Annotated in this window: 41 protein-coding genes (1 of these 41 only partly in view); 8 read left to right on the top strand and 33 right to left on the bottom strand. The window is 70.4% G+C overall.

Annotated elements, in window-relative coordinates:
- From ACLFRB_RS00570 to sdhC, 4 genes are all read right to left on the bottom strand, one after another.
- Positions 1-483, bottom strand: partial view of a succinate dehydrogenase iron-sulfur subunit gene (locus tag ACLFRB_RS00570; RefSeq protein ID WP_411067040.1) — the 5' portion only. It extends 210 nt beyond the left edge of the window; only the first 483 of its 693 coding nucleotides appear in the window; its start codon is at positions 481-483; its stop codon lies off the left edge, out of view.
- A gap of 153 nt (positions 484-636) precedes the next feature.
- The gene (gene sdhA, locus ACLFRB_RS00575; protein ID WP_411067041.1) at positions 637-2,427 is read right to left on the bottom strand and encodes a succinate dehydrogenase flavoprotein subunit; all 1,791 of its coding nucleotides are present in this window, start codon (positions 2,425-2,427) and stop codon (positions 637-639) included.
- A 1-nt stretch (position 2,428) separates the two neighbouring features.
- Positions 2,429-2,782: a succinate dehydrogenase, hydrophobic membrane anchor protein gene (gene sdhD / locus ACLFRB_RS00580; RefSeq protein ID WP_411067042.1), complete on the bottom strand. Its 354-nt coding sequence runs from the start codon at positions 2,780-2,782 to the stop codon at positions 2,429-2,431.
- Between the two features lie 10 nt (positions 2,783-2,792).
- Positions 2,793-3,185 (bottom strand): succinate dehydrogenase, cytochrome b556 subunit, encoded by a 393-nt coding sequence (gene sdhC / locus ACLFRB_RS00585; protein ID WP_411067043.1) that lies wholly within the window; start codon positions 3,183-3,185, stop codon positions 2,793-2,795.
- 129 nt (positions 3,186-3,314) lie between these two features.
- Between sdhC and ACLFRB_RS00590 the strand changes: the two genes are divergently transcribed.
- Both ACLFRB_RS00590 and ACLFRB_RS00595 read left to right on the top strand, forming a co-directional pair.
- Positions 3,315-4,358 carry a YgfZ/GcvT domain-containing protein gene (locus ACLFRB_RS00590; protein ID WP_411067044.1) on the top strand — a complete coding sequence of 348 codons (1,044 nt, stop codon included), beginning with the start codon at positions 3,315-3,317 and terminating at the stop codon, positions 4,356-4,358.
- Positions 4,355-4,660 carry a DUF4936 family protein gene (locus tag ACLFRB_RS00595; RefSeq protein ID WP_411067045.1) on the top strand — a complete coding sequence of 102 codons (306 nt, stop codon included), beginning with the start codon at positions 4,355-4,357 and terminating at the stop codon, positions 4,658-4,660. Before ACLFRB_RS00590 ends, ACLFRB_RS00595 begins: the two co-directional genes overlap by 4 nt.
- A 52-nt stretch (positions 4,661-4,712) precedes the next feature.
- Here the strand turns inward: ACLFRB_RS00595 and ftsB are convergent, their stop codons facing one another.
- The 26 genes from ftsB to rpsB form a co-directional block, all read right to left on the bottom strand.
- Positions 4,713-5,033 (bottom strand): cell division protein FtsB, encoded by a 321-nt coding sequence (gene ftsB / locus ACLFRB_RS00600; RefSeq protein WP_411067046.1) that lies wholly within the window; start codon positions 5,031-5,033, stop codon positions 4,713-4,715.
- Positions 5,034-5,060: 27 nt separating this feature from the next.
- Positions 5,061-5,339, bottom strand: a complete 279-nt coding sequence (locus tag ACLFRB_RS00605; RefSeq protein ID WP_411067047.1) for a hypothetical protein — start codon at positions 5,337-5,339, stop codon at positions 5,061-5,063.
- Positions 5,340-5,348: 9 nt separating this feature from the next.
- A complete protein-coding gene (gene eno / locus ACLFRB_RS00610) occupies positions 5,349-6,632 on the bottom strand; it encodes a phosphopyruvate hydratase (protein WP_411067048.1) in 1,284 nt (427 codons plus the stop codon).
- A gap of 228 nt (positions 6,633-6,860) precedes the next feature.
- On the bottom strand, positions 6,861-7,685 hold the full coding sequence (gene kdsA / locus ACLFRB_RS00615) for a 3-deoxy-8-phosphooctulonate synthase (protein ID WP_411067049.1): 825 nt from the start codon (positions 7,683-7,685) through the stop codon (positions 6,861-6,863).
- Positions 7,682-9,361: a CTP synthase gene (locus tag ACLFRB_RS00620; protein ID WP_411067050.1), complete on the bottom strand. Its 1,680-nt coding sequence runs from the start codon at positions 9,359-9,361 to the stop codon at positions 7,682-7,684. The genes kdsA and ACLFRB_RS00620 overlap by 4 nt, the downstream gene beginning before the upstream one ends.
- On the bottom strand, positions 9,358-10,836 hold the full coding sequence (tilS, locus tag ACLFRB_RS00625) for a tRNA lysidine(34) synthetase TilS (RefSeq protein WP_411067051.1): 1,479 nt from the start codon (positions 10,834-10,836) through the stop codon (positions 9,358-9,360). Before tilS ends, ACLFRB_RS00620 begins: the two co-directional genes overlap by 4 nt.
- Before the next feature lie 60 nt (positions 10,837-10,896).
- The gene (locus ACLFRB_RS00630; RefSeq protein ID WP_411067052.1) at positions 10,897-11,859 is read right to left on the bottom strand and encodes an acetyl-CoA carboxylase carboxyltransferase subunit alpha; all 963 of its coding nucleotides are present in this window, start codon (positions 11,857-11,859) and stop codon (positions 10,897-10,899) included.
- Between the two features lie 139 nt (positions 11,860-11,998).
- Positions 11,999-15,508: a DNA polymerase III subunit alpha gene (gene dnaE, locus ACLFRB_RS00635; RefSeq protein ID WP_411067053.1), complete on the bottom strand. Its 3,510-nt coding sequence runs from the start codon at positions 15,506-15,508 to the stop codon at positions 11,999-12,001.
- Between the two features lie 93 nt (positions 15,509-15,601).
- Entirely contained in the window at positions 15,602-16,270 is a 669-nt protein-coding gene (locus ACLFRB_RS00640; RefSeq protein ID WP_411067054.1) for a ribonuclease HII, read from the bottom strand.
- A 2-nt stretch (positions 16,271-16,272) separates the two neighbouring features.
- Positions 16,273-17,415, bottom strand: coding sequence for a lipid-A-disaccharide synthase (lpxB, locus tag ACLFRB_RS00645; protein ID WP_411067055.1), 1,143 nt, complete (start codon positions 17,413-17,415; stop codon positions 16,273-16,275).
- A gap of 53 nt (positions 17,416-17,468) precedes the next feature.
- A complete protein-coding gene (locus ACLFRB_RS00650) occupies positions 17,469-18,557 on the bottom strand; it encodes a DegT/DnrJ/EryC1/StrS family aminotransferase (protein ID WP_411067086.1) in 1,089 nt (362 codons plus the stop codon).
- A gap of 8 nt (positions 18,558-18,565) precedes the next feature.
- Positions 18,566-19,561, bottom strand: coding sequence for a Gfo/Idh/MocA family protein (locus ACLFRB_RS00655; protein WP_411067056.1), 996 nt, complete (start codon positions 19,559-19,561; stop codon positions 18,566-18,568).
- A complete protein-coding gene (locus tag ACLFRB_RS00660) occupies positions 19,558-20,421 on the bottom strand; it encodes an LpxI family protein (RefSeq protein ID WP_411067057.1) in 864 nt (287 codons plus the stop codon). The genes ACLFRB_RS00655 and ACLFRB_RS00660 overlap by 4 nt, the downstream gene beginning before the upstream one ends.
- Positions 20,418-21,191: an acyl-ACP--UDP-N-acetylglucosamine O-acyltransferase gene (gene lpxA / locus ACLFRB_RS00665; protein ID WP_411067058.1), complete on the bottom strand. Its 774-nt coding sequence runs from the start codon at positions 21,189-21,191 to the stop codon at positions 20,418-20,420. Before lpxA ends, ACLFRB_RS00660 begins: the two co-directional genes overlap by 4 nt.
- Before the next feature lie 4 nt (positions 21,192-21,195).
- Positions 21,196-21,648 (bottom strand): 3-hydroxyacyl-ACP dehydratase FabZ, encoded by a 453-nt coding sequence (gene fabZ, locus ACLFRB_RS00670; RefSeq protein ID WP_411067059.1) that lies wholly within the window; start codon positions 21,646-21,648, stop codon positions 21,196-21,198.
- Between the two features lies 1 nt (position 21,649).
- A complete protein-coding gene (lpxD, locus tag ACLFRB_RS00675) occupies positions 21,650-22,699 on the bottom strand; it encodes a UDP-3-O-(3-hydroxymyristoyl)glucosamine N-acyltransferase (protein ID WP_411067060.1) in 1,050 nt (349 codons plus the stop codon).
- Positions 22,699-23,220: an OmpH family outer membrane protein gene (locus ACLFRB_RS00680; RefSeq protein WP_411067061.1), complete on the bottom strand. Its 522-nt coding sequence runs from the start codon at positions 23,218-23,220 to the stop codon at positions 22,699-22,701. The genes lpxD and ACLFRB_RS00680 overlap by 1 nt, the downstream gene beginning before the upstream one ends.
- Before the next feature lie 64 nt (positions 23,221-23,284).
- A complete protein-coding gene (bamA, locus tag ACLFRB_RS00685; protein WP_411067062.1) occupies positions 23,285-25,558 on the bottom strand; it encodes an outer membrane protein assembly factor BamA in 2,274 nt (757 codons plus the stop codon).
- Complete coding sequence (gene rseP, locus ACLFRB_RS00690) at positions 25,558-26,910, bottom strand: RIP metalloprotease RseP (RefSeq protein ID WP_411067063.1); 1,353 nt, start codon at positions 26,908-26,910, stop codon at positions 25,558-25,560. The genes bamA and rseP overlap by 1 nt, the downstream gene beginning before the upstream one ends.
- Positions 26,911-26,951: 41 nt before the next feature.
- Positions 26,952-28,124 (bottom strand): 1-deoxy-D-xylulose-5-phosphate reductoisomerase, encoded by a 1,173-nt coding sequence (locus tag ACLFRB_RS00695; RefSeq protein WP_411067064.1) that lies wholly within the window; start codon positions 28,122-28,124, stop codon positions 26,952-26,954.
- Positions 28,121-28,936 (bottom strand): phosphatidate cytidylyltransferase, encoded by an 816-nt coding sequence (locus ACLFRB_RS00700; protein WP_411067065.1) that lies wholly within the window; start codon positions 28,934-28,936, stop codon positions 28,121-28,123. Before ACLFRB_RS00700 ends, ACLFRB_RS00695 begins: the two co-directional genes overlap by 4 nt.
- A complete protein-coding gene (uppS, locus tag ACLFRB_RS00705; protein ID WP_411067066.1) occupies positions 28,905-29,660 on the bottom strand; it encodes a polyprenyl diphosphate synthase in 756 nt (251 codons plus the stop codon). The genes ACLFRB_RS00700 and uppS overlap by 32 nt, the downstream gene beginning before the upstream one ends.
- Before the next feature lie 4 nt (positions 29,661-29,664).
- Positions 29,665-30,222, bottom strand: coding sequence for a ribosome recycling factor (frr, locus tag ACLFRB_RS00710; RefSeq protein ID WP_411067067.1), 558 nt, complete (start codon positions 30,220-30,222; stop codon positions 29,665-29,667).
- Positions 30,219-30,965 carry a UMP kinase gene (gene pyrH / locus ACLFRB_RS00715; RefSeq protein WP_411067068.1) on the bottom strand — a complete coding sequence of 249 codons (747 nt, stop codon included), beginning with the start codon at positions 30,963-30,965 and terminating at the stop codon, positions 30,219-30,221. Before pyrH ends, frr begins: the two co-directional genes overlap by 4 nt.
- Positions 30,966-30,971: 6 nt before the next feature.
- Entirely contained in the window at positions 30,972-31,628 is a 657-nt protein-coding gene (gene tsf, locus ACLFRB_RS00720) for a translation elongation factor Ts (protein ID WP_411067069.1), read from the bottom strand.
- Between the two features lie 115 nt (positions 31,629-31,743).
- Positions 31,744-32,514: a 30S ribosomal protein S2 gene (gene rpsB / locus ACLFRB_RS00725; RefSeq protein WP_411067070.1), complete on the bottom strand. Its 771-nt coding sequence runs from the start codon at positions 32,512-32,514 to the stop codon at positions 31,744-31,746.
- Positions 32,515-32,801: 287 nt separating this feature from the next.
- On the opposite strand from rpsB, the gene sfsA reads away from it, so the two are divergent.
- The 3 genes from sfsA (at position 32,802) to glnD (ending at position 37,128) form a co-directional block, all read left to right on the top strand.
- On the top strand, positions 32,802-33,530 hold the full coding sequence (sfsA, locus tag ACLFRB_RS00730) for a DNA/RNA nuclease SfsA (RefSeq protein ID WP_411067071.1): 729 nt from the start codon (positions 32,802-32,804) through the stop codon (positions 33,528-33,530).
- 64 nt (positions 33,531-33,594) lie between these two features.
- Complete coding sequence (gene map / locus ACLFRB_RS00735) at positions 33,595-34,362, top strand: type I methionyl aminopeptidase (protein WP_411067072.1); 768 nt, start codon at positions 33,595-33,597, stop codon at positions 34,360-34,362.
- A gap of 30 nt (positions 34,363-34,392) precedes the next feature.
- Positions 34,393-37,128, top strand: coding sequence for a [protein-PII] uridylyltransferase (gene glnD, locus ACLFRB_RS00740; protein WP_411067073.1), 2,736 nt, complete (start codon positions 34,393-34,395; stop codon positions 37,126-37,128).
- A 206-nt stretch (positions 37,129-37,334) separates the two neighbouring features.
- Here the strand turns inward: glnD and ACLFRB_RS00745 are convergent, their stop codons facing one another.
- Positions 37,335-37,958: an L-threonylcarbamoyladenylate synthase gene (locus tag ACLFRB_RS00745; RefSeq protein WP_411067074.1), complete on the bottom strand. Its 624-nt coding sequence runs from the start codon at positions 37,956-37,958 to the stop codon at positions 37,335-37,337.
- Between the two features lie 183 nt (positions 37,959-38,141).
- Here ACLFRB_RS00745 and fdxA point away from each other — a divergent pair, with 183 nt between their 5' ends.
- On the top strand, positions 38,142-38,465 hold the full coding sequence (gene fdxA, locus ACLFRB_RS00750; RefSeq protein WP_411067075.1) for a ferredoxin FdxA: 324 nt from the start codon (positions 38,142-38,144) through the stop codon (positions 38,463-38,465).
- A gap of 200 nt (positions 38,466-38,665) precedes the next feature.
- Here the strand turns inward: fdxA and ACLFRB_RS00755 are convergent, their stop codons facing one another.
- Complete coding sequence (locus tag ACLFRB_RS00755; RefSeq protein ID WP_411067076.1) at positions 38,666-39,160, bottom strand: DsrE family protein; 495 nt, start codon at positions 39,158-39,160, stop codon at positions 38,666-38,668.
- A gap of 145 nt (positions 39,161-39,305) precedes the next feature.
- Between ACLFRB_RS00755 and ACLFRB_RS00760 the strand changes: the two genes are divergently transcribed.
- Positions 39,306-40,379 carry a 6-phosphofructokinase gene (locus tag ACLFRB_RS00760; protein WP_411067077.1) on the top strand — a complete coding sequence of 358 codons (1,074 nt, stop codon included), beginning with the start codon at positions 39,306-39,308 and terminating at the stop codon, positions 40,377-40,379.
- Between the two features lie 167 nt (positions 40,380-40,546).
- Positions 40,547-41,434 carry a phosphoribulokinase gene (locus tag ACLFRB_RS00765; protein WP_411067078.1) on the top strand — a complete coding sequence of 296 codons (888 nt, stop codon included), beginning with the start codon at positions 40,547-40,549 and terminating at the stop codon, positions 41,432-41,434.
- 65 nt (positions 41,435-41,499) lie between these two features.
- Here ACLFRB_RS00765 and ACLFRB_RS00770 read toward each other — a convergent pair whose 3' ends face one another.
- On the bottom strand, positions 41,500-42,180 hold the full coding sequence (locus ACLFRB_RS00770; protein ID WP_411067079.1) for a sulfotransferase: 681 nt from the start codon (positions 42,178-42,180) through the stop codon (positions 41,500-41,502).
- Positions 42,181-42,487: the final 307 nt, after the last annotated feature.

Consider the following 42,487-nt stretch of genomic DNA (forward strand, 5'->3'; position numbering starts at 1 on the left):
GAAGCGCTCCGGGTTCCACCAGAAGGACGGACAGGCCGTGGTGCAGCAGGCGCACAGGATACACTCGTAGAGGCCATCCAGCTCGGCACGCTCCGCGGGGCTCTGGAGGCGTTCGTGCTCCGGCTTCGGCTCCTCGTTCTGGAGGTAGGGCTGAACCGCCCGGTACTGGGCATAGAACTGGGCCAGGTCCACCACCAGGTCGCGGATCACGGGCTGTCCTGGCAGGGGACGGAGGGTGACCGGCTCCTTCAGATCCGCCAACGGGGTGATGCATGCCAGGCCGTTGCGGCCGTTGATGTTCACGGCGTCTGAGCCGCATACCCCTTCCCGGCAGGAGCGCCGGAAGGTCAGCGTGGGGTCTTTTTGCTCCTTGAGGGCCTCCAGGGCATCCAGGAGCATGGGCCCGGGGGGGTCAATCTGGTACTCCTGCATGCGCGGCTCTTGGTCGCGCTCCGGGTCATAGCGGTAGATGCTGAAACGCATGAGCTCCCCCGTGTGGGGTGATGGCAACCTCGGAAAGATCCCACAAGCGCGTGGCAGACGGCCCGTACGTGACGGCAACCTTGTATAGACCGCTTGGTGCTCCGGGAATTCCCCGCCGAGGGCATTTTCCAGCTCCCAGCCACCTGCTGCCTGTCAGTACACCCGCTCCTTGGGCGGGAAGGAGTCCACGGTGAGCGGCTGCAGTCGCACCGGCTTGTAGGCCAGGCGCCGCCCATCCAGGTAGAACAGGGAGTGCTTCAGCCATTGGCTGTCATCCCGCTCCGGGTAGTCGGCGCGCAGGTGGGCACCCCGGCTCTCCGTCCGGGCGCGGGCGGAATAGGCGGTGGCCAGGCCCGCCTGGTACATGTTCTGCAGCTCCAGGGCCTCCACCCGGGCGGTATTGAATACCGAGCCGCGATCGCCCATGTCCATGGCCTCGATACGCTCCCCGAGCTCCTCCAGGCGCTCCAGGCCGGCCTCCATGTCCCGGGGGTCCCGGAACACGCCGAAATGCTGCTCCAGCAGGGCCTGCAGCTGCCGCCGCAGGGTGCCCGGTGATTCGCCCCCCGAGGACGATTCGTCGAACCGTGCCAAACGGGCCCGCGCCGGCTCGGCGGCATCCGCGGGCAGGGGCCGGTGATAGCGGTTGCGAGCCAGGTACTCCTGGATGCGGTTACCGGCCGCCCGCCCGAACACCACGATGTCCAGCAGGGAGTTGCCGCCCAGGCGGTTGGCCCCGTGCACGGAGACGCAGGCGCACTCGCCGATGGCGTACAGCCCGGGCACTGCCTCGTCGTGATCGGCCCCGTCGGGCCCGATCACCACCTCGCCGAAGCGGTTGGTGGGGATGCCGCCCATGGTGAAATGGCTGGTTGGGTACACGGGGATGGGCTCGTGGACCGGGTCCACCTTGGCGAAGCGCTTGGCGCTCTCCCGGATGCCCGGCAGGCGCTGGCTGATGAGCTCCTCGCCCAGGTGGTCGAGCTTCAGCAGGACGTGGTCGCCCTCCGGGCCGCAGCCGCGGCCCTCGCGCACCTCGGTCACCATGGCCCGGCTCACCACGTCGCGGCTGGCCAGGTCTTTGGCGTGGGGGGCGTAACGCTCCATGAAGCGCTCCCCCGCGCTGTTGATGAGGTACCCCCCCTCGCCGCGGACCCCCTCGGTGATCAGCACGCCCGCGCCGGCGATGCCGGTGGGGTGGAACTGGAAGAACTCCATGTCCTCCACCGGAAGCCCGGCCCGCAGCACCAGCCCCAGGCCGTCGCCGGTGTTGATCTCGGCGTTGGTGCTGGTGCGAAAGATCCGCCCCGCCCCGCCGGTGGCCACCAGGGTGGCCTTGGCCTGGATCACCACCAGCTCGCTGCTGGCGATCTCCATAGCCACCGCGCCGAGCACACAGCCCTCCTCGTCGCGGATCAGGTCCAGGGCCAGGTATTCGTCGAAGAAGTAGGTTCCGGCCAGGATGTTCTGCTGGTACAGGGAGTGCAGAATGGCGTGGCCGGTGCGGTCGGCGGCGGCGCAGGTACGAGCGGCCTGGTCCCCGCCGAACTCCCGGCTCTGGCCGCCGAAGGGGCGCTGGTAGATGTAGCCCCGCTCGTTGCGGGAGAAGGGCACGCCCTCGTGCTCCAGCTCCACCACCAGGCGGCGGGCGGCGCGGCACATGTACTCCACGGCGTCCTGGTCGGCCAGGTAGTCGCTGCCCTTCACCGTGTCGTACATGTGCCAGATCCAGCGGTCCTCCAGCATGTTGCCGAGGGCCGCGTTCATGCCGCCCTGGGCGGCCACGGTGTGGGAGCGGGTGGGGAAGACCTTGGAAAGCACCGCGGTGGAGGCCTCGGCGCGGGACAGCTGCAGGGCGGCGCGGAGCCCGGCCCCGCCGGCCCCGATGACCAGGGTGTCGAACTGCCGCACCGGGATGTTGCCCTGCACCACGCGCGTGGTCATGTCACGCCTCCCCCAGGCCGGTTACCCAGACCATCCCCCAGGCCACGAAGGCGGCCACCGCCGCCGCCCAGAGGATGAAGGCCGTGGTCCGCACCCCGCCGCGGGGCACGTAGTCCATGAAAACGTCCCGCACCCCCACGTAGGCGTGGACCGCCGTGGCCACCACGAACAGCATCAGCGCCACCCGCACCCCGGGCGCGGCCAGAAAGGCCCGCCACTCGGCGTAGTCCTGCGGGGGCGCGAGCAGGAGCCCACCCAGGCCCGCGGCTAGGAAGACCAGCAGGTACACGGCCGTGACCCGCTGCCACCACCAAGCCGCCAGCCCGCTGCGGGCTCCACCCAGGGTACGCGCCATGGGGCGCTCCTTACCGGATCCAGGACAAGGCCAGGGAGACGACCACCACCAGGGCCGCCCCCACCATGCTGGCCCAGGCCGTGCTACGTGCCACCGGCAGACCCTCTCCCAGGCCCGCCTCCATGAGCAGGAGGCGGAGCCCGGCGAGGACGTGATGGGCCAGGGCCCCGAGCACCAGGGCGATCCCCACCCCGGCCCAGCCGCTGGCCAGCCAGTTCCCCACCTGCTGGAAGTGGGCCGGGGAGCGGGCACTATACGCCACCAGGGCGAGGGCCGCGGGCACGGCGGCCACCAGGATCACCCCGGTGATCCGGTGCAGGATGGACGCCCACGCCCCCACCGGGAAGCGGATGCGAAGGAGGTGCAGGAAGACCGGACGATGCCAGGGGTCGGAGGGCTTCATGGCCATGGCGCCAGTATAGAAGAGCCCGCTCGGCGGGAACAATCCGGCGCGCCGGACCTTGGACCGCTCCGGCGGCGTGGGGCATAATCCCGATCGGAATATTCGGACACCGGCCAAGGAAGGAAGCCCATGGACGCCCGATGGCGCACGGCCCTGGAGGATCAGGGGGCCCGCTGGGAAGGAGCATGCATCCCCGATTTCGGCAACCCGGCCGGGGAGCTGGAGGCGGTGGACGCCGGGTCCACCGTGGTCACTCCGCTGGACGACCGCGGCCTGCTCACTGCCACGGGCACCGAGGTGCTGTCCTTCCTGCAGGGCCAGCTTACCAACGACGTCCATCCCGCCGAGCACGGCACCCCGGTGCTGGCCGCGCACCTCTCCCCCAAGGGGCGGGTCCTGGCGGGGATGCTGGTGTTCGCCTTCGAGGACGGCTACGCCCTGGAATTCCCCAACGACGTCTTCGATCCGCTCACCAAGCGCCTGCGCATGTTCGTCCTGCGCTCCGACGTGACCCTGCACGATGCCCGCGCGGACTGGATCCGCCTCGGCCTGTCCGGCGCGGGCGCGGAGCAGGCGGGCCTGGCGGCCGTGGGCGCCGGGCAGGCGGTGCCGGATCGGGTGACCCGCGGGGAGACGGGGACCCTGGTGCCCCTCCCCGGCCCGATCCCGGCCTTCCTGGCCCTGGTGTCCCCCGAGCACGCCCCGGATGCCCTGGAGGCCGCCCGGGCGCATGCCCGCCCCGTGGGCCGGCCCGCCTGGGAGCTCGCCCGCATCCGCGCCGGCGTCCCCGACCTCGGGACCGCGGTATCCGAGTCCTTCATCCCGCAGGAGGCCAACCTGGAGCCCCTGGGCGGCATCAGCTACACCAAGGGCTGCTACACCGGCCAGGAGGTGGTGGCGCGCACCAAGCACCTGGGCCGCCTGAAGCGGCGCCTGTACCGGGTGGCCGGCCAGGGCGGACTCGAGGCGGGCCGGGCGGTGTACGCCCGCGGTCAGGACCAGGCCCAGGGGCGCATCGTGCAGGCCGCCCCCCGCCCCGGCGGCGGCCAGGAGGCCCTGGCGGTGCTGCGCATCGAGACGGTGGCGGCCGGGGCGGACCTGTACGCGGAGGGGGCGGAGGACGGCCTGGAGGTGCTGACGCTCCCCTACGCCGCGGCGGAGGATGCCGGTTGAGCGGGCGTGCCTGGGGCTATTTCGTCTACTACCGGCTGGCACCGGGGTCCGCCCCGGAGGGTCCCTGGGCGGAGGTCTTCGCCGAGGTGGACCGTGCAACCGGCGTGGGGGGGCGGCTCTACGGTCCGGCGCCGGATGGTTGCACCTGGATGGAAGTCTACGAGCCCGTTGCGGAGGCGGAGCGGGAGGCCTTCGAAGCGGTCCTGGAGGCCGCGGTGGCACGCTCGGGGCTGGAGGGCTGGCTCGCCACGGGGGAGCGGCGCCATGTGGAAGCCTTCCCGCGTGCGGCGTTGGGGGCGTAGCCTCTCTGCCTTGGCGAGGGAGCGCGGGGAGGGCGGGGGCTGAACCGGGCGATCACTTGCCGCTGTCCGCCTCCCCACCTGCCGGCTCGGGGGCCTGGCCCTCGGGCCGCACCATGCGGATGAAGACCTCATCCTCCCGGATCATGCCCAGGTCCTCCCGCGCCCGCTCGACGATGGCCGCCCCCTCCCGGCGCAGGTCTTCCACCTCCGCCCGCAGCTGCCGGTTGCGGGCCTCGAGGCGGCTGATCTCCTTCTTCAGCTCCTCCACCTCGCCCCGCCGCTCCCAGACGGCGCGCAGGTTTCGGTCCCCCAGCCACAGGCTGTACTGGAGCACCACCAGGAGGGCCGCCAAGACCGCGAGCAGGATCCGCATGGCTCCTCCCTTCCGGGCCGCCGCGGCTCAGGCCGCCTCGGACCGGCGCGGCACCACCACCCGGGCCAGGACGAGGCCCACCAGCATGGCCACCGTGCCCGGCGTGCCCCCGATGTAGGTTACCGCCGCCGCCAGCCCCACCACCAGGGCCAGCCGCCAGGCCAGCCCGAGCACCACCGTTCCCCGCCCGGCGCCCTCCCGGGCCAGGCGCCCGGCCACGGCGCGCAGGGCGCGGAAGTAGACCACCCCCGCCAGGACCCCCGTCACACCGCCCACGCCCACCGCCCACGCCGGTTCCAGGAGCATGAACCGGGACTATCCGCGCCGGGTGGGCAGGGCCGCCGCGCCGAGGAAGCGGCCGTCGGGACCCAGCTCCTCCTCGATGCGCAGCAGCCGGTTGTACTTGGCCACCCGGTCGCTGCGCGAGGCGGAGCCGGTCTTGATCTGCCCGCAGTTGGTGGCCACGGCGATGTCGGCGATGGTGGTGTCCTCGGTCTCGCCGCTGCGGTGGGAGACCACCGCCGTGTAGCCCGCCCGCTTGGCCAGCTCGATGGCCTCCAGGGTCTCCGACAGGGTGCCGATCTGGTTCACCTTGATGAGGATCGAGTTGCCCACCCCGCGCTCGATGCCTTGCTGGAGGATCCGGGTGTTGGTGACGAACAGGTCGTCGCCCACCAGCTGCACGGAACCGCCCAGCCGGTCGGTGAGGGCGCGCCAGCCCTCCCAGTCGTTCTCGTCCATGCCGTCCTCGATGGAGGCGATGGGAAAGTCCCGGGCCAGCTCCTCCAGGAATTCGAGCATCTGGCCGCCGGAGAGGGTCTTGTCCTCCCCGGTCAGGGCATAGCCCTGGTCGGTATGGAACTCGGAAGCGGCCACGTCCATGGCCAGCAGCACGTCCTCGCCCGCCCGGTAGCCGGCCTTTTCGATGGCCTCCATGAGCGTCTCGAAGGCCGCGCGGTTGGAGGGCAGGTTGGGGGCGAAGCCGCCCTCGTCACCCACGGCGGTGACATGGCCGGCATCCGCCAGCGTCTTCTTGAGGCTGTGGAAGACCTCCACGCCGCAGCGCAGGGCTTCGGAGAAGCGGTCGAAGCCTACGGGCATGAGCATGCATTCCTGGAAGTCCAGGCCGTTGTCGGCGTGCGCCCCGCCATTGATGACATTCATCATGGGCACCGGCAGCACGCTCGCCCCGGCCCCGCCGAGGTAGCGGTACAGGGGCAGGCCGGCCTCGGCGGCGGAAGCCTTGGCCACGGCGAGGGAGACCCCGAGGATGGCGTTGGCCCCAAGGCGGCCCTTGTTGTCGGTACCGTCGGTATCGATAAGCGCCCGGTCGATGGCGCGCTGCTCGCTGGCCTCCAGGCCCAGGACCGCCTCGCGCAGCTCGGTCTCGATATTGGCCACCGCCTGACGCACCCCCTTGCCCAGGAAGCGGTCCCCACCATCCCGCAGCTCCACGGCCTCGCGCTCCCCGGTGGAGGCGCCGCTGGGCACCCCGGCGACGCCCACCGCGCCGCTCTCCAGGCAGACCTCGGCCTCCACGGTGGGGTTGCCCCGGGAATCCAGGATCTCGCGACCACGAACCTCGACAATGGCACTCACGGGCATGCACTCCGGGTTAGTTAGAAAAAAGGAACGACGGAAAAAAACGCCAAGGCGCCAAGAAGCCAAGGACGGCAAAAAAACCAAAATGTTGCAGGGCGGTATTCCAGGGCCCAAAACAGGCCGATCGGCAATGACGCGCCCAGCCCCCGATGAAAAACCAGATGTTTTTTGCCGTTCTCTTGGCGCCTTGGCTTCTTGGCCGTTTCGTATTTTCTGTATTCGGGCTCAGGGATTCGGCACCGACCGCGCCGCGTTGTGGATGGCCAGCAGGCGGCCCAGGAGGGCCTCCAGCCGGTCCAGGGGCCACATGTTGGGGCCATCGCTCGGCGCGGCGTCGGGATCCTCGTGGGTCTCCATAAACAGCCCGTCCACCCCCACGCCAGCGGCGGCGGAGGCTAGGACGGGCACGAACTCCCGCTGTCCACCCGAGGCCCCGCCCTGTCCGCCGGGGAGCTGTACCGAATGAGTGGCGTCGAACACCACCGGCGCCCCGGTCTCGCGCATCACCGCCAGGGCGCGCATGTCCGAGACCAGGTTGTTGTAGCCGAAGCTCACCCCCCGCTCGCAGACCATGATGTCCTCGTTGCCCGCCTCGCGGGCCTTGTCCACCACGTTGCCCATGTCCCAGGGAGCCAGGAACTGGCCCTTCTTGATGTTCACCGGCTTGCCGGTGGCCGCCACCGCCTGGATGAAGTCGGTCTGCCGGCACAGGAAGGCGGGCGTCTGCAGGACATCCACCACCTCCGCCACCGGCTCGGCCTGGTCCGGGGTGTGGACGTCGGTGAGGACGGGGAGGCCCACCTCCTCGCGCACCGCCGCAAGGATCTCCAGCCCCTCGGCCATGCCCACGCCGCGGAAGGACTTGGTGGAGCTGCGGTTGGCCTTGTCGAAGCTGGACTTGTAGATGAGCGGGATGCCCAGCCGCTCGCAGATCTCGCGCAGCCGGGACGCCGTCTCCAGAGCGTGGCCCCGGCCCTCGATGGCGCAGGGCCCGGCGATCAGGAAGAAGGGCCGGTCGCCGCCGATGGGATAGCCGCACAGCTCCTTCACGCCGTCTCCTCCTGGCGTTGCCGGTACGCCAGCGCGGCGCCCAGGAAGGCCGAGAACAACGGGTGGCCCTCCATGGGCCGCGAGGTGAATTCGGGGTGGAACTGGCAGCCCACGAACCAGGGGTGGTCCGGCACCTCCACCACCTCCTTGAGGGTGCCGTCCACGGTGCTCCCGGTGAACTGCAAGCCGGCGTCATGGAGCAGGTGGAAGTACTGGTTGTTGAACTCGTAGCGGTGCCGATGGCGCTCCACCACCTCCTCCTCGCCGTAGGCGGCACGCACCGTGGACCCCTCCTCGAGGATGCAAGGGTACTCGCCCAGGCGCATGGTGCCGCCCATGTCGCCCTCCGCCTCGCGGGTGACGATGTGGCCGTCCTCGGTGATCCACTCCGTGAGCAGGGCGATGACGGGGTGGGTAACCTCGCGGTCGAACTCGGTGCTCCCGGCGCCTTCCAGGCCCGCCACATTGCGGGCGTACTCCACCACCGCCAGCTGCATGCCCAGGCAGATGCCGAGGTACGGCACCTGCCGGGTGCGGGCGTAGGCGATGGCGGCGATCTTGCCCTCGCTGCCGCGCTCGCCGAACCCCCCCGGCACCAGCACCGCATCCACCCCCTCCAGATGGGCCGCGGCGCCGTCGCTCTCGATGGCCTCGGCGTCCACGTAGCGCACCCGGACGCGGGCCCGGTGGCCGATGCCCGCGTGGGTGAGGGCCTCGTTCAGGGACTTGTAGGACTCGGTGAGGTCTACGTACTTGCCCACCATGGCCACCTCGGCCTCGGCCTCGGGGTTCTCCAGGGCGTCGACGATCCGCTCCCAGGGCCCCAGGTCGGGCGCCTCGGCCTCCATGCCGAGCTTCTCCAGGACGATGCTGTCGAGCTCCTGCTCGTGGTAGACCAGCGGCACCTTATAGATGGTGTCCACGTCCAGCGCGGTGACCACCGCCCGCTCGGGGACGTTGCAGAACAGCCCCATCTTGCGGCGCTGGTCGGCGGGGATCTCGCGGTCCGCCCGGCACAGCAGCACGTCCGGCTGGATGCCGATCTCGCGCAGCTCCTTCACCGAGTGCTGGGTGGGCTTGGTCTTCATCTCGCCGGCGGAGGGGATGAAGGGCACCAGGGTAAGATGCACGTACAGGCAATTGCTCGGCCCCAGCTCCACCCCCAGCTGGCGGATCGCCTCCATGAACGGCAGGGACTCGATGTCGCCCACCGTGCCGCCGATCTCGATCAGTGCCACGTCGGCGCCGTCGCCCACGGCCAGGATGCAGTCCTTGATCTCGTCGGTGACGTGCGGGATCACCTGCACGGTGCCGCCCAGGTAGTCCCCCCGCCTTTCCTTCTTGATCACCGACTCGTAGATCTGGCCGGTGGTGAAGTTGTTGCGGGCGGACATGCGCGTGTGGGAGAAGCGCTCGTAGTGGCCCAGGTCCAGGTCGGTCTCCGCCCCGTCGGCGGTGACGAACACCTCGCCGTGCTGGAAGGGGCTCATGGTCCCGGGGTCCACGTTGATGTAGGGGTCCAGCTTCTGGAAAGTGACCTTCAGCCCCCGGGCCTCCAGAAGGGCGCCCAGGGAGGCGGAGGCGATGCCCTTGCCCAGGGAGGACACCACGCCCCCGGTGATGAAGATGAATTTGGTGTGGCGGCTGTCCGCCTGCGGCGCCATGCTCTCGCTCATTCGCCTTCCCGTTGCTCGCGTGTACCGCTCCCCGGGTCCCCCGCCTCCGGTGTGCCGGAGGCGGTCCCCGGCCAGGGCCTCTTCCACCCGTCAAGCCGGATTCGCCAGGCGGGGCGCCCGGGCCGGGCGGCCCCCGCCGCGGCGGTGGCCACACCGACCACGGCCAGGATGCGCCCGGCCCCATCGGTCAACAAGGGAACCCGCTCCCGCCATCCCACGGGGATCCCCGCCCCCCGCAGCAGCTCGCCCAGGGGGCGCTCCGTGCCCCCGCCCGCGGGTCGGATCCGGTCCCCGGGCCGCGGGGTACGCACCCCGAATACCGGACCGGCCGCCTCGGCATCCAAAACCTGCGCCTCCTCCGGGGCCGGCCAGGGGGGCTGCGCCGTTTCCTGCTCGGCCCACAGAGTGAGCCCCAGGGGGGTCCACCGCAGGGGCCCTTCCGCCGGCGCCCAGGCGTCCGGCGTAGCCGCCTCCTGGGGCCCGGGCTCGGCGGTCAGCAGCAGGCGCGTGCCGGAACGGTGGGCCGCGCCGCCGTCCCAGGCAACCGACCCGGCGGCCCGGTCCGCCGCGGCCAGATCGCGCACCTGCTCCAGCACGGCACGCTCGGGCAGGGGCAGGGCCGCCTCGCGCAGGGCGGCCCGCAGCACGTGACGGGCCAGGGGCGGCCCCAGGTCCGCCAGGGCGGGCGCCTGCAGCTCCGCCGGGCGGTCCGGATCCGGGCGCACGCGGCCCAGGTGCTCCGCGACCGCTTCCTCCACCACGGCCCGGGCGTCCTGGAGCAGGTCCGCGGATCGGGTCACGGCCCCCGCGACGCCGGCGCCCATGACCTCCTCGAGGCAGGGCAGGAGCCGGTGACGGACCCGGGCGCGGGCCAGGCGCGGGTCCCGGTTGGTGGGGTCCGCCACGATGGATAGACCGAGGCCCGCGACGAACCCCTCCAGCTCGATCCGGGTGAAGGGGAGCAGGGGGCGAGCCAGCCAGCCGGAACCAAAGGGGCGCTTGCGCTGGATCCCCGCCAGGCCGTCCAGACCCGCGCCCCGGGCCAGGAACAGCAGGACCGTCTCCGCCTGGTCGTCGGCTTGGTGGGCGGTGAGTAGCCACTCCCCCGGCGCCAGGGCGTCCTCGAACAGGGCGTAGCGCCCGGCCCGGGCCGCGGCCTCCGGGCTCTCCCCGGGAGAAACTGCGCCTTCCCAGCGGCGCTGCTCCAGGGGGATCCCCAGCCGCTCACAAGTGGCGGCGCAGGTGGCGGCCCACGCATCGGCGTCCGCGGCCATCCCGTGGTGGACGTGCACCGCGGCAACCCGATAGCCCCGCACGGGGGCCAGCGCCGCCACGGCGGCGAGGAGGGCGGTAGAGTCGGTGCCGCCGCTGAAGGCCACGCGCAGGGAGGCCCCCTCCGGGACCGCCAGGTCTCGGCGCAGATGGGCATCCAGGCGGGTCAGGAACCGGTCCCGCAGGGGATGCTTCGGCAGCATGGCTAACCCCCGCCCATGACGTCGGACCGCGGCGGCCGGGGCCGGCAGGCCGGAGGGCGCTCAGCCTTCCTCGTCGAAGGAGCCGTACTCCATGAGCCGCCGGTAGCGCTCCGCGAGCAGCTCCTCCACCGGCAGCGCCAGCAGCCGCTCGGCGTGCCCGGCGAGGATGCCGCTCAGACGCTCGGCCATGGCCTCGGGATCGCGGTGGGCGCCGCCCAGGGGCTCCTCCACCACATCATCCACCAGCCCGGCCTTGTGCACGCGCTCGGCGGTGATGCCCATGGCCTCCGCGGACTCCTCCGCCCGGCCGCTGTCCTTCCACAGGATGGAGGCGCAGCCCTCGGGGCTGATCACCGAGTAGGTGGAATACTGCAGCATGAGCACCTGATCGCCCACCCCGATCCCCAGGGCGCCGCCACTGCCCCCCTCGCCGATGACGGTGGCGATGATGGGGGTGCGCAGGCGGGCCATCTCGCGCAGGTTGCGGGCGATGGCCTCGCTCTGACCGCGCTCCTCGGCGCCCACGCCCGGGTAGGCCCCGGGGGTGTCGATGAAGGTGAGCACGGGCAGGCGGAACTTCTCGGCGAGCTTCATCAGGCGCAGGGCCTTGCGGTAGCCCTCCGGACGGGGCATGCCGAAGTTGCGCCGGATCTTCTCCTTGGTGTCCCGGCCCTTCTGGTGGCCGATCACCATCACCGAACGCCCCTCCAGACGGGCGATGCCGCCGACGATGGCCGGGTCGTCGCCGAAGGCCCGGTCGCCGTGGAGCTCCCGGAAGCCCTCGAACATGCGGTTCAGGTAGTCCTTGGTGTAGGGCCGCAGCGGATGCCGGGCCACCTGGGAGACCTGCCAGGGCGTGAGGCTGCCGTAGATCTTCTCCGTCTGGCGCAGGTTCTTGCGCTCCAGGCGCTCGATTTCCTCACCGATGTTGAGGTCCGGCTCATCGGTGACGTAGCGCAGCTCCTCGATCTTGGCTTCCAGCTCCGCGATCGGCTGCTCGAAATCGAGAAAACGGTTATTCATGCCCAGGCGTCCTCGTTTGCCAACCCTTTTGGGGCCCGTTGGGCGGACCCTCCCCCTTTTTGCCCGCGAGAGGCCGCATAAACCGTCGGATTATAACCGGGCCGGCGGGGGAATGAAAAACCTCCGGGAGTTCCACGCCTCAGCCGGGGGCCTCCTCGGCCCCGTAGCGCAAGTCCAGCCCGCCCTCCCCCACCAGCCGGGCGAGGGATTCCAGCAGGGCCGGCTCCGGCCGCACCGTCTCCGGCATGCGCAGCCGCGCCCGGGCCTGTCCGGGGATGCGGTATTCGATGGTCACCGGGCAGCCGCCGGGATGGTCCGTCAGCAGGCTCCCTAGCCGGCGCACCTCCTCGGTGCCCACCTCCGCCGAAAGGTGGATGGCCAGATGGCGGACCCGCTCGATGCGGGCCTCCTCCAGGGTCATGACCCGCTCCGCGGTAACCTTGTAGCCGCCGGCCTGCTCGTCCGGGGCGGCGCGGCCCTCCACCACCGCTAAGGGCTCGTCGCCGCGCAGCCAGTCCCGGATCGCGCCGTAGGCCTCGGCGAAGACCACCACCTCGGCGCGCCCGGACGGGTCCTCCAGGTTCACGAAGGCCATGCGCTCGCCGCGGCGGTTGTTGATCTCCTTGAGGGAGGCCACCAGCCCGGCGATCACCACATTCTCCCCCTCGGCGGGGGCGAGGTCGCGGATGCGCCCCTGGGTGATCTCGGCGAGCTCCTCCATGCGGTCGTCCAGGGGATGCCCGGAGAGGTAGAGGCCGAGGGTGGACTTCTCGCCGCGCAGCCGGTCGGCGCTGGAGAGCTCGGCCACGGCCGGGTACGCGCCGATGCTGGCCGGCTCCGCTTCGCCGAACAGGCTGTCCTGGCCCACGGCCATGTCCTGCTGCACCCGCACCCCCTCCTCGAAGGCGTCGTCGAGCACCTCCAGGAGGGCCGCCCGGGTGGGCGCCAGGCAGTCCATGGCCCCGGAGCGGATGAGCGCCTCCGCCACCCGCTTGTTGGCCTTGCGCAGGTCCACCCGGCTGGCAAGCTCGAACAGGTCGCTGAAGGGGCCGCCTCGCTCTCGCTCATCCAGGATGGCCTCCAGGGCGGCCTCCCCCGCCCCCTTGATGGCACCCAGCCCGTAGCGCACGTAGCCCCGGGCGGCACGGGCCCCGTCCGCGGCCTGGCTGTCGGGGTCCTCCACGGTGAACTCCAGGTCCGAGGCGTTGATGTCCGGGGGCAGCACCTCGATCCCCATCTGCCGGCAGTCCCCGATGAAGTTCACCACCTTGTCGGTGTTGTTCATGTCCGAGGACAGCACCGCCGCCATGAGCTCGGCGGGGTAATGGGCCTTGAGGTAGGCGGTGCGGTAGGAGAGCAGCGCGTAGGCGGCCGAGTGCGACTTGTTGAAGCCGTAGCCGGCGAACTTCTCCATCAGGTCGAAGATGTAGGTGGCCTTGCCCTCGTCGATGCCGTTCTCGCGCGCCCCGGCCAGGAAGATCTCGCGCTGCTTGGCCATCTCCTCGGGCTTCTTCTTGCCCATGGCGCGGCGCAGCAGGTCCGCGGCGCCCAGGCTGTAGTTGCCGAGCACCTGGGCGATCTGCATCACCTGCTCCTGGTACAGGATGACGCCGTAGGTCTCCTTCAGGATCGGCTCCAGCTGCGGCAGCGGGTAGTCCCAGTCGCGGTCGCGGCCGTGGCGGCGCTCCACGTAGTCGTCCACCATGCCCGACTCCAGCGGGCCCGGCCGGTACAGGGCCACCAGGGCGATGAGGTCCTCGAACCGCGACGGCTGCAGGCGCTGGATGAGCTCCTTCATGCCGGAGGACTCCAGCTGGAACACGGCGGTGGTCTCGCAGCGCTGCAGGAGGCGGAAGGTGTCCGCGTCGTCCATGGGGATTGCGTCCATGTCGAGCGGCGCCTCACCGCGGTTGGCGCGGCTGCGGTTGGCCAGCGTCACCGCCTTGTCGATCACCGTCAGGGTGCGCAGGCCCAGGAAGTCGAACTTCACCAGGCCCGCCTCCTCCACGTCGTCCTTGTCGAACTGGGAGGTCACCGTGTCGCCGTCGGCTTCCTTGAACAGCGGCACGAAGTCGGTGAGGGGCGACGGCGAGATCAGCACGCCCCCGGCGTGGGTGCCGGCGTTGCGCGCCAGCCCCTCCAGCCGGCGGCCCAGGTCAATGAGGGTGGCCACGTCCTCCTCGTTGTCGTAGCGCTCGCGGAGGTCCTCCTCCTGCTCCAGGGCCTGGCTGAGGGTGATGCCCAGGTCCCCGGGCACCAGCTTGGCGATCTTGTCCACGTAGCCGTAGGGGTGGCCGAGCACCCGGCCCACATCGCGCACCACGGCCTTGGCCTTCATGGCGCCGAAGGTGATGATCTGCGCCACCTTGTCGCGGCCGTACTTCTCCGCCACGTAGTCGATGACCCGGTCGCGCTTCTCCATGCAGAAGTCCACGTCGAAGTCGGGCATGGAGACCCGCTCCGGGTTCAGAAAGCGCTCGAACAGCAGGCCGTAGCGGATGGGGTCGATGTCGGTGATCTTGAGGGCGAAGGCCACCAGCGAGCCGGCGCCGGAGCCGCGCCCCGGGCCCACCGGCACGCCGTTGTCCTTGGCCCACTGGATGAAGTCGGCCACGATCAGGAAGTAGGCGGGGAAGCCCATCTGGTCGATGATGCCGATCTCCCGCTCTAGGCGCTGCCGGTACTCCTCGCGCACCTCGGCCCGGCGCTCCCCGGGCACCCGGGCGAGGATCTGGGGGAAGCGCTCCTCCAGGCCGGCCCGCGCCGCCTCGGGGAAGAACTCCTCGATGCTGCTGCCATCCGGGGGCTGGTAGTCGGGCAGGTAGGGAGTGCCGAAGGACAGCTCCACGTTGCAGCGCGCGGCGATGTGGCCGGCGTTGGCCACCGCCTCCGGGACGTCCTCGAACAGGTTCGCCATGTCGTCGCCGCTGCGCAGGTGGTTCTGCTCGGTGTGGCGGCGTTCCTCGCCCCGCCGCTCCAGCGTGGTGCCCTCGGCGATGGCCACCCGCACCTCGTGGGCCTCGGCCTCCCCGGCCTCGGCGAAGTGCACGTTGTTGGTGGCCACCACGGGGAGCTGCAGGCGCCGGGCCAGCTCCAGGCTGCCCTGGTTCACCGCCTCCTGCCCGCTGCGGCCGGTGCGCTGCAGCTCCAGGTAGAAGCCGGCGGGGAAGAGCTCCGCGTAGTAGGCGGCGGCGGCCTCGGCGGCCTCCATGTTGCCCCGCCCCAGCCAGTAGCCCACCTCCCCCTCCAGGTTGGCGGACAGGGCGATCAGGCCGTCGCCGTGCTCCCGGAGCCAGTCGTGGCGGACCCGGGGCTGGCCGCGTACCTGGCCTTCCAGGTAGCCCTTGGAGGACAGCTGCACCAGGTTGTCATAGCCGGTGCGGTCGCGGGCGAGCAGGACAAGGTGGGAAAGCGGCGACTTGCCCTCGGCCTCCACCCACACCTCCGAGCCGATGATGGGCTTGATGCCCGCCGCCAGGGCCTTGGTGTAGAAGCGCACCAGGGCGAACAGGTTGCCGTGGTCGGTGAGCGCCACGGCCGGCATACCCATGCCCTTGGCGCGCTCGATGAGCTCGGGCACCCGCAGGGTGCCGTCCACCAGGGAGAGCTCCGAATGGACGTGGAGGTGGACGAAAGGAGGTGTGGTCATGGGTCGTGGCACCCGCTCGCGACGTGGATGGTAGGGGTCGCCCATGTAGGCGGAGCGCGGCTCTCCGGGCCGGGCGGCGTCGCCCGCCCCGGCTCACTCCCGCGCGTTCCGGCTCACTACTTTAAAGGAACGCCGATGGATGGGCGAGGGCCCCAGGCGCTCCAGGGCCTCCCGGTGGGCCGCGGTGCCGTACCCCTTGTGGGCGGCGAAGCCGTAGCCCGGATAGCGCGCGTCGTGCTCGGCCATCCAGCGGTCCCGCGTGACCTTGGCGAGGATGGAGGCGGCGGAGATGGCCGGGTCGCTAAGGTCGCCGCCGACGAGGCACGCCGCGTCCGGCAGCCCCGCAGGGCGGCTGTTGCCGTCGATGCGTACCCGGCACCCCGGCAGGCGGAGGGCGGCCACCGCCCGCTCCATGGCCCGGTGGGTGGCCTGCAGGATGTTCACCGCGTCGATCTCGGCGGGCTCCGCCCAGCCCAGCCCAGCAGCGGCCGCCCCCTCCAGCAGGGCGTCGTGGAGCGCCTCCCGCCGCTTGGCCGACAGCTTCTTGGAGTCGGTGAGACCCGGCACCGGGTTGGGCTCGGCCAGGACCACCGCCGCGGCCACCACCGGGCCCGCCAGGGGGCCCCGCCCCGCCTCGTCCACCCCCACCGCGGGCTCCGCGGGCAGGCGAGCGCCATGCGGGGCCACCAGGACCCGGCGGCAGGGCCCGTCCGGCTCCTCCAGGGGCATCCCCAGCTGGGCGCGAGGCTCCGGCGCGGACACCCCTACCCCTCCTGCCGGATGTGGCCGAGGACCACCTCGGCGGCCCGGGCGGAGGGGTTCTCGCCCAGCGTGGCCCGCACCCCGGCCAGGTCCCGGCGCGCCCGCTCGCGGGCCTCGGGGTCCGCCAGGTAGCGGCCCAGCTCCTCGGCCACGCGCTCCGGTTCGGCGTCGTCCTGGATCAGCTCGGGGGCCACCTCCCGCCCGGCCACCAGGTTGACCATGCCGATGTGGGGCACTTTGATCAGGCGCTGGGCCAGCCAGAAGGTCACCGGCGACAGCTTGTAGAGCACCACCAGGGGGGTACCCACCACCGCCGTCTCCAGGGTGGCCGTGCCCGAGGTCACCGCCGCGCAGTCGGCGGCCGCCGCCGCGGACAGGCTGTCCGTCACGCGGTGGAAGTTGGGCGGACGGTACTCCGTGAGCAGCTCGTCGAGCACCTCGCCCACCGCTGGTCCGGCCACCGGCAGCACGAAGTGGGCATCGGGGAAGCGCTCCCCCAGAAGCTCGGCCGCCCGCAGCAGGACCGGCCCCATGCGCAGCACCTCGGAGCGGCGGCTGCCGGGGAGCAGGGCCACCACCGGGGCCTCCCCGGGCACGCCGAGGGCCGCCCGGGCCTCCGCCTGCTCCGGCACCGCGGGTATGCGCTCGATGAGGGGGTTGCCCACGTAGGTGACGGGCACGCCGGCCTCCTCGTAGAGCTCGGTCTCGAAGGGGAAGATGACCATCATGTGGTCCACGAGGCGGCCGATCTTGTGGACCCGGCCGCGCCGCCAGGCCCAGACCTGGGGGCTCACGTAGTAGACCACCGGGATGCCCAGCTTGCGGGCGACCTTGGCCAGGCGCAGGTTGAAGTCGGGGGCGTCCACGCACACCAACAGTTCGGGCGGCGCCTCGCGGAGGCGCGCCTTCAGACCCTTGAACACCTGGCGGATGTCGCCGAAATGACGCAGCACCTCCGTCAGCCCCACCACCGCCAGCCGGTCCGAGGGGTACAGGGGCCGGCAGCCCGCGGCCTCCATGGCGGGACCCGCCACGCCCTCGAAGCGCACCTCGGGCTCCCGGACCCGCACCTCGCGGATCAGGCCGGCGGCGATGCGGTCCCCGGAGGCCTCCCCGGCCACCACCAGGACCCGGCGCCCGCCCATTCCGGACCCGGGGCGACGCCCTGCCCGGCCCGCCATCGGCGCGGAGACCCCGCTCACGGCCGGGCGGTCTCCGCCACCACGGCGGCGATGCGCTCCACGTCCTCCTTGGCCAGCTCGGGGAACATGGGCAGGGCCAGCACCCGCTCGGCCAGATCCTCGGCCACCGGGCAGGAGGCCCCGCCGGCGGCCTCGGCGAAGGCCGGCTGGCGGTGGAGCGGCACGGCGTAGTAGACCGCCGAGGCGATATCCGCGGCCTGCAGGGCCGCTTTGATCTCGTCGCGGTTCGCCGCCTGGAGCACGAACTGGTGGTAGACGTGGGCGCCCTCCTCCACCTCCGCCGGCAGGGTCACCGGGGCATTGGCCAGGTGGCGCCGGTAGGCCATGGCCACCCGCCGCCGCCCCTCGTTGTAGGCGCGGATGCGCTTGAGCTTGGCGCGCAGCACCACCGCCTGCAGCTCGTCGAGGCGGCTGTTGAAGCCCAGCTCGTCGTGGTAGTAGGGGCGGCTGGAGCCGTGGTTGCGCAGGCGCAGGAGGCGGTCGGCCACCTGCTCGTCGTTGGTGGTGATCAGGCCGCCGTCGCCCGCGCCGCCCAGGTTCTTGCTGGGGAAGAAGCTGAAGGCGCCCGCCAGGCCCCACCCCCCCGTGGTGCGCCCGCCGCGGGCCGCGCCGAAGCTCTGGGCGCAGTCCTCGACGATGGTGAGGCCGTGCTCCTCGGCCACGGCGCCCAGGGCCTCCATGTCCACGGGCTGGCCGAACAGGTGCACGGGCAGCAGGGCCCGGGTGCGCGGGGTCACCGCCGCCGCCACCGCCTCCGGGTCGAGGTTGTAGCTCTCCGGATCCACATCGGCGAACACCGGCCGCGCCCCCACGTAGAGGATGGCCTCGGCGGTGGCGGCGAAGGTGAAGGGGGTGGTGATCACCTCGTCGCCCGGACCCACCCCGGCAGCAAGCAGGGCCAGATGGAGGGCGTCCGTTCCCGAGGCCACCCCCACGGCCCGCTTGACCCCGAGGAACCCGGCGGCCTCTTCCTCGAAGGCCTTGCCGCGCGGGCCCATGATGAACTGACCCGTCTCCAGGACCGCGCGGACCTCGGGCTCCACCTCCTCCATGAGGGCGGCCATCTGCCCCTTCAGGTCGACCATGGGGATGCTCACAACCGGGCCTCCTCGAGGTCGGCGGGAATGCCGTATTGCTGGAAGTGCTCGTCGATGGCGGCGCGCACCCGCAGCCCCAGGTCCAGGGCCTCCCGGCCCTCGATGCCGGAGACGCCGATGGTGGGCTCGCCGCGGCAGGCGGCCAGGAAGATGTCCACCTCCTCGGCGAGCAGGTCGGCGCTCTCCAGGGTCTCCTGGTCGCCGCGTGCGCCGGGAACCGGCCCCTCGGCCGCCCCTTCGTCCAGCTCGTAGATCCCCATGGCCCCCTCGACGAAATCCAGGGACACGTAGCGATGAGGCTGGAACATGCGCACTTCGCGGACCTGCTTGCGCGCCACCCGGGAGGCGGTGACGTTGGCCACCGCGCCGTTGGCGAAGGCGATGCGCGCGTTGGCCATGTCCACCTTGTCAGTAACCACCGGGATGCCGATGGCGCGCACCTCCGCCACCGGCGATTGCACCCAGTGGAGGATCAGATCCAGGTCGTGGACCATGAGGTCCAGGATCACGTCGATGTCCAGGGAACGCGGCTGGAAGGAGTTGAGGCGGTTGGCCTCCACGTAGCGGGGCGGCTGGCGGTCCCAGCCCTGCTCCCCGATGCGCCGCACCCCGGGGTGGAAGCGCAGCAGGTGGCCGGCCTGGAGGACCTTGCCGGCCCGGTCCGCCGCGTCGATGAGGGCGTCGGCCTCCTCCAGGGTCGCGGCGAGGGGCTTCTCCATCAGCACGTTGACCCCGGCGTCCAGGGCGGCCACGCCGATCTCCCGGTGGACCTCGGTGGGGGCTGCGACGGTGACCACGTCCACTTCCGCCAGCAGGGCGTCCAGGCCCTCGAAGACCCGGCATCCCGTCTCCTCGGCCACCTCCGCGGCCCGCCCGGCGTCGGCATCGATCAGGCCCACCAGGTCGGCCCGCGGGTGCGCGGCGTATTTCTGGGCGTGGTAGCGGCCCAGGCTGCCGACCCCGACCACCCCCGCTCGCAACGGCTCACTCATGACGGTATGCGGCTCCCTTCCCCGCCGCCGGCGTGCGCCAGCGGATCCTCAAGTACGATGCTGATGCCCGCCGCGTCGGCGGCGGCCACCATCTCCGCCCGGTCCAGCACCAGGGTCATCCCCGCCTCCAGGGCCAGGCAGGTGGCCCCCGCCTCGACCATCACCTCCACGGTGTCCACGCCCACGGTGGGCACGTCGAAGCGGACGTCCTGCCCCGGCTTGGCCACCTTCACCACCGTGACCCCGCCACCGCCCAGGGCCCCGCCGCGGCGGATGGCCTCGTCGGTGCCCTCGATGGCCTCCACGGCCATGACGGAGCGCTTCTTGATCACCACGCTCTGGCCGATGTCCTGGCCCGCGATGCTCTTGGCCAGGTCCCAGCCGAAGGCGATGTCCCCCTGCTCGGTCTGGTCGGGCGCGCGACGGGTCAGGAGCCCGGGGCCCGGGAGGAGATCGCCGGCGTGCTCGATGGAGGAGACCAGGTGGATCCCGGCGCGGTCCAGCTCGCCCGCCACGGCCCCCAGCAGGGTGTCGTCCTTGAAGTCCGGGGCCCGGGCCATGAGCTTGACCGCGCGCAGGTCAGGACGGAGCTTGTAGATCCGGGTCTTGTGGACCTTGCCGGCCATGACGGCTTCTTCCACGCCCGCCTTGCGGAAGGCCTCGATGAGCTTGCCCAGCTGGCCGAGGCGCAGCCACGTCAGCTCGTCCACGTGGGCGCCGATGCCCGGGTCGCTCTCCTCCCGGATCGCCGCGCAGAACACGCGGTATCCCTGATCCCGCAGGCTGTCGGCGTAGAGGAGGGGGAAGCGCCCGTAGCCGGCGATGAGGCCGATCACCGGGGCGCCCGCCCCGCCGGTCACCGCACCACCCCCCGCTCGGACTGGCGCAGGAAGTCCATGACCTGCCGCACCTCGGCGATCTCGGCGTCGGCCGTTGCCTCCAGCTCCGCCAGGGCCTGCTCCCGGGGCCGGCGCTTGTGGAACAGGGCCTTGAAGGCCCGTTTGAGGCCCTCCACCGTCTCCTTGGAGAAACCGGCCCGGTCCAGTCCCACAGTGTTGGGCCCGTACAGGCGGGCGCGGTTGCCGGCCACCGAGGCGAAGGGCGGGACGTCCATGGACACCGCCGACGCCCCGCCGACGAAGGCGTAGGGACCGATGTGGCAGAACTGGTGAACCGCCGTCATGCCGCCGATGATGGCGTGCTCGCCCACGGTGACGTGGCCCGCGAGGGTGACGGCGTTGGACAGCACCACGTGGTCCCCCACCTGGCAGTCGTGGGCCACGTGCACGTAGGCCATCACCAGGACGTCGGCGCCCACGCGGGTCACGCCGCCCCCCTCCTCCGTGCCGAGATGGAGGGTAGCGGACTCGCGGATGATGGTGTTCGCTCCGACCTCCAGAAAGGTTTCGCCGCCGCCGTACTTTTTGTCCTGGGGCGGGGCGCCCACGGAGGCGAACTGGAAGATCTGCACGCCGGGGGCGATCCGGGTGTTGCCCTGGATGACCACATGGGGACCGATCCAGGCCCCCGCGCCGATGGATACGTTCGGGCCGATGACGGAGAAAGGGCCCACCTCCACGTCCGGGGCCAGATCCGCGTCGGGATCCACCCATGCCGTTTCGTGAATCATGCTCTCAATCCGCCGTGATGGTCGCCATGAGCTGGGCGTCGGCAGCCCGCTCGTCGTCCACGTAGGCCGCGGCGTCGAACTGCCAGACCTTCCCCCGGTGCTTGGTCACGGCCACCTCCATCCGCAGTTGGTCCCCCGGCACCACGGGCTTGCGGAAGCGCGCCTTGTCGATCCCCATGAAGTAGACGTGCTTTTCCTGGGTGGCCTCGGGCTCGGACTTGTAGGCCAGCAGGCCGCCCACCTGGACCAGGGCCTCGACGATGAGCACGCCGGGCATGATCGGGAAATCCGGGAAATGGCCCTCGAAGAACGGCTCGTTGAAGGTGACGTTCTTGATGGCCCTCATCCGGTCGCCCGGCTCCCACTCCAGGATCCGGTCCACCAGCAGAAAGGGGTAGCGGTGGGGCAGGTGCTGCAGGATCCCCTCGATCCCCAGGTCGTCCGATCTCGCCTCCACTTTAGGAATCTCCTTCTTCAGGGTTTCGCTTATCCGCGCGCTCCAGGGCCCTTAGCCGCTCCCGCAAGGAACTCAGCTGTCGCAGCGAGGCTTGCTCTCGCCGCCAGTCATTGTGCGGTTGATGCGGGAAGCCGGCGTAGACGCCGGGCTTGTCGATGCTGCTGATAACTCCGGCCTTGGCGCCGATGGTGGTCTCGGGAGCCACATGTAGGTGCCCGGCAATCCCGGCCTGGGCGGCCACAGTGCAATGCTCCCCCAGCTCGGCGCTCCCCGCGAGCCCCGCCAGCCCCGAGATGACGCAATGCGCCCCGATTCGGCAGTTGTGCCCGATCTGCACCAGGTTATCGATCTTGGTGCCCCGACCCACGCGGGTCTCCTCCAGGGCCGCGCGGTCGATGCAGGTGTTGGCGCCGATCTCCACGTCGTCCTCGATCACCACCCGGCCCACCTGGGGGATCTTGCGGTAGGCGCGCCCCTCCGGGGCCAGGCCGAAGCCGTCCGCCCCCAGGACCACCCCCGCGTGCAGGCGCACACGCCGGCCCAGCTCGGTGCCGGCGTACAGGGTGGCGTTGGGACCGAGGCGGCTGCCCGCGCCGACGACGCAGTGGTCGCCCACCACGGTGCCCGCCTCGATCCAGGCCCCCGACTCGATGCGGGCCCCGGCGCCCACCACCACCCGGGCCTCCAGCCGGGCGTCCTCCGCCACCTCGGCGCCCTCGCCGAGAACGGCGGTGTGATGGATGCCCGGCTCCGGACGGGGCTCCGGGAAGAGCAGCTCCAGGGCGCGGGCCCAAGCGGCGTAGGGGTTGTCCGCCACCAGGGCGGTTCCGGGGAATCCCTCGGCGGCCTGCGGGTCGAGGATCACGGCCCCCGCCCCGGTCCGCCCCAGCTGCTGGCGATAGCGGGGGTTGGCGAGGAAGGAGAGGTCCTCCGCGCCGGCCTCCTCCAGGGGCGCGGCCCCGGCGATCCAGCGGTCCCCTTCCCCGCGCACCTCCAGGCCCAGCGCCGCCGCCAGCTCCCGCGCCTGCATCGGCTGTCGTGCCTTCGCCATCAGTCTCCGTCCTCGGCGTTCAGCTCCCGGAGCACCCGGCCGGTAAGGTCGATCCGGTCCGCCACGTACATGGCCGACGGCCCGGTGGCGATGAGGTCGTAGCCCTCCTCCTCGCCGATGCGGTTCACGATCCGGGAGACGCGGTCGTAGAGATCCTCCAGCACCTTGCTCTGTTGGGTCTCGATGTCGGCCTGGGCCTGTTGCTGGGCCTGGCGGAAGTCCTCCATGGCTCGCTGGAGCTCGCGCTGCTTCTCCTCCTGCTGCTCTTCGCTCATGAGGCTGGATTGCTTCTCCACCTCTTTCCGGAGCGTCTCCACCTGCTCGCGCTCCTCCTCCAGGGCGCTTTCCCGCTCCTCCACCTGAGCCTCCAGATCCTGGCGCGCGGCCTGTGCCTGGCCGGAGCTTTCCACCACCTCCCGCACGTCAACGTAGCCGATCTTGTTCTCCTGTCCGAAGGCGGACCCGCCCCAGAGGAGCCCCACCACGACCAGCGCGCAGACCGTCTCCCGCATCTGCCGCATCCCTCACCTCCCTTTTCCCTTCGCCCCCGAACCCCGGTTCGCGCACCCCGGAAACGGGAAGACGTTACATATCCGTCCCGATGGTGAACTGGAACCGCTGCAGGTCGTCTTCCGACTCGTAGCGCACCGGGATCGCATAATCGAACCGGAGCGGCCCCATGGGGGAGAACCACCGGAAGCCGATGCCCACCGAGGCCCGGAGCTCGTCGGGGTCCACTTCCTGATCCGGACCATAGGCCCAGCCCGCGTCGGCGAAGACGGCCCCGCGGATGCCCTGCGTGTCCTCTGCCCCGGGAATCGGGAAGATGAATTCGCTGTTGGCCTGCAGCTTGCTCACCCCGCCGATGGGATTGCCGTCCGCGTCTTCGGGGCCCAGGCTGTAGGTATCGAAGCCGCGGACGCTCCGCGCCCCGCCGAGATAGAAATTCTCGTAGAAGGGCACCGACTCGCCGTTGTAGCCCTCCAGGCGCCCGGCCTCCACGCCCAGGCTGACGGTGGAGGCGGACATCAGAGGGAAGTAGACCTGAGACTTCAGCTCACCACGGAGGTAGCGGGAATCGCCACCCGGCAAGGCGGCCTCGGTGAGCAGCTCGTTCTTCCAGCCCTTGCGGGGAAAGACGGTGTCGTCCCGGGAGTCGTAGCTCAGGGTGTTGCGCAGCAGGAGGTGGTCCTGCGTGCCCAGGAACTCCTCCTCTTCGCCCCCCAGCTCCAGGGTGCCGCTTTCCGTATCCGTCTGCTCGAAGGCCAGGCGCAGGCTGTCCCGCCAATACTCGGAGAGGGGGAAGCCTATGCGCCCGGCCAGGCCGGCGCGGTCCTGGCTGTAACGGAACAGGGTCAAGCGATCCGTGTCCCGCTTGGTGTAGTAGGCGTCCCCGCCCAGGCTGACACCGTCCACGGTGAGATAGGGCTCGGTTACGGAGAGGTTGAAGGTCTGGTTCACCCCGCCGATGTCGGCCTCGAGGTTGAGCCGCTGCCCCCGGCCGAACAGATTGTCCTGCTTGATGGAGCTGGTAAACAGGACGCCTTCCACGTCCGAATAGCCCACCCCTACGCTGAACTGCCCCGTGGGACGCTCCTCCACCGACAGGTCGAGGTCCACGGCGTCGTTGCGGCCCGGCACGCTGGGGGTCTCCAGGTTCACGGAGTCGAAATAGCCCAGCCGGTCGATGCGCTCCTTGGAGCGCTGGATCTTGCTGGTCTGATAGCGGGCCGACTCCATCTGGCGGAGCTCCCGGCGGATCACCCGGTCCTGGGTCCGGTCGTTGCCCTCGATATTCACCTCGTTGACGGACACCCGCTGCCCCGGGGCAACCTGGAAATCCAGGTCGACCGTCCGGTCCTCCTCGTCCACCTCCGGCCTGGGATTCACATTGGCGAAGGCGTAGCCTTCGTCACCCACGCGCTGGGTGATGGCCTCCACCGACTTCTGCAGCCGGCTGCGGGAGAACAGATCCCCCTCCTCCAGCTCCACCAGGGGCCAGAGGTCCTCCTCCGGCACTACCGTGTCCCCGGAGAATCCCACCTCCTTCAGGCGGTATTGCTCGCCCTCGGTGATGTTGATGGTCACAAAGACGTGCTGGCGGTCGGGGGAAAGCTGCACCTGGGTGGAGTCCACCTGGAAGTTCAGGTGGCCCCGGTCCATGTAGTAGGTCCGGAGCGCCTCCAGGTCGGCCATCAGGTTCTGGCGGGCGTATTGGTCCTTCCCCGACAGGAAGGCGAAGGCGGCGGAATCGGTCAAATTGAACTGGCTCTTCAGGGTCTCGTCGCTGAAGCGCTCGTTCCCGGCGATGGCGATCTGGGCGATCTTGGCGGGGCTTCCCTCCTCGATCTCGAAGGTGATGGCCACCCCCTCCTCCCCGGAGGACTTGGTTTCCGCGTCCACCTCCACGGCGTAGTAGCCCTGGGCGTTGTACTGCCGCTCCAGCTCCAGGGTGGCCCGCCGCAATCCGGACCGGGAGAACATCTTGCGCTCCTCCAGGCCGAAGGACTGGAAGGCCTCCCGAACCTGATCCTCCTTGAGCTCGTTCATGCCCTGGAAGGAGATATCGGTGACCACCGGCTTCTCCTCCACCTGCACCACCAGGGTGCCGTCCTCGCGCAGGAGCTGGACGTCCCGGAAGAAGCCCGTTTCGTACAGGGCATGGATCGCCCGCTGGGCCGTCGGAGGCGCGATCTCCTCGCCCACCTCTACCGGGAGGTAGTTGCGCACCGTGCCTTCCTCGATGCGCTCCGCCCCCCGAATGTCGATGGCCTCGACGGTGAACGCCTCCGCCGGCGAAGTCAGAACGGCACCGAAGGCCGCCACCACTGTAATCACCACTTTCCGCAGGACGTGCATTATTGGAACAGCCGTTGGATGTCGTTGTAGAAGGCGAAGACCATGATGGCCAGCAGGGCCATAATGCCCAACTGCTGCCAGCGGGCCATGGTCTCCTCGTCCAGCGGGCGACCGCGAACCCCCTCGATGGCCTGGAACAGCAGGTGCCCACCGTCCAGGACGGGAATCGGGAGCAGGTTCAGGAAGCCCAGGCTCAGGCTGATCATCCCCAGGAACCAGAGGAAGGGCACCAGTCCCGCCTCCGCGGACTGCCCGGCGAATTGCGCGATGGCAATGGGCCCACCGAGGTTATCGCTGGAAACGGAGCCCGTCACCATGCGGGCGAGCATCTCCACCGTCAGCCACAGCATCTCTCCGGTCTTCTTCACCCCTTCCCACAGAGCCCCAAGCGGACCGTAGCGAACGGTCACCTGGAGCTCCTCGCCAAGGGGCTCGGGACGGATGCCGATCTGACCCACTTCCTCTTCCTCGGGTCCAGACACCGCTGCCGGCGAGGCGGACAGGGTACGTTCCTCCCCGTCCCTGCGAACCCGGATCTCCAGGGGCTCGCCCGGGCTCTCCCGCACCAGGCTCAGGAACCGGTGCCAGGAGGCCACAGGCTCCCCATCGACGGCAACAACGCGGTCGCCGGGCTGCAGACCCGCCTCCGCTGCCGCGGATTCGGGCTCCACCTGGTTCACCGTCACCGGCTGGTACGGCGCCAGCCCGACGGATCGGTAGAGGAAATCCTCCTGGAGGTTCTCGCCTCCCACTCCGGAGAGATCCAAAACCGTCTCCCGGCTGGGCCCGCCGTCCGAAACGCGCAGGGTCACCGCTTCCCGGGCCATGGCGGCCTGCATCAGGGCCACCTGGGCCTCGTTCCAGGAGCGCACTTCCTGGTCCCCGACGGATTCGATTTCCTGGCCGATGCGCAGCTCGGCCTGGGCGGCCGGGGACTCCGACGCAACGTAGCCGACCTGCGGGACCAGGCCTTGAACCCCGATCAGGTACACCGCCACGAAGGCCGCCGCGGCGAAGAGGAAGTTCATTACCGGACCGGCCGCCGCCACCGCCATACGATGCGGCACCGGTTTGCGGTTGAAGGCCCGGTGGGCCTCCTCGGGGGCAAGCTCCGGTTCCTCGCCCGGAACCTCCCCGGCCATCTTTACGTAGCCGCCCAGCGGCAGGGTCGCCAGCACGTACTCCACGCCGTCCTTGCCCTTGCGGGAAAACAGGGCCGGGCCGAAGCCCACGGAGAACTTGAGCACCTTGATGCCCACCCGGCGAGCCACCCAGAAGTGGCCGTACTCGTGGACCGTGATCAGGACCCCGATGGCCACCACAAACATCAATAGTGTATGGAGGAGTTCCATGGGTGCAGGCCGTCCTCAGTTGGTTGATGGCGACCGGGCGCCTAGCAGGCCTCGCGGGCCAGCACCTCGGTGGCGAGGCGCCGTGCCTCGGCGTCGGCGGAGCGCACGGTGTCCAGGGAGTCGGCCGGCTCCGGCCGGGCGGCGTCCAGGGTGCCGCGGATCACCCGGGTGATGCCGGGGAAGTCCAGGCGCTCGTCGAGGAAGGCGTCCACGGCCACCTCGTTGGCGGCGTTGAGGATGGCGGGTGCCGTGCCGCCCACCTCCAGGGCCCGGTAGGCCTGCGCCAGGGCGGGGAAGCGTTCGAAATCCGGGTCCTGGAAGCGCAGCTCCCCGAGCCGCGCCAGATCCAGGGAGTCGACCCCGCTCTCCACGCGATCCGGATGGGCCAGGGCGGCGGCGATGGGCGTGCGCATGTCCGGGTGCCCCAGCTGGGCCAGGAGGGAGCCGTCCAGGTACTCCACCAGGCTGTGGACGATGGACTCGGGATGGACCACCACCTTGATGCGCTCCGGCGGCAGTCCGAACAGCCAGTGGGCCTCGATGACCTCCAGGGCCTTGTTCATCATGGTGGCGCTGTCCACGGAGATCTTGCGCCCCATGTCCCAGTTGGGGTGAGCCACCGCCTCCTCCGGGGTCACCTCCGCCAGGGAGCTCGCCGCGCGGGTCCGGAACGGCCCGCCGGAGGCGGTGAGCTGGATGCGGCGGACCCCGGAAGTATCGCCGTCCTCCGGGAAGACCTGGAAGATGGCGTTGTGCTCGCTGTCCACGGGGATGATGGTGGCGCCGGCCCGCCGCGCCTCTTCCATGAACAGGGCCCCGGCCATCACCAGGCACTCCTTGTTGGCCAACAGCACCCGCTTGCCGGCACGCACCGCGGCCAGGGTGGGCTCCAGCCCGGCGGCGCCGACGATGCCGCCCACCACCTGATCGGCGTCCGGATGGGCGGCCACCTCGCACAGGGCCGCGTCCCCCGCGCGCACCTCGATCCCGGTTAGGCCCTCCCGCTCCAGGGTGGCCGCCAGCTCCTCCGCGGCTTCCTCATCGCGCAGGACCACGTAGCGGGGCCGATGGCTCCGGCAAGGCTCCAGGAGGGCCTCCCCGCTGCGGTTGGCGGCCAGGGCCAGCACCTCGAAGCGTTCGGGATTGCGGGCCAGCACATCAAGGGTGCTGCCGCCGATGGATCCGGTAGCTCCCAGCACCACGACGCGGCTCATACACCCACCCCCCATAGACACAGAACGAACGCGGGAACCCCCGCCGTCAGGCTATCGATGCGGTCCAGCAGACCGCCGTGCCCCGGCAGCCACTGGCCCGAGTCCTTCAGCCCGGCCCGGCGCTTGAACATGGACTCGGAAAGATCCCCCACCTGGCCGATCACGGCAACCAGAACCGCCATGGCCGCCAGGGCGGTCGGGCCGCCGACCTCCAGGGGCGCCTGCCAGGCCAGCACGCCGCCGGCCACCCCGGCGAGCAGGGCGCCGGCCACCAGGCCCTCCCAGGTCTTGCCGGGGCTCACGTGGGGGGCCAGCTTGTGCCGGCCCCAGGCCCTGCCCACGCCGTAGGCGCCGATGTCCGCGGCCCAGATGGCCACCAGCACCGCCAGGCCGCGCCAGGGACTGACCTGCACCAGGTCCACCAGCAGGGCCAGGGCCGGCGCCAGGGTCGCCACCCCCGCCAGGCCGTGGGCCGCGCGAAACGCCGGCGCGTCGGTCTGGGGACGGAACACCGGAATCTCGGCGATAACCAGCAGCCACCAGAGCCCCGCCAGCAGGGCCACGGCAACCGGGTCCGCCAAAGTGAGCACGTAGGTGAGCCCCGCCACCAGGGCCCCGTAGAGAACGCGGGCCGCGCCGCGGATATGGATGAGTCGGGCCCACTCGATGCCCCCGACCAGGGCCAGGATTATCCCCAGTGCGAGGATACCTTGGGAAGGAAGAAGGAAGAGCCCCGCCAGAACCAGGGGGATCAGGACGAGGGCGGTGAGGATACGGGATCTAATGGCCTGTGAGCGCGTTGGCTTGTTCACCTGTGCGTCCGAAGCGGCGTTGGCGTTTGCTGAAGCTCTCGAAGGCCGCCTGCAGGGCCTGCTCGTCGAAGTCGGGCCACAGGGTCGGCGTGAAGTACAGCTCGGTATAGGCGAGCTGCCAGATCAGGAAGTTGCTGATGCGCTGCTCGCCGCCCGTGCGGATGAACAGGTCCGGCTCGGGCAGGTCCGCCAGGGCCAAGCGTGAGCGGATGGCCTCTTCGCCGATCTCCGCCGGGTCCAGGGTCCCTTCGGCGGCCGCGCGGGCCAGCTGCCGGGTCGCCTGGGCGATGTCCCAGCGGCCGCCGTAGTTGGCGGCGATGTTCAGGGTCATGCGGCTGCCCTCGGCGGTGGCCGTCTCGGCTCGCTCGATGAGCGGGATCAAATTGTCCCCCAAACCCTGGCGATCGCCAATCACCCGGAGGCGGATGCCGTTCTCGCGGAGCCCGTCCACCTCCCGCTCCAGGACAAACCGGAACAGCCCCATGAGGGCCCGCACCTCGCTGGCGGGACGGCGCCAGTTCTCCGAGGAGAAGGCGAACAGGGTGAGCGCCTCCACCCCCGCCTCGCCGCACTCCCGGACCACCGTGCGTACGGACTCCAGGCCCCGGCGGTGGCCCTCCACGCGCGGCAGATGGCGCTGCTTGGCCCACCGGCCGTTGCCGTCCATCACCACGCTCACATGGCGGGGGATGCGTTGGTCCGCCCCCCCTTGCTCCTCGGACAACCGGCTACACCTCCATGAGGTCCGCTTCCTTGGCGTCGAGGATGGCGTCCACCTCGGCGATGTAGCGGTCCGTCAGCTCCTGGATCTCCTTCTCGGCCCGGCGCACCTCGTCCTCGCCGGCGTCGCCGTCCTTTTCCAGCTTCTTGAGGTCCTGGTTGGCGTCCCGGCGCACATTGCGGATGGCCACGCGGGTTCCCTCGCCCATCTGGCGCACGTGCTTGGCCAGCTCCTTGCGCCGCTCCTCCGTGAGCTCGGGCATGGGCACTCGCACCACATCGCTCGAGGCCGTGGGATTGAGCCCGAGATCGGCGTTGTGGATGGCCCGCTCGATCTTCGGGATCATGTCCTTCTCGTAGGGCTTGATGGTGATGGTGCGTGCATCGGGAACGGTCAGGTTGGCCACCTGGTACAGGGGCACCTCGCTGCCGTAGTATTCCACCGTCACCGGGTCGAGGACGCTGGCGTGGGCGCGTCCCGTGCGCACCTTGCTCAGGTCGTCCTTGAGGGCCTCGATGCTCTTCTGCATCCGGTCTTCGGCGTCTAGCTCGATCTCCTCGATCATGGCTTGGCCTCCTCCGCCTCCACCCGGGTTCCCTCGTCCTCGCCCATCACCACCCGCAGCAGGGCCCCGGGCTTGACGCAGTTGAACACCACGATGGGCAGGCGGTTGTCCCGGCACAGGGTGATGGCGGTGGCATCCATCACCCGCAGGTCCTGGGCGATGACGTCCATGTAGGTGAGCCGCCGGTAGCGCATGGCGTCGGGATTGGACACAGGGTCGTCGGTGTAGACCCCGTCCACCTTGGTGCCCTTGAGCACCACGTCCGCCCCGATCTCCATGGCCCGCAGGCTCGCCGCGGTATCGGTGGTGAAGAACGGGTTGCCCGTCCCGGCGCCGAAGATCACCACCCTGCCCTTCTCCAGGTGCCGGATGGCCCGGCGCCGGATGTAGAGCTCCGCCATCTGCTGCATGCCGATGGCGGTCTGGACCCGGGTGGGCAGCCCCTGGCTTTCCAGGGCATCCTGCAGGGCCAGGGCGTTCATGACCGTCGCCAGCATGCCCATGTAGTCGGCGGTGGCCCGGTCCATGCCCTCGGCAGCGGGGGCCACCCCCCGGAAGATGTTGCCGCCGCCGATCACCACCGCCACCTGGACCCCGGCCGCGGCCACCTCCCGGATCTCCTCACCGATCCGCTCCAGCACCGCGCGGCTGATCCCGTAGGGCTCGTCGCCCATCAGGGCCTCACCGGAGAGCTTCAGGAGCACCCTCCTGTACGCCGGCTCCCGTGTGTCCGGGTCGGTCACGGTGACTTACTCCCCGAGCTGCTCTTTCACTTCCTCGGCGAAGTCCTTCTGCTCCACCTCGATGCCCTCGCCCACCTCGTAGCGCACGAAGCGGCGGACGCGGATGTTCTCGCCCAGCTTGGCCACCACTTCCTTGGTGTACTCCCCCACGGTCTTGTCGGGGTCCTTCACGAAGGGCTGATCGAGCAGGGTGATGGCGGAGAGGTTCTTGTTGAGCTTGCCCTCGAGGATCTGCTCCACCACGTGGTCGGGCTTGCCGGCCACGGTCTCCTCGGACTGGGCCTTGATCAGCTCCTTCTCCTCCTCGACCCGCTCCTCGGGGATGTCCTCGCGGCGCACGTACTCGGGGTTGGAGGCGGCCACGTGCATGGCGATGTCCCGGGCGAAGCTCTGGAAGTCCTCGTTCTTGCCCACGAAGTCCGTCTCGCAGTTCACCTCCACGAGCACGCCGATCTTGCCGTTGCCGTGGATGTAGGAGGTCACCACCCCCTCGGCGGCGGTGCGGCCGGCCTTCTTGTCCGCCTGGGCGAGACCCTTCTGCTTGAGGACCTCCATGGCCTTGTCCATGTCGCCCCCGGCCTCCTCCAGGCACTTCTTGCACTCCATCATGCCGGCGCCGGTGCGCTCACGGAGGGTCTTCACGTCCTGCGCGCTGATACTCATAGCCCTGCTGTTCTCCCTGGAATCCGGTTGGTCGCTGCGGGGCCGCCGCCGGCCCCTCCAGACGGCCAAAGCCGCCGGCGGACCGGCGGCTGGCCGCACGATGCGGTACGGGGGCTCAGGAAGAGGCCCCGGCGTCGTCGTCGGTCACCTCGACCATCTCCTCGTCGCCGGACACGGCGGAGGTCATCTCCACCTCCCGCTCCTGGCGCCCCTCGAGGATGGCGTCCGCCGCGGTGGTCACGTAGAGCTTGATGGCCCGCACGGCATCGTCGTTGCCGGGGATGATGTAATCCGCCCGGGAGGGGTTCACGTTGGTGTCGGCCACGGCCACCACCGGGATGCCCAGCTTCTTGGCCTCGGCCACCGCGATGGATTCGCGCTCCATGTCGACGACGAACATGGCATCCGGCACGCCGCTCATGTCCTTGATGCCGCCCAGGCTCCGCTCGAGCTTGGAGCGCTCGCGCTCCAGCAGCAGGGCCTCCTTCTTGGGCAGCATCTCGAAGGTGCCGTCCTCGGCCATCCGCTCGATGTCCTTGAGGCGCCGGATGGAATTGCGGATGGTATGCCAGTTGGTGAGCATGCCGCCCGGCCAGCGGTGGTTCACGTAGTACATGCCGCAGCGCTGGGCCTGCTCGGCGATCACGTCGCGCGCTTGGCTCTTGGTCCCCACGAAAAGCACCTTGCCGCCGTTGCGGGACAGGTCCCGCAGGAAGGCCATGGCCTCCCGGAACAGGGGCACGGTCTTCTCGAGGTTGATGATGTGGATCTTCTTGCGGGCCCCGAAGATGTACGGGCCCATCTTGGGGTGCCAGCGGCTGGTGCGGTGCCCGAAGTGGACGCCCGCTTCCAGCATCTCCCGCATGGAAACGTTTTCTGCTGCCATTGGATCGCTCCTTCTGGGGGTTGGGCCTCCGCCCGCCCGCACCCGGTCATCCCGCCCCGGCCGCTGCGGGCCTCCTCTCGGGGACGGGACACCCCACCGGGTGTGTCGGCGAGCGTGGGGTTTCGCGCCGGTCGGGCCCGGCGCACGGTAAAGGCGGATTTATACCACCCACGGCCATTTGCGGCAATCGAGCCGTCCATTGGGGTCCGGGCCCCAGTTGGGGTAGGATAGCCCACTTTTCCGGCCCCACACCAACCTCGGAGGGGCCCTGAACCGAGAGGATCCCGGTGCGTTTCGAGCAGCCCCTCCTGGAGGGAACCCTGATACGCCGCTACAAGCGGTTCCTGGCGGACGTGGAGCTCGCGGACGGCTCCGTGGTGACCGCCCATTGCGCCAACTCCGGCTCCATGGCCACCTGCAAGGAGCCGGGCCGGCCGGTGATGCTTCTGCCGGCGGACTCGCCCAAGCGCAAGCTCAAATACACCTGGGAGCTCTACCACAGCGGCGGCAGCTGGGTGGGCGTGAACACCCACCGCCCCAACGCCCTGGTGGCCGAGGCCATCGCCGCTGGCGAGGTGCCCGAGCTGGCCGGTTACGCCAGCCAGCGCCGGGAGGTGAAGTACGGGCGCAACAGCCGCATCGACATCCTCCTGGAGGACCCCGACAAGGGCCCCTGCCACGTGGAGGTGAAGAACTGCACCCTGCTGGCCCCCGACGGCGCCGTGCGCTTCCCGGACGCGGTGACCGAGCGGGGCCGCAAGCACCTCGACGAGCTGATGGAGCTGGCCGCCGGCGGCGGCCGGGCGGTGATGTTCTTCCTGGTCAACCGCGCCGACGGGGAGGGCTTCGGCCCCGCCGACCACATCGACCCCGCCTACGGGGAGCGCTTGCGCGAGGCCGCGGAGGCGGGCGTGGAGCTGCTCGCCTACCGCACCCGCATCGCCCCCGAGGGCATCGAGCTGGCCGCGGCCGAGCCCATCGACCTGGGCCCCGCCCACGAGCTGGCCCCCGCTTAGCCCAACGGGCCCCGTGCCCTATAATTGGTCCAAACCCAGAACGAGTCCCCGGAACGGATCTGCCATGTCGGTTCATATAAAGTCTGCCGAAGAGCTCGAAAAGATGCGCGTCTCCGGGCGCCTGGCCGCCGAGGTGCTGCGGATGATCGCCCCCTACGTCAAACCGGGGGTGACCACCGGCGAGCTGGACCGCATCTGCCACGACTACATCGTCAACGAGCAGGGCGCCTACCCCTCCCCCCTGAACTACCACGGCTTCCCCAAGTCGGTGTGCACCTCGGTGAACCACCAGGTCTGCCACGGCATCCCGGGGGACCGGGAGCTGCGCGACGGCGACATCCTCAACATCGACATCACCGTCAACAAGGACGGCTGGCACGGCGACACCAGCAAGATGTTCTACGTGGGCGAGCCCTCCAAGAAGGCCCGCAAGGCGGCGGAGGTGGCCCACGAGGCCATGGTGCGCGGCATCGAGCAGGTGCGTCCCGGCGCCACCCTGGGCGACATCGGCCACGCCATCCAGACCTACGCCGAATCCCAGCACTGCAGCGTGGTGCGGGAATACTGCGGCCACGGCATCGGCCAGGGCTTCCACGAGGATCCCCAGGTCATGCACTATGGGCGTCCCGGCGAGGGGCTCACGCTGGAGCCGGGGATGGTGTTCACCATCGAGCCCATGATCAACGCGGGCAAGCGCCACGTGAAGCTGCTCAAGGACGGCTGGACGGTGGTCACCAAGGACCACTCCCCCTCCGCCCAGTGGGAGCACACCCTCGCCGTCACGGAGGACGGCTACGAGGTGCTGACCCAGCTACCCGGCGACCCCCTCTAGCGCGGCTGGAGGGGCGCCAAAGGGAGAGCCATGCCTCCCGGCCCCCGGCCTGCATACCGGCTGCGCCACCGCGAGCGCATCTTCCCCGAGCGGGACTTCCCGGAACGGATCGCCGAGATTCAGCGCCTGCACCCCCCGGGCCAGGGCTGGACGCCCCCGGTCAAGGCCGCCTTCCTGGAGCGGTTCCGGTCCACCTACGAGGAAGGGCGCGCCTTCCTGGAGGGGCGCTTCCGGGAGGGGGCCACCGGCCGGGAGATCGTCCGCGGCCACGCCTACCTCACCGACCGCCTGATCCAGAGCCTCTGGCGCCTGCTGCCCGACTACCTGGAGACGGCGCGGCGCTCGGCCCCCCTGTGCGTCCTCGCCGTGGGCGGCTACGGGCGCGCCGAGCTGCACCCCCATTCCGACGTCGACCTCCTGGTCCTCCACGACGACACCGCCGCCACCGCCGCCGCCTTCGCCGAGCCCCTCCTGCACTTTCTCTGGGACCTGGGCCTGCCGGTCAGCAACGCTCTGCGCACGCCCGAGGAGTGCATCGGCGACGCCGGCGCGGACATCACCATCCGCACCACCCTGCTGGAGGCCCGCCTGCTGGCGGGCGACCGGGACCTCTACGACCGCTTCCGGGAGAGCTTCCGCGCACGGGGGCGGGGGGAGCCGGAGGACTTCATCGCCGCCAAGCTGGAGGAGCAGCGCCAGCGGCACGCGCGCTACGGGGGGCCGGTCTACAACCTGGAGCCGAACGTCAAGGAGAGCTGGGGCGGGCTGCGGGACCTCCACCTGCTGTTCTGGGTGGCGCGCCACCTCCACGACGTGGCCACCCTGCGCGACCTCGTTAAGCAGGGGGTCCTGTCGGCGGGGGAGCTCCGCTCGCTGGCCCGGTCCCAGGAGTTCCTGTGGCGGGTGCGCAACGGGCTGCACTACCTCACGGGGCGCAACGAGAACCGCCTGCAGTTCGACCACCAGCGCACCCTGGCGGCGCGCTTCGGCTACCGGGACACCGCCGCCACCCTGGCGGTGGAGAAGTTCATGAAGCGCTACTACCGCACCCTGCGCCAGGTGGTGGCCCTCACCAACATCGGCCTGCAGACCCTGCAGCAGGAGATCGCGACCCCCGCGGCCCGCCCCGCCGGACCGGACATGCGCTACCGGGGCCCTTACCTGGAGGCCACGCGCCCCGAGGCCTTCCAGGAGGACCCCGCCCGGATCCTGACCTTCTTCGCCGACGCCCAGCACCTGGAGGAGCTGCCGCCCCTGGAGGCCGGAACCCTGCGGGCCCTGTGGGCCGGGGCGCGCAACGTGGACGGCGCCGTGCGGGCGGACCCGCGGGTCCGGGAGGGGCTGCTGCGCATCCTGAGCACCCCGGGCCGGGTGGCCGGGGTGCTGCGGCGCATGAACACCTACGGCCTGCTCGGCCGCTTCCTCCCGGAGTTCGGGCGCATCGTCGGGCAGACGCAGCACAACCTCTACCACATCTACCCGGTGGACGAGCACACCCTGCGCGCCATGGAGGTGGTGGACCAGTTCCACCGCGAGGAATCGCCCCTGGCCCTGGAGTCTCCCCTCGCCTGCCGGCTGGCCCGGCAGGTGCGCCGCCCGGAGATCCTCTACCTGGGCCTGCTCTGCCACGACATCGCCAAGGGCCGGGCCGGCGACCACTCCCTGCTGGGGGCCCGGGTGGCCCGCCGCCTGGGCCGGCGCCTGGGCCTGGACCCCGAGGACGCCGGGATCGCCGCCTGGCTGGTCCACGACCACCTCTACCTCTCCCAGGTCAGCCAGAAGCGGGACATCCACGACCCGGAGGTGATCGGCGAGGTGGCGTACCGCGTACGCACCCAGAACCACCTGGACCTGCTGTTCCTGCTCACCGAGGCGGACATGCGGGCCACCGGCCCCAAGGTGTGGAACACCTGGAAGGCCCAGCTCCTGACCGACCTCTACTTCAACGTCCGGCAGGCCCTGCGCACCGGTGTGCCTGCCGACACCCGGGCCCGCGCCCGGCGCATCCGCCGGCGGATCATCGAGACCCTGCAAGGGGAGGGGTTCGACCCGGAGGAGGTGCGGGCCCACCTGAAGCGGGTCGGCCAGGACTACCTGCTGCACTACCACCCCGAGGAGCTGGCCCAGCACACGCGCACGTTGCTCGGGCGCGCGGGACCCACCGTCGTGGAGGTGGCCCCGCACATCCGGGCGGGCGGCACCGAGATCCTGCTCTACACCCCGGACCGGGCCGGGCTGTTCACCCTTGCCACCGGCATCCTGGCCAGCCTGGGCCTGAACATCATGGAGGCCAAGGTGCACACCACCCGCGACCACTGGGCCCTGGACTCCTTCCTGGTGCTGGACCAGGAGGACCGCCCGGTGCACGACCCCCGGGAGCGGGCCCGCATCCGGGAGCACCTCCAGGCCGCCCTGACCCAGCCGGCCCCGCTGCCGCCGGCCCCCAGCCGCCAGGGCTATCGCCAGCGGGCCCAGCGCCACTTCCACACCCCCGTGCGCGTCACCTTCCATCCCGGCGGGGCCCCGGGCGAGACCACCGCCGAGGTGATCGCCCCGGACGCCCCGGGGGTGCTCTACCGGATCGCGCGCATCCTCAACGAGCTCGGCTGGCAGATCCACGCCGCCAAGGTGGCCACCTTCGGCGAGCGCACCGAGGACACCTTCCAGCTCTCCCACAAGGGCGCCCCGCTGGACACGGAGGAGCGCCGGCATGCCCTGGCGGAGGCCATCCGGCGGGAGTTCGAGGCCGCCGAGATCTCCTCCTGACCGTTAGGTCCGGTCGGCCGCTCCGCCAGGAAAGAACGGGCCCGGGCGGGAGCGGTAGGCACCGCCACCGATCCGTCGCACTGGAATGTCGCGGCAGATGGCCGCTCCCACAGGAACGGCCCAGAAGCGGGGCCGCTGACCCCATGGGGAACGGTCCTTGACCGCGGCCTGGCGCCCATCAGGCGCGTTGCTGCGGCTGGTACCCGCTACCCCCCGAAGGGCCCCGGATCCCCCGCACCGTAGCGCAGGATCTCGGGCTCCTCGCCGGTCAGGTCCACCACCGTGGAGGGATTGGGCGGAACCGGGCCGGCATCCAGCAGCAGGTCGATGCTGTCGCCACACTCCTCGCCGATGCTGGCGGCATCCTCGAAGGCCCATTCCTCCCCCGCCAGGCGGGCGGTGGTGGTCACCAGGGGCCCGCCCAGGGCCCGGACCAGGGCCTGTACCACCGGATCGGCGGAGATGCGGACGCCGATGGTCTTGCGGTTCTTCTGCTGGAGCTGGCGGGGCACCTCGGCGGTGGCCTCGAGCACGAAGGTGTAGGGCCCCGGGACCACCCGCTTGATCATCCGGTAGACGGCCGTATCCATCCGGGCGTAGGTCCCCAGGCAGGATTCGTCGCCGCACAGCAGGGTCCAGGTGTGGCTGGCGTTCAGCCCGCGGACCCGCTGGATGCGCTTCAGGGCCCCGGTGACCCCGGGGGCGCAGCCGAAGGCGTAGCCGGTGTCCGTGGGGAAGGCGATGACCGCGCTCCGGTCCCGCAGGGCTTCGGCCACCTGCTCCATGGTGCGGGGCTGCACCGACTGGGGCCGGATCTCGATGGTTCGCATGGCAGGTCCTCGTCGGCCGCTGGCACTCACCCCCAAGAATTTGGTCCAATCGGGGGACATGCGCAAGCCCGGGCAGGTTGACACCCGGCCCCGACTGTCGCAACTTTTAGGGCCTTGCCGAAACGGGGCCCGTACCCGCGCGTTAGGCTACCCCTCTAGCCCTGGAACAAGGAGAGCGAAGGCATGGCATTTGTCGTGGCCGAGCCCTGCATCAAGTGCAAATACACCGATTGCGTCGAGGTCTGCCCGGTCGACTGCTTCCACGAAGGCCCCAACTTCCTGGTCATCGACCCCGACGAGTGCATCGACTGCACCCTGTGCGAGCCCGAATGCCCGGTGACGGCCATCTTCCGCGAGGAGGAGCTGCCGGAGAAATGGGAGCACTACACCGAGCTGAACGCGGAGCTCTCCCAGGACTGGCCCGTCATCACCGAGCAGAAGGATCCGCCGCCGGACGCCGACGAGTGGGCCGAGGTGGAGGAGAAGTACGAGCACCTGGAGCGATAGACTCCTCCTCCCCGGGGCTCGGCGGCTCTCCCCCGCTCCCGGCCCGGGACGCCGATCCCCTGCACCGGGGCCGATGCGGGGGACCGTTCCGGGATCCCGGAGAGCCTTGCCCGGGACGGGCGCGCCCGAACGAGAAAGGCCGGCGGCGGATCGCTGCCGGCCTTCCTGCATCCACCCGCCGCGGCGGCGGACGGCAGCGCTCACTCCGCCTTGATGTAGGCGAAGCCCTCCTGCTGGAGCCGGGCCACCTCCACCACGCCGGAGTCCACGAAGGTCACGCCCTCGTAGAAGTCGTCCTTGGAAAGGCCAAGCTGCTCCCGGGTGATGTCGCAGATGGCCACCTCCACGTCGTAGGTGCTCATCATCGACTTAATCCGGTCGCGCAGCTCCTCGCGCTCCTCCTTCAGGTCCTCCCCGGCCTCGAAGGGCGTGTCCTCCAGCGGGTCGTCGGTGAAGTAGCGCACGCCGAAGGAGTTGGCCACGATCCGGACGTCGGAATCGACGAGCTGGTTCTCGTAATGCTGCACCATGTTGTAGGTGCTGGTGAGCTGGCCGGAGAAACGCCGCACCCCCGGATAATCCACATGGTAGACCACCTTGGGCTCGGACCCGTCCATGTCCGTCTGCGCCCACGCCGCCGGGCTCAGCATGATCCCGGCAAGACCCCCCGCAACGATCAGCACGATCTTCCTCATGGCAGCTCCCCTTGGACCGTAGAGGTTTGATCGTTCCACACTGGCAAAGCCGGGCGCTTTCCACAATAATACGGATAGTGCCCTGCCGGATTCCGGCCACCATAACCCTTTGTCACCCCTGATCAAACGGGCTGGAGGGAGAGCCATGCGCCTGGGCATCCTCACCGGCGGCGGCGACGCCCCGGGACTGAACGCCGTGATCCGGGCCGTGGTCCGGGCCGCCATGCGCACCCAGGGCTGGCCCGCCGTTCTGGGCATCCCGGAGGGCTTCAAGGGGCTGGTGGAGGGGCTCGACCCCATCGAGCTTACCCCCTTCACCACCCGGGGCCTCATCAACCGGGGCGGCACCATCCTGCACACCACCAACCGCGCCAACCCCTTCCAGTACCCGGTGGGCGAGGACCAGTACGCGGATCGCTCCGACGAGGCCATCCGGCGCATCGAGGAGCTCGGCATCGACGCCCTGGTGGTGCTCGGCGGCGACGGCTCCCTGAGCATCGCCCACCAGCTCGCCGCCAAGGGCGTGCGGGTGATGGGCACGCCAAAGACCATCGACAACGACATCCAGGGCACGGAGCTCTGCTTCGGCCACCTGACCGCCGTGGCCACCGCCACCGACGCCCTGGACCGCCTGCACACCACGGCCGAGAGCCACCACCGCATCATGGTGGTGGAGCTCATGGGCCGCTACGCGGGCTGGATCGCCCTGCGCGCGGGCGTGGCCGGCGCCGCCGACGCCATCCTCATCCCCGAGGCGCCCTTCGAGCCCGAACGCCTCTGCGCGCGGATCCGGGAGCGCGCCGAGCGGGGGGCCAGCTTCAGCATCGTCGCCGTGGCGGAGGGCGCCAAGCCCAAGGGGGGCGACGTCTCCGTGCTGCAGCCGGGCGAGGGGGTCTACCAGGCCCAGCTCGGCGGGATCGGTCACCAGGTGGCCGGCATGCTGGAAGGGGTGACCCACCTGGAGACCCGGGTCACGGTGCTCGGCCACGTGCAGCGGGGCGGCGGACCGGTGGCCCAGGACCGCCTCCTGGCCACCCAGTACGGGGTGGCGGCGGTGGACGCCCTGGCCCGGGGCGAGCACAACCGCATGGTCACCTTCGACGGCCAGCGCATCGGCACCATCCCCCTGGAGCAGGTGGCCGGCGGCTTCCGCCCCGTGCCCCAGGACCATCCCCTGCTCGAATCGGCCCGCCAGCTCGGCGTCATCCTCGGGGAATAGGCCCGCCTATCCAGGCGCCTTCGAGCCTGTTATCATCGCGCGCTTGCCCAGATCCAGTCCGGCCGCCGGGCAACCCCATAGCGACGCCGATCCCGGGCCGACTCCAGGCGTCCCCGGGCGTGATCCGAATTCTTGCAACCTTTCCTTTGTCAGTCTGGGAGGATGGCATGTCCAAAAAGCACCCGATCGTTGCGGTGACGGGCTCCTCCGGTGCCGGAACCACCACCGTCAAGAACGCCTTCAACGACATCTTCCGGCGGGAGGAGATCACCCCGGCTGTCATCGAGGGCGACAGCTTCCACGCCTACGAGCGCGCCGAGATGAAGGAGAAGATGGCCGAGGCCGAGAAGAAGGGCGAGAACTTCAGCCACTTCGGCCCCGAGGCCAACCACTTCGCCAAGCTCGAGGAGCTGTTCAAGACCTACGGCGAGACCGGTACCGGGCAGCGCCGCTTCTACATCCACAGCGATGAGGAGGCGGCGGAGCACAACGCCCGCCTGGGCATCGACAAGAAGCCCGGCCAGTTCACCCCGTGGGAGGACCTCCCCGAGTCCGACCTGCTGTTCTACGAGGGCCTGCACGGCGGCGTGGCCGACCCCGAGGCCGGCGTGGACGTGGCCCAGTGGACGGACCTGCTGGTGGGCGTGGTGCCGGCGGTGAACCTGGAATGGATCCAGAAGATCAGCCGCGACACCGCCGAGCGGGGCTACGACGCCAGCGTGGTGACCGACACCATCCTGCGCCGCATGCACGACTACGTGCACTACATCACGCCCCAGTTCTCCCGCACCCACATCAACTTCCAGCGGGTGCCGCTGGTGGACACCTCCAACCCCTTCATCGCCCGGGACATCCCCACCCCGGACGAGTCCATGGTGGTGATCCACTTCAATGCCTACAAGGACCAGGACTGGCCCTATCTGCTGTCCATGATCGAGGGCTCGTTCATGTCCCGGCCCAACACCCTGGTGGTGCCCGGGCCGAAGATGGGCTTCGCCATGGAGCTGATCCTGAACCCCATCATCCACGACCTGGTGGGCAACAAGTCGGCCTGAGCCCGGCGCCATGCCGCCTCCAAGCCCGGCCCCTGAGGCCGGGCTTTTTTACGCCCCTTTCCGGGTCAGCTCCGGTTCTCCCACGGGAACCCCTCCCGCCGCCGCGGCACCCCCAGGAAGGCGCAGAACCGGTCGTAGTCCTCCGGCCGCTTCACGTTGACCACCAGCAGGTCCTGCGGCCGGTGACGGAAGTAGTCCCGCACCACCTTGTTGTGGGTGTGGTAGAAATCGAAGAGCGCGTCCTTCCGGAAGGGATCGTCGGCGGGCACCCGGTGGACGGTGGTGTGCACGTGGTAGCGGAACCCGGGATAGGGCCCCGGCGCCTCCTTCAGGTCCCGGACCGTCGGCGGGATGCGGCCGTTCGCCCACCGCTGGCCCAGGAACCGCACCAGGGAGCGGTACCACTCCTCGGCGTCGTCGCGCACCGTGAGGACGAAGCGGCTGCCGGGGAAGGCCCGGTCCAGGGCCATGAAGGTGTAGGGCCAGCTGAAGGGGGCGTCCTGGAAGAACTGGGCGGTCCGGCAGAGCTCGATCACCGGCCGGAAGTCCCGGCGGGCCCAGGCGTCCACCAGCACCTTGCCCTTCATCTCGTCCCCCACCACGTACCCCTGGTCCAGCATCTCCCGCTCCAGGGAGGTGGTGCCGGTCTTGTTCAGGCCCACGCAGAAGACCTTCTCCCGCCCGGCCACCCGCAGCCAATCCCGGTAGTAGCGGGTTCTCCGACCAATTCCCGCTGGCAGGCCCATCGGCACGCCCCTTCCGGCCGTCCCCCCTGCCGGCCCAACGCAACCGGTCATACTGTGCATACTGGTCCTACGGATCAGGTTGGGCGGGAAGGGATCGGTGCGTCGAGGGGCCGGGGGACCGGATCTTGGCCTGGAGCAAATCGGGGGTGCCGGGGCGGTGCCGGACCCGGGACGCGGGGCAAGCTCGGAAGGCGACTGAAGGGATGCCCGCAGGGCAGGGCCCCTTGGAGCCTGGAGGGCTTGCCCCGCGTCCCGGGTCCGGCCCCAAGAGTAAAGAAAGAATTTCTGCGACGGGAGACTCGGAGGA

It is taken from the genome of Thiohalorhabdus sp., from assembly GCF_046545655.1.
In the GTDB taxonomy this organism is placed as follows: Bacteria; Pseudomonadota; Gammaproteobacteria; order Thiohalorhabdales; family Thiohalorhabdaceae; genus Thiohalorhabdus.

Excerpts from the sequence above, each read along its gene's own strand:
- sdhA (WP_411067041.1), bottom strand. The coding sequence starts at position 2,427 with ATGACCACGCGCGTGGTGCAGGGCAACATCCCGGTGCGGCAGTTCGAC.
- sdhD (WP_411067042.1), bottom strand. The coding sequence starts at position 2,782 with ATGGCGCGTACCCTGGGTGGAGCCCGCAGCGGGCTGGCGGCTTGGTGG.
- sdhC (WP_411067043.1), bottom strand. The coding sequence starts at position 3,185 with ATGAAGCCCTCCGACCCCTGGCATCGTCCGGTCTTCCTGCACCTCCTT.
- ACLFRB_RS00590 (WP_411067044.1), top strand. The coding sequence starts at position 3,315 with ATGGACGCCCGATGGCGCACGGCCCTGGAGGATCAGGGGGCCCGCTGG.
- ftsB (WP_411067046.1), bottom strand. The coding sequence starts at position 5,033 with ATGCGGATCCTGCTCGCGGTCTTGGCGGCCCTCCTGGTGGTGCTCCAG.
- ACLFRB_RS00605 (WP_411067047.1), bottom strand. The coding sequence starts at position 5,339 with ATGCTCCTGGAACCGGCGTGGGCGGTGGGCGTGGGCGGTGTGACGGGG.
- ACLFRB_RS00620 (WP_411067050.1), bottom strand. The coding sequence starts at position 9,361 with ATGAGCGAGAGCATGGCGCCGCAGGCGGACAGCCGCCACACCAAATTC.
- tilS (WP_411067051.1), bottom strand. The coding sequence starts at position 10,836 with ATGCTGCCGAAGCATCCCCTGCGGGACCGGTTCCTGACCCGCCTGGAT.
- ACLFRB_RS00630 (WP_411067052.1), bottom strand. The coding sequence starts at position 11,859 with ATGAATAACCGTTTTCTCGATTTCGAGCAGCCGATCGCGGAGCTGGAA.
- dnaE (WP_411067053.1), bottom strand. The coding sequence starts at position 15,508 with ATGACCACACCTCCTTTCGTCCACCTCCACGTCCATTCGGAGCTCTCC.
- lpxB (WP_411067055.1), bottom strand. The coding sequence starts at position 17,415 with ATGGGCGGGCGCCGGGTCCTGGTGGTGGCCGGGGAGGCCTCCGGGGAC.
- ACLFRB_RS00650 (WP_411067086.1), bottom strand. The coding sequence starts at position 18,557 with ATGGTCGACCTGAAGGGGCAGATGGCCGCCCTCATGGAGGAGGTGGAG.
- ACLFRB_RS00655 (WP_411067056.1), bottom strand. The coding sequence starts at position 19,561 with ATGAGTGAGCCGTTGCGAGCGGGGGTGGTCGGGGTCGGCAGCCTGGGC.
- lpxA (WP_411067058.1), bottom strand. The coding sequence starts at position 21,191 with ATGATTCACGAAACGGCATGGGTGGATCCCGACGCGGATCTGGCCCCG.
- lpxD (WP_411067060.1), bottom strand. The coding sequence starts at position 22,699 with ATGGCGAAGGCACGACAGCCGATGCAGGCGCGGGAGCTGGCGGCGGCG.
- ACLFRB_RS00680 (WP_411067061.1), bottom strand. The coding sequence starts at position 23,220 with ATGCGGCAGATGCGGGAGACGGTCTGCGCGCTGGTCGTGGTGGGGCTC.
- bamA (WP_411067062.1), bottom strand. The coding sequence starts at position 25,558 with ATGCACGTCCTGCGGAAAGTGGTGATTACAGTGGTGGCGGCCTTCGGT.
- rseP (WP_411067063.1), bottom strand. The coding sequence starts at position 26,910 with ATGGAACTCCTCCATACACTATTGATGTTTGTGGTGGCCATCGGGGTC.
- ACLFRB_RS00695 (WP_411067064.1), bottom strand. The coding sequence starts at position 28,124 with ATGAGCCGCGTCGTGGTGCTGGGAGCTACCGGATCCATCGGCGGCAGC.
- frr (WP_411067067.1), bottom strand. The coding sequence starts at position 30,222 with ATGATCGAGGAGATCGAGCTAGACGCCGAAGACCGGATGCAGAAGAGC.
- tsf (WP_411067069.1), bottom strand. The coding sequence starts at position 31,628 with ATGAGTATCAGCGCGCAGGACGTGAAGACCCTCCGTGAGCGCACCGGC.
- rpsB (WP_411067070.1), bottom strand. The coding sequence starts at position 32,514 with ATGGCAGCAGAAAACGTTTCCATGCGGGAGATGCTGGAAGCGGGCGTC.
- map (WP_411067072.1), top strand. The coding sequence starts at position 33,595 with ATGTCGGTTCATATAAAGTCTGCCGAAGAGCTCGAAAAGATGCGCGTC.
- glnD (WP_411067073.1), top strand. The coding sequence starts at position 34,393 with ATGCCTCCCGGCCCCCGGCCTGCATACCGGCTGCGCCACCGCGAGCGC.
- ACLFRB_RS00745 (WP_411067074.1), bottom strand. The coding sequence starts at position 37,958 with ATGCGAACCATCGAGATCCGGCCCCAGTCGGTGCAGCCCCGCACCATG.
- fdxA (WP_411067075.1), top strand. The coding sequence starts at position 38,142 with ATGGCATTTGTCGTGGCCGAGCCCTGCATCAAGTGCAAATACACCGAT.
- ACLFRB_RS00755 (WP_411067076.1), bottom strand. The coding sequence starts at position 39,160 with ATGAGGAAGATCGTGCTGATCGTTGCGGGGGGTCTTGCCGGGATCATG.
- ACLFRB_RS00760 (WP_411067077.1), top strand. The coding sequence starts at position 39,306 with ATGCGCCTGGGCATCCTCACCGGCGGCGGCGACGCCCCGGGACTGAAC.
- ACLFRB_RS00765 (WP_411067078.1), top strand. The coding sequence starts at position 40,547 with ATGTCCAAAAAGCACCCGATCGTTGCGGTGACGGGCTCCTCCGGTGCC.
- ACLFRB_RS00770 (WP_411067079.1), bottom strand. The coding sequence starts at position 42,180 with ATGGGCCTGCCAGCGGGAATTGGTCGGAGAACCCGCTACTACCGGGAT.